Annotated in this window: 47 protein-coding genes and 3 pseudogenes; 28 read left to right on the top strand and 22 right to left on the bottom strand. The window is 69.1% G+C overall.

Annotated features, from left to right (window positions below; genetic code table 11):
- Nucleotides 1-51: 51 nt before the first annotated feature.
- Nucleotides 52-555, top strand: coding sequence for a DUF456 domain-containing protein (locus AS25_RS10240; protein WP_035964874.1), 504 nt, complete (start codon nt 52-54; stop codon nt 553-555).
- Between the two features lie 531 nt (nt 556-1,086).
- On the opposite strand, the gene AS25_RS10235 is transcribed toward AS25_RS10240, so the two are convergent.
- From AS25_RS10235 to AS25_RS10225, 3 genes are read right to left on the bottom strand one after another with little or no spacing between them, the layout of a single operon-like run.
- Nucleotides 1,087-2,478 (bottom strand): molybdopterin molybdotransferase MoeA, encoded by a 1,392-nt coding sequence (locus AS25_RS10235; RefSeq protein WP_035964872.1) that lies wholly within the window; start codon nt 2,476-2,478, stop codon nt 1,087-1,089.
- Between the two features lie 22 nt (nt 2,479-2,500).
- Nucleotides 2,501-3,109, bottom strand: coding sequence for a molybdenum cofactor guanylyltransferase (mobA, locus tag AS25_RS10230; protein ID WP_052160895.1), 609 nt, complete (start codon nt 3,107-3,109; stop codon nt 2,501-2,503).
- 3 nt (nt 3,110-3,112) lie between these two features.
- Nucleotides 3,113-3,502: a hypothetical protein gene (locus tag AS25_RS10225; RefSeq protein ID WP_035964870.1), complete on the bottom strand. Its 390-nt coding sequence runs from the start codon at nt 3,500-3,502 to the stop codon at nt 3,113-3,115.
- Nucleotides 3,503-3,913: 411 nt separating this feature from the next.
- On the opposite strand from AS25_RS10225, the gene AS25_RS10220 reads away from it, so the two are divergent.
- From AS25_RS10220 to AS25_RS10200, 5 genes are read left to right on the top strand one after another with little or no spacing between them, the layout of a single operon-like run.
- A complete protein-coding gene (locus AS25_RS10220) occupies nt 3,914-7,648 on the top strand; it encodes a nitrate reductase subunit alpha (protein WP_035964868.1) in 3,735 nt (1,244 codons plus the stop codon).
- Nucleotides 7,648-9,390 (top strand): nitrate reductase subunit beta, encoded by a 1,743-nt coding sequence (gene narH / locus AS25_RS10215; protein WP_052160894.1) that lies wholly within the window; start codon nt 7,648-7,650, stop codon nt 9,388-9,390. The genes AS25_RS10220 and narH overlap by 1 nt, the downstream gene beginning before the upstream one ends.
- Complete coding sequence (gene narJ / locus AS25_RS10210) at nt 9,390-10,085, top strand: nitrate reductase molybdenum cofactor assembly chaperone (RefSeq protein ID WP_035964867.1); 696 nt, start codon at nt 9,390-9,392, stop codon at nt 10,083-10,085. The genes narH and narJ overlap by 1 nt, the downstream gene beginning before the upstream one ends.
- Nucleotides 10,082-10,888 carry a respiratory nitrate reductase subunit gamma gene (gene narI, locus AS25_RS10205; RefSeq protein WP_035964865.1) on the top strand — a complete coding sequence of 269 codons (807 nt, stop codon included), beginning with the start codon at nt 10,082-10,084 and terminating at the stop codon, nt 10,886-10,888. Before narJ ends, narI begins: the two co-directional genes overlap by 4 nt.
- Nucleotides 10,889-10,923: 35 nt before the next feature.
- Nucleotides 10,924-12,147: an MFS transporter gene (locus AS25_RS10200; protein ID WP_035964864.1), complete on the top strand. Its 1,224-nt coding sequence runs from the start codon at nt 10,924-10,926 to the stop codon at nt 12,145-12,147.
- Nucleotides 12,148-12,191: 44 nt separating this feature from the next.
- Here the strand turns inward: AS25_RS10200 and AS25_RS10195 are convergent, their stop codons facing one another.
- Nucleotides 12,192-12,560, bottom strand: a complete 369-nt coding sequence (locus AS25_RS10195) for a GntR family transcriptional regulator (RefSeq protein ID WP_035964861.1) — start codon at nt 12,558-12,560, stop codon at nt 12,192-12,194.
- A 92-nt stretch (nt 12,561-12,652) separates the two neighbouring features.
- On the opposite strand from AS25_RS10195, the gene AS25_RS10190 reads away from it, so the two are divergent.
- From AS25_RS10190 to AS25_RS10155, 8 genes are all read left to right on the top strand, one after another.
- Nucleotides 12,653-13,747 (top strand): acyl-CoA dehydrogenase family protein, encoded by a 1,095-nt coding sequence (locus tag AS25_RS10190; RefSeq protein WP_253270553.1) that lies wholly within the window; start codon nt 12,653-12,655, stop codon nt 13,745-13,747.
- Nucleotides 13,744-15,078 carry a bifunctional PIG-L family deacetylase/class I SAM-dependent methyltransferase gene (locus AS25_RS10185; RefSeq protein ID WP_084118158.1) on the top strand — a complete coding sequence of 445 codons (1,335 nt, stop codon included), beginning with the start codon at nt 13,744-13,746 and terminating at the stop codon, nt 15,076-15,078. The genes AS25_RS10190 and AS25_RS10185 overlap by 4 nt, the downstream gene beginning before the upstream one ends.
- Entirely contained in the window at nt 15,075-15,914 is an 840-nt protein-coding gene (locus tag AS25_RS10180) for a glycosyltransferase family 2 protein (RefSeq protein WP_052160893.1), read from the top strand. The genes AS25_RS10185 and AS25_RS10180 overlap by 4 nt, the downstream gene beginning before the upstream one ends.
- A gap of 97 nt (nt 15,915-16,011) precedes the next feature.
- Nucleotides 16,012-16,476: an SRPBCC domain-containing protein gene (locus AS25_RS10175; RefSeq protein WP_035964856.1), complete on the top strand. Its 465-nt coding sequence runs from the start codon at nt 16,012-16,014 to the stop codon at nt 16,474-16,476.
- Between the two features lie 190 nt (nt 16,477-16,666).
- Complete coding sequence (locus AS25_RS10170; RefSeq protein WP_253270552.1) at nt 16,667-17,974, top strand: MFS transporter; 1,308 nt, start codon at nt 16,667-16,669, stop codon at nt 17,972-17,974.
- 136 nt (nt 17,975-18,110) lie between these two features.
- Nucleotides 18,111-18,308, top strand: coding sequence for a helix-turn-helix transcriptional regulator (locus AS25_RS10165; protein WP_035964853.1), 198 nt, complete (start codon nt 18,111-18,113; stop codon nt 18,306-18,308).
- On the top strand, nt 18,305-19,498 hold the full coding sequence (locus tag AS25_RS10160; protein ID WP_035964851.1) for a type II toxin-antitoxin system HipA family toxin: 1,194 nt from the start codon (nt 18,305-18,307) through the stop codon (nt 19,496-19,498). Before AS25_RS10165 ends, AS25_RS10160 begins: the two co-directional genes overlap by 4 nt.
- A 161-nt stretch (nt 19,499-19,659) precedes the next feature.
- On the top strand, nt 19,660-20,751 hold the full coding sequence (locus AS25_RS10155; protein ID WP_035964850.1) for a pyridoxal-phosphate-dependent aminotransferase family protein: 1,092 nt from the start codon (nt 19,660-19,662) through the stop codon (nt 20,749-20,751).
- Nucleotides 20,752-20,979: 228 nt separating this feature from the next.
- Here AS25_RS10155 and AS25_RS10150 read toward each other — a convergent pair whose 3' ends face one another.
- Nucleotides 20,980-21,534 carry a type 1 glutamine amidotransferase domain-containing protein gene (locus AS25_RS10150; RefSeq protein WP_035964849.1) on the bottom strand — a complete coding sequence of 185 codons (555 nt, stop codon included), beginning with the start codon at nt 21,532-21,534 and terminating at the stop codon, nt 20,980-20,982.
- Between the two features lie 334 nt (nt 21,535-21,868).
- Between AS25_RS10150 and AS25_RS10145 the strand changes: the two genes are divergently transcribed.
- The 4 genes from AS25_RS10145 (at nt 21,869) to AS25_RS10130 (ending at nt 25,704) form a co-directional block, all read left to right on the top strand.
- Nucleotides 21,869-22,510 (top strand): ABC transporter permease, encoded by a 642-nt coding sequence (locus tag AS25_RS10145; RefSeq protein WP_035964848.1) that lies wholly within the window; start codon nt 21,869-21,871, stop codon nt 22,508-22,510.
- Complete coding sequence (locus tag AS25_RS10140) at nt 22,503-23,912, top strand: ABC transporter ATP-binding protein (RefSeq protein ID WP_253270551.1); 1,410 nt, start codon at nt 22,503-22,505, stop codon at nt 23,910-23,912. The genes AS25_RS10145 and AS25_RS10140 overlap by 8 nt, the downstream gene beginning before the upstream one ends.
- 68 nt (nt 23,913-23,980) lie before the next feature.
- Entirely contained in the window at nt 23,981-24,694 is a 714-nt protein-coding gene (locus AS25_RS10135; RefSeq protein WP_035964846.1) for an ABC transporter permease, read from the top strand.
- Between the two features lie 2 nt (nt 24,695-24,696).
- Entirely contained in the window at nt 24,697-25,704 is a 1,008-nt protein-coding gene (locus AS25_RS10130; RefSeq protein WP_035964844.1) for a glycine betaine ABC transporter substrate-binding protein, read from the top strand.
- Nucleotides 25,705-25,867: 163 nt separating this feature from the next.
- On the opposite strand, the gene AS25_RS10125 is transcribed toward AS25_RS10130, so the two are convergent.
- From AS25_RS10125 to AS25_RS10115, 3 genes are all read right to left on the bottom strand, one after another.
- Complete coding sequence (locus AS25_RS10125; protein ID WP_035964842.1) at nt 25,868-26,341, bottom strand: peroxiredoxin; 474 nt, start codon at nt 26,339-26,341, stop codon at nt 25,868-25,870.
- 52 nt (nt 26,342-26,393) lie between these two features.
- Nucleotides 26,394-26,573, bottom strand: coding sequence for a hypothetical protein (locus AS25_RS10120; RefSeq protein WP_035964840.1), 180 nt, complete (start codon nt 26,571-26,573; stop codon nt 26,394-26,396).
- Nucleotides 26,574-26,820: 247 nt separating this feature from the next.
- Nucleotides 26,821-27,927, bottom strand: coding sequence for a D-2-hydroxyacid dehydrogenase (locus AS25_RS10115; RefSeq protein ID WP_437123716.1), 1,107 nt, complete (start codon nt 27,925-27,927; stop codon nt 26,821-26,823).
- A 66-nt stretch (nt 27,928-27,993) separates the two neighbouring features.
- Here AS25_RS10115 and AS25_RS10110 point away from each other — a divergent pair, with 66 nt between their 5' ends.
- Genes AS25_RS10110 through AS25_RS10100 form a run of 3 tightly spaced genes read left to right on the top strand, consistent with a single transcriptional unit; the run spans nt 27,994 to nt 33,847 of the window.
- Nucleotides 27,994-29,283 (top strand): aspartate aminotransferase family protein, encoded by a 1,290-nt coding sequence (locus AS25_RS10110; RefSeq protein ID WP_035964839.1) that lies wholly within the window; start codon nt 27,994-27,996, stop codon nt 29,281-29,283.
- Nucleotides 29,280-32,303 (top strand): FAD-binding and (Fe-S)-binding domain-containing protein, encoded by a 3,024-nt coding sequence (locus AS25_RS10105; RefSeq protein ID WP_035964837.1) that lies wholly within the window; start codon nt 29,280-29,282, stop codon nt 32,301-32,303. The genes AS25_RS10110 and AS25_RS10105 overlap by 4 nt, the downstream gene beginning before the upstream one ends.
- Nucleotides 32,304-32,356: 53 nt before the next feature.
- Nucleotides 32,357-33,847: an NAD-dependent succinate-semialdehyde dehydrogenase gene (locus AS25_RS10100; RefSeq protein ID WP_035964835.1), complete on the top strand. Its 1,491-nt coding sequence runs from the start codon at nt 32,357-32,359 to the stop codon at nt 33,845-33,847.
- Between the two features lie 13 nt (nt 33,848-33,860).
- On the opposite strand, the gene AS25_RS10095 is transcribed toward AS25_RS10100, so the two are convergent.
- On the bottom strand, nt 33,861-34,523 hold the full coding sequence (locus AS25_RS10095) for a GntR family transcriptional regulator (protein WP_035964832.1): 663 nt from the start codon (nt 34,521-34,523) through the stop codon (nt 33,861-33,863).
- Nucleotides 34,524-34,702: 179 nt separating this feature from the next.
- Here AS25_RS10095 and AS25_RS10090 point away from each other — a divergent pair, with 179 nt between their 5' ends.
- Nucleotides 34,703-36,103, top strand: a complete 1,401-nt coding sequence (locus AS25_RS10090) for an MFS transporter (RefSeq protein WP_035964831.1) — start codon at nt 34,703-34,705, stop codon at nt 36,101-36,103.
- 9 nt (nt 36,104-36,112) lie between these two features.
- Here the strand turns inward: AS25_RS10090 and AS25_RS10085 are convergent, their stop codons facing one another.
- From AS25_RS10085 to AS25_RS10060, 6 genes and pseudogenes are all read right to left on the bottom strand, one after another.
- Complete coding sequence (locus AS25_RS10085) at nt 36,113-37,327, bottom strand: M20 family metallopeptidase (protein WP_035964829.1); 1,215 nt, start codon at nt 37,325-37,327, stop codon at nt 36,113-36,115.
- Between the two features lie 59 nt (nt 37,328-37,386).
- A complete protein-coding gene (locus tag AS25_RS10080) occupies nt 37,387-38,670 on the bottom strand; it encodes an aminotransferase-like domain-containing protein (RefSeq protein ID WP_253270550.1) in 1,284 nt (427 codons plus the stop codon).
- Between the two features lie 4 nt (nt 38,671-38,674).
- On the bottom strand, nt 38,675-39,937 hold the full coding sequence (locus tag AS25_RS10075) for a M24 family metallopeptidase (RefSeq protein ID WP_084118141.1): 1,263 nt from the start codon (nt 39,935-39,937) through the stop codon (nt 38,675-38,677).
- 50 nt (nt 39,938-39,987) lie between these two features.
- Nucleotides 39,988-41,118 (bottom strand): annotated as a pseudogene (gene allB, locus AS25_RS10070) (allantoinase AllB); the annotation flags it as partial.
- A gap of 152 nt (nt 41,119-41,270) precedes the next feature.
- Nucleotides 41,271-42,398 (bottom strand): glycerate kinase, encoded by a 1,128-nt coding sequence (locus AS25_RS10065; protein WP_035964827.1) that lies wholly within the window; start codon nt 42,396-42,398, stop codon nt 41,271-41,273.
- Between the two features lie 178 nt (nt 42,399-42,576).
- Complete coding sequence (locus AS25_RS10060) at nt 42,577-43,350, bottom strand: hydroxypyruvate isomerase family protein (protein WP_333485338.1); 774 nt, start codon at nt 43,348-43,350, stop codon at nt 42,577-42,579.
- 117 nt (nt 43,351-43,467) lie between these two features.
- On the opposite strand from AS25_RS10060, the gene AS25_RS15060 reads away from it, so the two are divergent.
- Together AS25_RS15060 and AS25_RS10050 are read left to right on the top strand one after the other, a co-directional pair.
- Nucleotides 43,468-44,136, top strand: a complete 669-nt coding sequence (locus AS25_RS15060) for an SLC5/6 family protein (RefSeq protein ID WP_216594113.1) — start codon at nt 43,468-43,470, stop codon at nt 44,134-44,136.
- 250 nt (nt 44,137-44,386) lie between these two features.
- Nucleotides 44,387-45,087 (top strand): annotated as a pseudogene (locus AS25_RS10050) (aspartate/glutamate racemase family protein).
- Nucleotides 45,088-45,113: 26 nt separating this feature from the next.
- On the opposite strand, the gene AS25_RS10045 reads toward AS25_RS10050, so the two are convergent.
- Nucleotides 45,114-45,551 (bottom strand): DoxX family protein, encoded by a 438-nt coding sequence (locus AS25_RS10045; protein ID WP_052160891.1) that lies wholly within the window; start codon nt 45,549-45,551, stop codon nt 45,114-45,116.
- A 37-nt stretch (nt 45,552-45,588) separates the two neighbouring features.
- Complete coding sequence (locus AS25_RS10040) at nt 45,589-46,959, bottom strand: NAD-dependent succinate-semialdehyde dehydrogenase (RefSeq protein ID WP_035964822.1); 1,371 nt, start codon at nt 46,957-46,959, stop codon at nt 45,589-45,591.
- Nucleotides 46,960-47,172: 213 nt separating this feature from the next.
- Here AS25_RS10040 and AS25_RS10035 point away from each other — a divergent pair, with 213 nt between their 5' ends.
- The 3 genes from AS25_RS10035 (at nt 47,173) to AS25_RS10025 (ending at nt 49,754) form a co-directional block, all read left to right on the top strand.
- On the top strand, nt 47,173-48,219 hold the full coding sequence (locus tag AS25_RS10035; protein WP_035964820.1) for an NAD(P)-dependent alcohol dehydrogenase: 1,047 nt from the start codon (nt 47,173-47,175) through the stop codon (nt 48,217-48,219).
- Between the two features lie 109 nt (nt 48,220-48,328).
- Nucleotides 48,329-48,895, top strand: a complete 567-nt coding sequence (locus AS25_RS10030; RefSeq protein WP_035964819.1) for a GNAT family N-acetyltransferase — start codon at nt 48,329-48,331, stop codon at nt 48,893-48,895.
- 79 nt (nt 48,896-48,974) lie between these two features.
- A complete protein-coding gene (locus tag AS25_RS10025) occupies nt 48,975-49,754 on the top strand; it encodes a class I SAM-dependent methyltransferase (RefSeq protein ID WP_035964817.1) in 780 nt (259 codons plus the stop codon).
- Nucleotides 49,755-50,042: 288 nt separating this feature from the next.
- Here AS25_RS10025 and AS25_RS10020 read toward each other — a convergent pair whose 3' ends face one another.
- The 4 genes and pseudogenes from AS25_RS10020 to AS25_RS10005 form a co-directional block, all read right to left on the bottom strand.
- On the bottom strand, nt 50,043-50,900 hold the full coding sequence (locus AS25_RS10020; RefSeq protein ID WP_035964815.1) for a bifunctional allantoicase/(S)-ureidoglycine aminohydrolase: 858 nt from the start codon (nt 50,898-50,900) through the stop codon (nt 50,043-50,045).
- A complete protein-coding gene (locus AS25_RS10015; protein WP_035964813.1) occupies nt 50,897-52,243 on the bottom strand; it encodes a DUF6986 family protein in 1,347 nt (448 codons plus the stop codon). The genes AS25_RS10020 and AS25_RS10015 overlap by 4 nt, the downstream gene beginning before the upstream one ends.
- Before the next feature lie 69 nt (nt 52,244-52,312).
- Nucleotides 52,313-53,920: a malate synthase A gene (aceB, locus tag AS25_RS10010; protein WP_035964811.1), complete on the bottom strand. Its 1,608-nt coding sequence runs from the start codon at nt 53,918-53,920 to the stop codon at nt 52,313-52,315.
- Nucleotides 53,917-54,975, bottom strand: a pseudogene (locus AS25_RS10005) (hypothetical protein). The gene aceB and the pseudogene AS25_RS10005 overlap by 4 nt, the downstream one beginning before the upstream one ends.
- 202 nt (nt 54,976-55,177) lie before the next feature.
- Here AS25_RS10005 and AS25_RS10000 point away from each other — a divergent pair.
- Nucleotides 55,178-55,939 carry an IclR family transcriptional regulator gene (locus AS25_RS10000; protein WP_035964809.1) on the top strand — a complete coding sequence of 254 codons (762 nt, stop codon included), beginning with the start codon at nt 55,178-55,180 and terminating at the stop codon, nt 55,937-55,939.
- Between the two features lie 58 nt (nt 55,940-55,997).
- Here AS25_RS10000 and AS25_RS09995 read toward each other — a convergent pair whose 3' ends face one another.
- A complete protein-coding gene (locus AS25_RS09995; protein WP_035964807.1) occupies nt 55,998-57,332 on the bottom strand; it encodes an aminotransferase class V-fold PLP-dependent enzyme in 1,335 nt (444 codons plus the stop codon).
- Nucleotides 57,333-57,671: the final 339 nt, after the last annotated feature.

Genomic DNA, 57,671 nt, shown 5'->3' with positions numbered 1-57,671 from the left:
ACTCCGCCGCGGCGGGCCGTTCGTCAGCGGCCCTGCCCGTACGATGAGGGCGTGACCGCAGACATCATCGCCACTATCGCGACAGCCGTCCTCATCGTCATCGGCTGCGTGGGGATCGTGGTCCCGGTGCTCCCGGGCTCCATCACCGCGTTGATCGGGTTGATCATCTGGGCGTTCGTGGTGCGCGCCCCCGAGGGGTGGGTCGTGCTCGCCCTGGGCAGCACGCTTTTGCTCGCGGGGATGTCCGCGAGTCTCGTTCTCACCGGTAGCAAGCTCAAACGTCGGGCCATCCCGAACCGCACACTGATCTTCGGTGTGGTGGGCGCGGTGATCGGGATGTTCGTGATCCCCGTGGTGGGCCTGTTCATCGGTTTCGTGGTGGGACTCCTGCTGTCCGAGACCGTGCGCAACAGGGACTTCAACACTGCACTGAGCACATCGTGGGTGGCCGCGAAGGCCATGGGCGTGGGCATCCTGGTGGAACTGTCGTGCGCCCTGCTGGCCTCACTGACGTTCATCATCGGGGCGATCGTCTATTTCGTCACCGTGAACTGAGGTCCACCCCGGCGCCCCGCCCGCGGACGAATCCGTGAGTCACCCCGGACCACGCGATAACTCTCAGCCGCTCCCGGGCCGCTGAGTAACTTTCAGGCATTCCCAGGTCGCTGAGTAACTCTCAGGCGTTCCAAAGCCATCCTGGACATATCAGTCATTCCGAGGCCACCCGCGAATTCTTAGTCACTCTGGAGCCACATGCGGCTGGCCCCCATGGCCTCACGGCGCCTGAAAATTGCGAGGTGGCCTCACAGCGCCCAAGAGTTCCGCAGTGGCCTCACGGTGCCCCAGAGTTCTCAGTCATTCCGAGGCCATCTCCTAAATCTGAGGCACGCTGAAGCCACAGGCGGCCACCCAAAGTGGCTTTGCGATGCCCAGAAGTTTCGCGGTGGCCTCACAGCGCCCAAGAGTTCCGGGGTAGCCTCTCGGTGCCTGGATATTCCGGGGTGGCCTCACGGTGTCCGGAAGTTCCCGGCGGGCCGAACTCGCCACGCAGGTGCACCCGTAAGCCCACCCCGTGGCGCCCCCGCCTCAGCCCCGCCAGGGGAGGGGGATGACCTCCACGTCCTGGCCGGCGCTCATGCCGTCCTCCGGAACCACCAGGAGCACGTCCGCGTGGGCGAGACCCGAGAGCATCGTGGGGCCCACGGTGGGTTCCGGCAACACACGGCCGTCCTGGAGGTAGGCGGGGATCACGCGGGTGCGGCCGGTGGCCTCGAGGTCCTGACCCGCGGTGACGCGGCGCGTGAGCGGCATGGCCTCACCCTTGGCCCCGGCGATCAGTGCGTGCCCCACACTCAGCAGACCGGTCATCGCGGACAGCGGTGAACCGGGCAGCGCGAGCACCACGGGGCCGTCGTCCGGCAATTGGGCCACGATCACTCCGTGGGCGGGTTCCTGCGCCACGCCGTCGATGATGAGGTGGGCCCCCAGATCTTCGAGGGCCTTACGGACGTGGTCGTCCTCCCCGTGACCCGTGCCGCCGGTGCTCACCACGATCTCCGCACGGGCGTCGAGCAGCGAGCTCGCACCCATGGGGGCTTCCGTGAACGCGGAGATCATGCCGTCCGCGCCGTCGGCCACGCGCCGGACCTGATCCACGTTCGCGCCGAGCTCCCGCAGTGCGGCGGGCAGCTGCAGTCCGAGGACGTCGCGCACCTCACCGGGGCCGGGGATGCCGTCCTCGACCACGTTGGCGAAACCCAGCAGCACGGTCACGCGCGGGCGGCGTCGTACGGGGAGCATGTCATGGCCCGCGCTCGCGGCGAGACCGAGGTGGGCGGGGTTGAGCTTGCGACCGGCGCGCAGCAACAGATCGCCCTGCTCGATCTCCTCTCCCACGGCCCGGACGTCCTGGTTCTTCACGAGGGTCGCGGCGGGCGTGGCGTCCTCGAGGGTGTCGCCCTCCTCGGCTCGGCGGCCGTGCTCACCGCTCGGCATGTCACGGGCCGCGGGGTCGGCGGGGACCACGTGACCCCGGTGGGCCTCGAGCACCGCGCGGGTCCCGAACGGAACGGCGTCCCCGGCGTTGACGTGGGTGGCCTCACCCGGCTTGAGCTCCACCACCGGGAGGATGCGCTGGTCCGGGGGCAGGGTCAGCAGCAGGCGCTCATCGGTCTCGGCGGGGCGCGGCATGCGGATCCGCCACGGCCCCTCCCCGGCCACGGCCCAGCCGTCCGCGGCGGCGGAGGCGTAGTGGGGCACGGGCATCTCGGCGGTCACGGACTCGGCGAGGATCTCGTCGAGGCATTTCGCTAGGGGCAGCAGGATGTTGGGCAGGGAGTGCGGGGTGCCGTAGGCGATGCGTCGGGCCTCGTCCCACGACGCCCAGCGCACGGTCGGTTCCGACGCCGCTGAACGGTTCTCGCGCTGGTCGTCGTCCTCGTGAGCGGCGGGATCGTGCTGGTGCGGAAGTCCGGGCATGATGTCTCCTCGACGTGGCGATTCAGTGCAGGTCGAACCTACGCACATCTTCCCACGTATCCACGTCGCTCGTGCTGGCGTGGGGGACCGGGACGGTGTCCAGCCTCAGATGACGCCACACGGAGCGCACGGACACGTCGACCGTGGGGACCTCGCGCAGCACCGCGCTCAGCGCCGCGGAACGGATCAGCACGGCGAGGTTCTCGGCCCGGCCCTCGTCGGACAGCGCCATCACGCCGTCGACCTCCGGGGAGGCGTCCTCCGCTGCTCGCACGAGCGCGGGCAGTGCGCGGTCGACATGCGGCATGTCGCACGCGAGCACCGCCGTCCATTCGTTCCGTTCGGTCAATCCGTCCAGGACGACGACGCCCGCGGCCACCGCGGCCGCCGGTCCCGAGAAGGGTGGATCCTCCCGGGTGTGCAACACGTCCGACGGCAGCCGCGGATCCTCGGGCCCCACGACCACCACGGCACCGAACGGGCGCACCGCCGCGACCGTGTGGGCCACCAGCGTGGATCCCTCGAGGGACAACTGGGCCTTGGGGGTGCCACCCAGTCGGGAGGAGCGGCCCCCGGCCACGACCACGGTATCGAAGGGCAGCTGCAAGGCCGGGTCCGGGGAGGAGGGCACGGCTCAGCGGGTGGGGGCGGCGTCGTCGGACTCTGCACCCACGGCACGCGACTTCTTGGGCAACCCGGCGATGCGCAGCGCGCACTCCACGGCCACGAGCACGAACGCGATGTAGTACAGGATCATGGTGGGGTAGAAGTACGGCAGCTGCTGGCTCATGCCCACGAGGGACAGCACCACCAGGACCACGGACAGCACCAGGATGACCATGTGTGCCGTGCCGAACGCGCCGGGGCGACCCTTGCGGGCCAGGTACATGGCCGCGAGCGCGAAGAGGATGGGGAACAGCAGCTGCCCCGTGAGCGTGATGCCGTCCTGGACGTAGGGGTAGATGCCCATGGCCTGGACGAGCGCGGTGATCACGAGCAGCACGGGAGCGACGAACGACTTCATGGGGCACCAGTCTACGGGCGCGGGCCCCGGCTCTCCGTGACCGGGTCGGGCATTGCCGGCCGGGCGGGGACGACGTCGCACGGTCGCCCCGCGAGCGCCTGGAGCCGTTCGCGCGGACGTCCGGGGACGACGTCGCTCGGTCGCCTCGCGAGCCCCCGGTTGCCGGTGCGCGGACGCCGTCGGGAGGCGCCCTCGCGGACACCCCGACAATAGGCCATGTGAAAGCCTCGAGCGCCCGCACGAGGTGGCAGGTGGGGACCCCGACATGCCCCGAGAATCGGCGGCAGGGCGGCATCTATTAGTCCAGCTAAATATGCCGTATTCCCGCACGTCACACGGGTTCACCGCAATGTCCGAGCCACGCCGAACAAAATACGCATTTTCGATACCAAAACGGCCTAGCATGCCGGTATGGCAACTACCGAGACCCCCGCCGGGATCGACGGACCGGCATCAGATGCGCTGTTGAAAATGGGACGTTTCTTCTCCCGCTGGGAGGAGACGCCGGACGGCCGCGCCGTCTTCCGTGAGGGTGGTCGCGCGGGTGACGCCTTCTACCGCAACCGCTGGAGCCACGACAAGGTGGTGCGCTCCACCCACGGTGTGAACTGCACGGGGTCGTGCTCGTGGAAGGTGTACGTCAAGGACGGCATCATCACGTGGGAGGCGCAGGAGACGGACTACCCCTCCGTGGGTCCGGACCGCCCCGAGTACGAGCCCCGCGGGTGCCCGCGCGGTGCGGCGTTCTCGTGGTACACCTACTCGCCCACCCGCGTGCGCTACCCGTACATCCGGGGCGTGCTGTTGCAGATGTACCGCGAGGCCAAGCAGCTCCACCACGATCCGGTGCTCGCGTGGGAGTCGATCGTCAACGACCCCGTCAAGCGTCGGGAGTTCCAGCAGGCCCGCGGCAAGGGCGGGTTGGTGCGCGCGAGCTGGCAGGAGGCCGTGGAGATGACCGCGGCCGCGCACGTGCACACCATCAAGACCTACGGCCCGGACCGGTGCACGGGGTTCTCGCCGATCCCCGCGATGTCCATGGTGTCCCACGCGGCGGGTGCGCGGTTCATCAACCTCATCGGTGGGGTCATGAACAGCTTCTACGACTGGTACGCCGATCTGCCCGTGGCCTCGCCGCAGGTCTTCGGCGACCAGACGGACGTCCCCGAGTCCGGGGACTGGTGGGATGCCACCTACCTCATGATGTGGGGTTCCAACATCCCCGTGACCCGCACCCCGGACGCGCACTGGCTCGCGGAGGTGCGCTACCGCGGGACCAAGGTGGTCTCGGTGAGCCCGGACTACGCGGACAACACCAAGTTCGCGGACGAGTGGTTGCCCGCCCAGGCCGGCACGGACGCCGCGCTCGCCATGGGCATGGGTCACGTGATCCTCAAGGAGAACTTCGTGGACCGCCGCGTGCGGTTCTTCGAGGAGTACGTCCTGCAGTACACGGACCTCCCGTTCCTCATCTCGCTCGACGAGCGCGCGGACGGCACGGTGGTCCCGGACAAGTTCGTCACCGCGGAGGACCTCGCGGCAGCGGGTGATCCCGACGCCGCCGGGCAGGCCGATCCCGCGTTCAAGACCGTCCTGCTGGACCGGCACACGCACCAGGCCGTGATCCCGCAGGGCTCCATGGGCTTCCGCTACAACGACCAGGACGAGGGCAAGTGGAACCTGGACCTGGGGGACACCCTGCCCGCGCTGTCGATCGCGGATTCGGCCGGGTACGACGGCGGTGTGACCCACCTGGATCTGCCCGCGTTCACCGACCCCACGGGGGCCGGTTCCACGATCCGCCGCGGCGTGCCCACCACCACGGTGGCCGGGCGCACCGTGACCACGGTCTTCGACATCATGCTCGCGCAGTACGGCGTGGGTCGCGAGGGCCTGCCGGGTGAGTGGTCCGCCGGCTACGACGACGCGCACACCCCCTACACCCCCGCGTGGCAGGAAGAGGTCACGTCCGTCCCCGCGGAGGCCGTGATCCGCACGGCCCGCGAGTTCGCGGCGAACGCGGAGAAGTCCCGCGGACGCTCCATGATCATCCTGGGCGCGGGCATCTGTCAGTGGTACCACGGTGACACCACGTACCGGGCCATCCTGGCCATGCTCATGCTGTGCGGTTGCCAGGGGCGCAACGGCGGCGGATGGGCCCACTACGTGGGTCAGGAGAAGGCCCGCCCCATCACCGGGTGGGCGGCCATGGCGTCCGCGAACGACTGGATGCGTCCCCCGCGGTTCATGATCGGCACCGCGTTCTGGTACATGCACACGGACCAGTGGCGCTCGGACGGGTACTCCTCCGACTCCCTGCAGTCGCCGCTCGCGGAGGGCCACCTGAGGGGCATGCACACCGCGGACGTCGTGGCCCAGTCCACGCGGCTCGGGTGGATGCCGTTCTACCCGCAGTTCCACGAGAACTCGCTGGACGTCGCGGACGCGGCGATCGCGGGTGTGGAACGCGGCGAAGCGGCGTCGGAACCCGAATGGATCGCGGCCAAGCTCAAGAACGGCGAGCTGAACTTCGCGGTCGAGGACCCGGACGCCCCCGAGAACTGGCCGCGCACCCTCGTGCTGTGGCGCTCCAACCTGTTCGGTTCCTCTGCGAAGGGCGAGGAGTACTTCCTCAAGCACCTGCTCGGGACCAGCAACAGCGTGCAGGGGCAGGACCACGCCGAGTCCAAACCGCACGACGTGCGCTGGCGCGAGGAGGCCCCCGAGGGGAAGCTGGACCTGTTGGTCTCCGCGGACTTCCGCATGACGTCCTCCACGCTGCTGAGCGACGTCGTCTTCCCCGCGGCCACGTGGTACGAGAAGTTCGACCTCTCCTCCACGGACATGCACCCCTACGTGCACGCGTTCACCCCGGCGATCACCCCGCCGTGGGAGGCCAAGACGGACTGGAAGCTGTTCCAGTTGCTCGCGGACGAGGTCGGTCGGCTCTCGGCCGGGCACCTGGACACCCGCAAGGACGTGGTGGCCACCGCGCTGCAGCACGACACCCCGGGGGAGATCGCCCAACCCGGTGGACGCGTGCCCGAGTGGAAGGGCACGGACGTTCCCGCCGTGCCGGGCAAGAACTTGCCCCAACTGAAGATCGTGGAGCGCGACTACACGGCCATCGGGGACAAGTTCGTGGCACTCGGCCCGCTCGCGGACAAGCTCGGGCTGACCACCAAGAACGTCACGTTCGACGTCACCGGGGTCGTGGACCGACTGGGCCGCCAGCACGGCGTGTTCGACTCCGGCCCGGCCGAGGGCCGCCCCGCGTTGGACTCGGACGCCCGGATGGCGGAGGCCATCCTGAGCCTGTCCGGGACCACCAACGGCGCGCTCGCGACCCAGGGCTTCGAGACCCTCGAGAAGCGTGTGGGCAAACCGCTCGCGGACCTCTCCCGGGGTTCCGAGGAGAAGGTGATCACCTTCAAGGAGACCCAGCAGGCCCCCGTGCCCGTGATCACATCGCCCGAGTGGTCCGGTTCCGAGACCGGCGGTCGCAGGTACGCGCCGTTCACGGTGAACATCGAACGCCTCAAGCCGTTCCACACCCTGACCGGTCGCATGCACTTCTTCCTGGACCACGACTGGCTCAAGGACATGGGGGAGATGCTGCCCATCTACCGGCCCCCGCTGGACATGCACAGGCTCTTCGGCGAACCACAGCTCGGGGAGAAGGGTGAACTGTCGATCGCGGTGCGCTACCTGACCCCGCACAACAAGTGGTCCATCCACTCCGAGTACCAGGACAACCTGTTCATGTTGTCCCTCTCCCGCGGTGGCACCACCGTGTGGATGGCCCCGCAGGACGCCCGGGCCATCGAGGTCAAGGACAACGACTGGGTCGAGTGCGTCAACACCAACGGCGTGTTCGTGGGCCGCGCGGTGGTCTCCCACCGCATGCCGGAGGGTGTGGTGTACGTCCACCACGCGCAGGAGCGCACGATCGACGTCCCCAAGTCCGAGACCACGGGCAAGCGCGGCGGGATCCACAACTCCGTCACGCGCATCCTGGTCAAACCCACCCACATGATCGGTGGCTACGCCCACCTGTCCTGGGCCTTCAACTACATGGGGCCCACCGGAAACCAACGGGACATCGTGTCCGTGGTCCGCAAGCGTTCCCAGGAGGTCGAGTACTGATGCGTGTGATGTCCCAAGTTGCCATGGTGATGACCCTGGACAAGTGCATCGGCTGTCACACCTGTTCGGTCACGTGCAAGCAGGCGTGGACCAACCGGGCGGGCACCGAGTACGTGTGGTTCAACAACGTGGAGACCCGCCCCGGTCAGGGCTACCCGCGCCGCTACGAGGACCAGGAGCGGTGGAAGGGCGGCTGGGAACTGAACCGGCGCGGCAACCTCAAACTCAAGTCCGGTGGCCGGCTCAAGAAGCTCGCGCAGTTGTTCGCGTCCCCGGTGCAGCCGGAACTCGCGGACTACTACGAGCCGTGGACCTACGACTACGAGAACCTGGTCAACGCCCCCGCGAGCGACGACTTCCCCGTGGCCCGGCCCAAGTCCCTGATTACGGGTGAGGACACCAAGATCGAGTGGTCCGCCAACTGGGACGACGATCTCGGTGGCGCCACCGAGATGGGTCATCTGGACCCCGTGGTGCAGAAGCTGCGGGACGAGGCGAACGACCGGATCAAGTTCGAGTTCGAACAGACCTTCATGTTCTACCTGCCGCGGTTGTGCGAGCACTGCCTCAACCCGTCCTGCATGGCCTCGTGCCCGTCCGGCGCCATCTACAAGCGTTCCGAGGACGGGATCGTGCTCGTGGACCAAGACCGCTGCCGTGGGTGGCGCCAGTGCGTGACCGGGTGCCCGTACAAGAAGATCTACTACAACCACAAGTCCGGCAAGGCCGAGAAGTGCACGTTCTGCTACCCCCGCATCGAGGTGGGCATCCCCACGGTGTGCGCGGAGACGTGCGTGGGGCGCATGCGCTACATCGGCATCTTCCTGTACGACGCCGACAAGGTCACCCAGGCGGCCGCCACACCCAACGAGCAGGACCTCTACGAGGCCCAGCTGGACCTCATGCTGGACCCCGACGACCCCGAGGTGATCGACGCCGCGCGCCGTGACGGGATCCCCGAGGACTGGCTCGAGGCGGCCCGCAAGTCGCCGGTGTACGCGCTCGCCAAGACCCTGCGCGTGGCCCTGCCGCTGCACCCCGAGTACCGCACCATGCCCATGGTCTGGTACGTCCCGCCGCTGTCGCCCATCGTGGACCTGCTCAAGGAACAGGGCCACGACGGCGAGGACCCGGAGAACCTGTTCGGCGCCATCGAGTCCCTGCGGATCCCGGTGGAGTACCTCGCGGAACTGTTCACCGCGGGGGACACCGAGCTGGTCACCCACGTGCTGCGCAAGCTCGCCGCGATGCGCGCCTACATGCGCAACGTCACCCTCGGTGACGAACCGGACGAGTCGATCGCCCAGGCCGTGGGGATGACGGGTTCCGAGATCCGCCAGATGTACCGGCTCATGGCGATCGCCAAGTACGACGAGCGCTACGTGATCCCCGCCGCCCACGTCGAGGACGCCCACAACCTCGAAGAGATCGGGTGCTCCCTGGACGTGGACGGCGGCCCGGGCATGGGCCAGACCGGCGTGTTCGGTGAGGCCTCCGGCCGACCCACGCCGGTCGCCGTCGAGAACTTCGCAGCCTTGCGGGCACGGCAGACAGGCGAGGACCCCACGGGCAACGACCAGTTGGCCGGTCGCGTGAACCTGCTCAACTGGGACGGCAACGGGACCCCCGCGGGACTGTTCCCGGCGCAACCGGAGCGGGATGCGGCGTCGCTCGCGGCGACCTCCGACAACCCGGGTTCGCGACCGGACCAGGGCACCGCCGGGGCGAGCGGGGGCCGGTGATGGGGCTGTTGTCGAGCCTTCTGGGCAGGGCCGGGAAGGGGACCGTGGAGGTGCCCGGGTACCGGGACCGCAACCCGCAGCGTTCTGCGGTGATCCGCCAATCGGCGGCGCTGCTGCTGAGCTATCCGCGCCCCGAGGTGATCGAGCAGCTGCCCCTCGTGGAGCGGGCGCTGTCCGAGGTGGACGTGGACCCCGAGCAGGTGGCACCCCTGACCCGGTGGCTGCGGGAATCGGACCTGCGGGAGATCCAGGGCGACTACGTCCAGGAGTTCGACCTGTCCCGGCGCCACAGCCTGCACTTGACGTACTGGACGGATGGTGACACGCGCCGTCGTGGTGAGGCCCTGTCCGCGTTCAAACAGGTCTACCGCGCGCACGGGTGCGAGTTCGGGGACGAGGAACTGCCGGACCACCTGCCCGTGGTGCTCGAATTCGCCGCGCGGGTCTCCGGCGAGGACGGTTTCGAGCTGTTGCAGCGCTACCGCCCGTCCCTGGAACTGTTGCGTCTGGCGCTGATCCGGGACGACCTGCCCCAGGCATGCGCCGTGGAACTCGTGTGCTCCACGCTTCCCGGGCCCTCGCCCGAGGACGAGTCCGCCGTGGCCCGGATGGCCGGTTACGGACCGCCCACCGAGGCCGTGGGCCTGGACGCCTACGACCCCCGCCTGCTGCCCATGACCGGAGGAAACCAGTGAACGTGATCGACACCCTCTTGTGGGGGATCCTGCCGTACGTGGTCATGCTGACCCTCGTGGGAGGGCTGATCTGGCGGTACAAGTACGACCAGTTCGGGTGGACGACGCGCTCGTCCCAGCTCTACGAGTCCCGGTTGCTGCGCATCGCGTCGCCGCTGTTCCACTTCGGCATCCTGGCCGTGCTCGTGGGGCACATCATGGGGCTCGTGATCCCCAAGTCCTGGACGGAGGCGGCGGGTTTGTCCCAGCACGCCTACCACTTCCTGGCGCTGTCCATCGGCTCGGTGGCCGGTGTGGGCACGCTCGTGGGCATCGTGATGCTCATCGTCCGCCGCCGCCGGACCGGGCCCGTGTTCATGGCCACCACGGCCAACGACAAGTTCATGTACGTGATGCTGCTGGGCGCGATCCTGGCCGGTCTGGCCACCACGGTGCTGTCCGTGTTCGACCCCGCTACCGTGGACTACCGCGAAACGGTGTCCCCGTGGTTCCGGTCCCTGTGGATCCTGCAACCGGACGTGGGGGCCATGGCCGCCGCCTCCACGAGCTTCCACGTGCACGTGCTGTGGGGCATGGCCCTGTTCGCGGTGTGGCCGTTCACCCGCCTGGTCCACGCCTTCACCGCGCCGCTGCACTACCTCTTCCGCCCATACATCGTCTACCGCTCGCGGGGTAACGCCCCGCGTGCCGGTTCCGTGAACTACCGCCGCGGTTGGGAGCCCATCGGCACCCAGGACCGCGCCAGTTCACGACGCCGCACGCGGCCCCCGCGCGAACGCTCCGGTTCCACGCGCGTCAAGTAACCCGGCCCCTTCCCGCCCCACCCCTGAGGAGAGTCATGTCCGCCGTCCCCGCCGCTGAGGCCGCACCGAACCTGAAACAGGGCCAGTTCAGGAACCTCATCCTGGCCACGTTGGCGTCCACCGTGGGTTTCTGGGCGTGGACCATCGTGGGGCCCCTGTCCAAGCGCTACGCGAACGACATGCACCTGAGCCCCGGGCAGACCGCGATCCTCGTGGCCATGCCGATCTTCGTGGGCTCGATCGCCCGGGTTCCCGTGGGTGCGCTCACCGACAAGTTCGGCGGGCGGCTGATGTTCACGGTGATCCTGGGGATCACCGCGCCGCTCGTGCTGCTCACCGGCGTGGTGGGGGGAATGCACAACTTCCCGCTGCTGGTGGTCGTCGCGTTCTTCCTGGGCATCGCGGGCACGGTCTTCGCGATCGGCATCCCGTTCTGCTCCGCCTGGTACGAGTCCCACCGCAAGGGTTTCGCCACGGGCGTGTTCGGTGCCGGCATGGTGGGCACCGCGGTCTCCGCCTTCTTCACCCCGCGGCTCGTGGCGGCCACCGGGTACTTCGCGACGCACGTGATCATCGCCGTGATCGTGGCCATCAGTGCTGTGCTGTGCTGGTTCATGCTGCGTGACTCCCCGGCGCGCGCGGGTGTCCCCGTGGAGCCGGTGGTGCCGAAGCTGAAGGCGGCGTTCAAGCTTAAGGTCACATGGCAGCTGTGCTTCCTCTACGCCGTGGTCTTCGGCGCGTTCGTGGCGTTCTCCAACTACCTGCCCACGTACCTCGCCAACGTCTACTCGTACGACCCCACCGCCGCCGGGACCCGTACCGCGGGCTTCGCGGTTGCGGCCGTGATCGCCCGCCCCGTGGGCGGCACCCTCGCGGACAAGCTCGGGCCCAAGGTCATCACGCTGCTGTCCCTGGCCGGGACCATCGTGTGCGCGGTGCTCGTGGCGTTCCAGCCCAGCGGCGAGCACGTCTACGGTCCACTGTTCCTGCTCATGGCACTGTTCCTGGGCCTCGGCACCGGCGGCGTGTTCGCGTGGGTTGGCCGGGCGACGCCGGCGGCGAACGTGGGCACCGTGGGTGGCGTGATCGCCGCGGCCGGCGGTCTGGGCGGCTACTTCCCGCCGCTGGTCATGGGCGCCACCTACGACCCCGAGAGCAACTCCTACTTCGTGGGGCTCACCCTGCTCGCGGTGTTCTGCCTTGCCGCGTTCCTGCTGGCACTGGTGGTCCGGCACGGGGGGCGCAAGGCCGAGAAGTGACGTTGGTGGCGTCGTCGTCCGGGGCATGGACGACGACGCCGCCGTCACCTCTCCGAACGGGCGCGCAGCGCGTGCTGTACGAGCGCCACGCAATCCTCGGGGGAGTAGTGCAGCTGCCCGGCCACCTCGTCGAGGTACCGGGCGGCGGCGCGTGCGGCGGCGGCGTCGCGGTCGTCCCGGCCCTGCGCGATGAACGTGCCCTTGCGCCCGTGCGTCTCGATCACGCCGCGGGTCTCCATCTCCCGGTAGGCCTTGGCCACGGTGCCCGCGGACAGCCCCAGCTCGGACGCGAGCGCGCGCACGGGCGGGATGCGGTCACCGACCATGAGCTCTCCGGAGGAGACGTCCCGCAGGACGCATTCCACGAGCTGTTCGTACACGGGCGTGGAAGCGGCGGGATCCACCGTGAACATGCCTTGTCCCCTTCGATCGACTCCCCTCATGGTAGGCGGCCCACCGCTGAAAAGGTGGGGTGGGTGTCCGCCCCGCCACGTAGGCTGAAGGGGTGTCCGAGCAGCCAGAATTACCCGTCCCCGCGCCCGCTCCGGCCGATCCACGGGCCGTGCAACGCTTCGTCGACCACGCCCTGGAACGGGCGCTCGAGCTCGGACGAGAATTGCCCGCCCCGGGCGAGGGGGCCACGCGTGAGTTGTGGCGTGAGCTGACCGCGCTGGGTCGCACGGACCTCGCGTACGCGCGGATCATCGAACCCCACCTGGACGCCCTGGCCATCCTGCGCCAGGCCGGGCGCACCGACCTGATCACCGGCCACGACACGTGGGGCGTGTGGGCGGCGGAAGGGCCGGGCGAGCCGTTGCGGGCCACGCCGTCGTCCGCCGCGCACTCGGCCGATGACGACGCCGCCGACGATTCGCACTGGACCCTGACCGGAACCAAGCCGTGGTGCTCGCTCGCGGGCTCGGTGACGCGTGCGGTGGTGACCGCGCACGTCACCGACGAGGCGGGGGAACCCACGGGGCACCGCCGGGCCTTCGTCGTGGCCATGGACCACCCGGGGTTCCACCCGGAACCCGCCGCGGGGTGGACGTCCCACGGTCTCGCCGAGGTCGTCACGGTTCCCGTGCGCTTCGAGGGCGTCCCGGCGCAACCGCTCGGCGCGGATGAGTGGTACCTGACCCGCCCGGGCTTCGCGTGGGGCGGCATGGGCGTGGCGGCCGTGTGGCTCGGCGGCGCGCAGCCCGTCGCGGATCTGCTGTGGCGCAAACTCGTGCGCCCCGCACGCCCCGTCGACGACGCCGCTCGCACCGCCCTCGGGCAGCTCGACCTCACACTCGGCGCGGCTCAAGCCGTCCTGGACCGCGCGGCCGCAGCGGTGGACCGCGGCGAGGCCACGGGGGAGCACGGAGCCGCGTGGGCGCTGCGTGTGCGCCGCACGGTGGCCGACGCCGCCGAGACCGTGATCCGCGTGGTCTCCCGCGCCACCGGGCCCGGTCCGCTCACGGGGGACCCCGCGCACGTGCGGCGGGTCGAGTCCTTGCAGGTCTACATCCGCCAGGACCACGCCGAACGGGACACCGCCGCCCTCGGACGCACCCTGCTGGAGCTGGTCCAGGAGGGGTCGGAGGAGACCCCGTGGTGAGCTTCGACCATCGTGATCCGGGCACGCCCGAGGCCGACTGGGCCCGCTGCGGCGCCCTGCACCGCGCCCCCGAGGTGGACCTGACCGGCGTGGACCGGGTCGTCGTCTTCGCGGCCCACCCGGACGACGAGACCCTGGGCGCCGGCGGCACCGTGCACCGGCTCGCGCGCTCGGGGGCGGACGTGCGGGTGGTCGTGGCGACCCTCGGGGAGAACTCCCACCCGGATTCACCGACCCACACGCCCGCGCAATTGGCCGCATTGCGCCACGAGGAGCTCGCCGCCGCGGTGCACACCCTGACCGGCACGGACACCCCGCCGGAGTACCTCGCCCTGACCGACGGCGGCCTGACCGAGGATGAACTGTCCGAGCCGGTGGCCCGTCATCTCGAATGGCTCGAGCAAGGGGAGCAGCCGTTGGTGATCGTCACGTGGGAGGAGGACGGGCACACCGACCACGAGGTCCTGGCCCGCACGGTCGTCGCGGCCTCCGGCTCTCGGGGTGTGCGCTGCCTGCAGTACCCGGTGTGGTTCTGGCACTGGGGTTCCCCCACGCGCCTGCCGCGTGGGCTCGTGCGGGTCCCACTGGACGACGCCGCTCGCACGGCCAAGCGTTCCGCCCTGGCCCACCACGTGACCCAGGTGCAGCCGTTGTCCGACCGCCCGGGGGACGAGGTGCTCCTGGGCCCCCACGTGCTCGAACACTTCGATCGTTCGGTCGAGTTCTTCGTGCTCGGGACACCTGATCAGCGGGCGGTGTTCGACCGCGTGCATACCGCCAATGCGGACCCCTGGGACGTGGACACCTCGTGGTACGAGCAGCGCAAGCGGGACGTCCTGCTCGCGTGCCTCCAGCGGGAGCACTACGGCAGCGTCCTGGACCTGGGGTGCTCCACGGGCGCCCTCACGGTGGAACTGGCCCGGCGCGCGCGTTCCGTGACCGCGGTGGACGCGAGCGACGTCGCCCTGAATGCTGCCCGCACCCGGCTCGAACGCGAGGGCGTGACGAACGTGGAGCTCGTCAGCGCGGTGCTCCCGCACGACTGGGACGAGGACTGGTCGCCGCGCGAGCTGATCGTGGTGAGCGAGATGGGGTACTTCTGCTCGCCCGATCAATGGCGCGAACTGTTGCGACGCTGCGTGGCCGCGCTCGCGGACGGCGGGCACCTCGTGCTGTGCCACTGGCGGCACCCGATCGCGGACTGGCCGCTCGACGGCGCGGACGTCCACTGCGAGGCCCGGCGCACTCCCGGGCTGCGCGGGGTGCTGAGCCACCGCGAAACCGATTTCGTGATCGAGGTCTTCGCACCCGTTCCCGCGGAGGACACGTGATCCGCCGGATCGCCGTGATCATCCCGGCGTGCAATGAACAGGACCGCGTGGGCCGGTGCCTCGAGTCGGTCGCCGGTGCGATCGCGGGGCTGGGCCACGCTCCGTCGTTCGCATGGTCCGAGCGGGCGTCCGCCGACGACGCCGCCGGGCCCGGTCCCAGCATGTCCCGCCTCGATGCCCCGCCGCCCTTGTCGGGGGCGCTGCGCGGTGTGGGGGCCGGCGACGTCGAGGTCACGGTCGTGCTCGCCGCGGACGGCTGCACGGACCGGACGGTGGAGCGCGCGCGCCAGGCGTGGGCGGCGTCGAACCGGGACGGTGGCCGAGCGCGACTGGAGATCGTTTCGGGGCAATGGCACAGCGCCGGGGGAGCCCGTGCTGCGGCAGCCCGGCACGCGCTCGCGGTGTCGGACCCGGAGTGGATCGCCTCCACGGACGCGGACACGGTCGTGCCCGAGAACTGGCTGCGCTACCAGGTGCAGCGCGCGGCGCTCGGCGTGGACGCGATCCTCGGGACCGTGGAACCGGACCCGGCGGAGTGCCCGCCGCCCGTGTACGAGCTGTGGCAGCGCGAGCACACGCTCGTGGAGGGCCACCCGCACATCCACGCCGCGAACATGGGCGTGCGCGCGTCGTTCTACGAGCACACCGGTGGTTTCCCGCCCCTGGAGTGCAGCGAGGACGAGGCACTGCTGGCCGCACTGCACGGAGCGGGCGCGCGGGTCGAAGCCACGGACCGGATCCGCGCGGTCACCTCGGGGCGGCTCGAAGGGCGCGCGGAACTCGGGTTCGCCCATCACCTGCGGACGCTCTCACTGCCCCGGGAGGAATCGGCGTAGGGCACGCTTGCTTCGCCCATCGCAGAAACGCTTGAAGGGCCTCCCTCTCCCGTGGCTAACGTAGGAACCACCAGCATCGTCAATCAGGAGGTATGCCATGAGTGAGAATTCCATCAGCGTCAGCCGTCTCATCGACGCCCCGGCGGAGGAGATTTTCGAGGTCTTGACACTGCCCGCCAAGCACCCCGGCCTGGACGCCTCCGGAACCGTTATCTCCGGCACGGACCAGCGCATCCAGAACGTCGGCGACGTCTTCGTGATGAACATGCACGCCGAGATGATGGGCGGGGACTACAAGACGGAGAACCACGTCACCGGTCTGGACCCCAACAAGCTCATCGCGTGGAAGCCCTGCCCCGAGGGCACCTCCGTGGAGGACAACGGCTGGGAATGGGTGTACGAGCTGCAGCCCGAGGGCTCGGACTCCACCACCGTGACCCTCACCTACTCGTGGGAGCACGCCAACCCCAAGGTGACGAAGAAGATCAGCTTCCCGCTCTTCGACGAGAAGGTCCTGGAGGAGTCCCTCGAGCGGCTCGCCTCCACCGTCGCCGGCTCCTGACACCCCGCGGAGGGGTACGTCCCGCGCCAGAATGACCGTTCGCCCGCGTCCTCCCGAGGGTGGACGCGGGCGTCGTCGTGTCCGGGCGCGGTGCCGCCGCTTCCGCGTGACTCCCGCACGACGTCGCACGGGACCCTCGCGCGGGAGCGGCCCGGCCCGGGCGCGCACCGGGCGTACCCTGGCCGGGGTCGTGCACGCATGGTACGGCCGGGCCCGGGAGGACGCAGCTGCCCGGGCAGGACAGTCGCAACAGGAGATGCACCCGGGTATGGGATCGTCACGCAGGGTGTGGGAGGGCTACGACAAGGGGAGCTCGGGCTATCGGCGCATTCTCGTGGCCCTGTTGTGCGCCGGCGTGGCCACGTTCGCCCAGCTCTACTCCGTGCAGGGCGTGCTGCCCATCATGGCCCAGGACCTGGACATCGACGCCGCCCAGGCCGCGCTCGCCGTCTCCACCGCCACGCTGGGCCTCGCCGTGGGGGTAATCCCGTGGTCGCTCGTCTCGGACCGCTGGGGACGACGCTGCGCCATGGTCGCCGCGATCAGCTGCGCCGCCGTCCTGGGCGTGCTCATCAACGTCATGCCCACGTTCGAATCCCTCGTGGGCCTACGGTTCCTGGAGGGCGTGGCTCTGGGCGGGATTCCCGCGGTGGCCATGGCGTACCTCGCGGAAGAGGTCAATCCGCGCTACGGGGCCGTGGCAGCCGGGACCTACATCTCCGGGACGAGTCTGGGAGGGCTCTCCGGGCGCATCGTGGCCGCCCCGCTCGCGGACTTCTTCGGTTGGCGCGTGGGGACGAGCGTCGTCGCGCTGATCGCCGCCGCCGCGGCCGTGACCTTCATCCTGTTGATCCCGCGTCAGCGCGGTTTCACGCCCCAGCCCGTGCGGCTCACGGGGGAGCAGGGGATGATCGCGCACCTGTGGGTCAACCTCAAGGACGTGCGCCTGGTAACCCTCTACCTGCAGGGGTTCCTGCTCATGGGTGGTTTCGTGGCGGTGTACAACTACATCGGTTTCCACCTGGGGGATGAACCGTTCAACGTGCCCCAGAGCGTGGTGTCCCTGCTGTTCCTGGCCTATCTCTCCGGGACGTGGTCCTCCGCGCGGGCGGGAAGCCTCGCCGATCGCTTCGGCCGCCGCCCCGTGTTGATCGCCGCGGCCCTGATCATGCTGGGCGGTCTGCTGCTCACGGTCGTCCCGTGGCTGCCGGTGATCGTGGCGGGGCTGCTGGTGTTCACCGCGGGATTCTTCGCGGCGCACTCCGTGGCCAACGGATGGGTTCCCGCCATGGCCACCGAGGGGCGGGCCCAGGCGTCCTCCCTCTACACGCTCTTTTACTACGGCGGTTCCTCCGTGCTGGGGTACGCCGCCGGCATCGCGTTCACGAGCGCGGGCTGGGGCGGGGCGGCCCTGTGCATCGGGGCATTGATCGTGATCGCGATCGTCCTGGCCGCGATCTTCCTGCCCCGCCGCCCGGTGGCACCCAGCGGGAACTGAAGCGCGCCGCCGGTAATGCTGACCGGGTCGGGAATACCCTCAATGAACCGGCGATATCTTGCCGATCATGGTCCGTAAGCGTCACAATGGCGGGGTAGACATCAAAATCGGCAACTTATTGCCGAAAGGAATGTGCATGAGTGACCAGGAACTGCCGGGAGCCGTCATCCGCCGCGCCCGCAAAGAGGCCGGGTTGACCCAGAAGGATCTCGCTGACTTGTCGGGTGTGTCCGAGCGTACGGTTCGTTCGATCGAGACCGGCACCGGTAATCCCTCCGTCGCTGCACTGACCGCCGTTACCAGAACATTGGGTCTGGATGTGGTGATCCGGTGACACCCGATCTGCAGTCGCTGCGCTTCATCGCCGCGGCCGATGTCTACAAGGGTGGCCACCGGGCCGGCCGGTTGGAACGGGTCAATGGCTCGGACACGGTTTTCACCTACTACCCCGATTACCAGGGGAGTGGTCGGCCTCCGATCGCCACCACGCTGCCCCTGACTATGGGAGCGGTGACCACCTCGGCCGGCGGATTGCCACCATTCTTCGCGGGCCTCTTGCCGGAGGGGCACCGACTGAACGTTCTCAAGCAGGCCGTCAAAACCAGTCTTGATGACGAGCTGTCTCTTCTCCTGGCCGTGGGCGCCGATGCGCCCGGAGATGTCCAAGTCGTTCCGGAGGGGGCCCAACCGCAGGAGCCCGAGGCCGTCGCGGACGTGACCGATCCCTCCGCATTGGACTTCGAGGTTCTGGCCGAAGCCGTTGATCTGCATGCCCTGCCCGGGGTTCAGGACAAGGTCAGTGCCTCCATGCTCAGCGCCCCCGTGGCGACCCGGAGCGAGCGTCTCATTCTGAAATTGGATCCGCCGAATCATCCCCATCTGGTTCGCAATGAATCGATGCATCTCGCAGCTGCCCGAAAACTACGGATCCCAGTGGCTTCTGCGACCGTGGTCCAGGACCGTAACGGTCGCGCCGGGCTCATGGTGGAACGCTTTGATCGAGTTCGCGCCGAAAATGGGTGGTCGTGCGTGGCCCTCGAAGACGCGGCTCAAGTGATGGGACTGGCGCCGTCGGCGAAATACGGGGTGACGTCGGAGGACGTCGTGAGGTCCCTCGCATCGATATGTCGCGCCCCCGCTGTCGCCGTGCGCAACCTCTACCTGCAGTTCGTCTTCTCGTGGCTCACTGGCAATGGAGACCTGCATGCCAAGAACGTCTCCGCTCTCGCTGCCCCACAAGGCGGGTTCATCATCGCACCGATGTATGACGTGCCGTGCACCTTGTTGTACGGGGACGATACCCAGGCGCTACCCGTGGGCGGGAGGACCAAGAGGCTGCGATCCTCCCACTGGTCCGCATTCGCCGAGTCCATCGGCTTACCGGAACGTGCCGCCCTGGCGGCCAACGCGCTCGCTCTGAAAGCTGCGGAGATGGTTGATCTGTCGAGTCTGCCCTTCGAGGGGTCCCCGCTGAACCATGCCGAACGCGAATTGCGCTACCGCCGGAGCGAGCTGCGTGTGTGAGCTAACCGGGCAAAATGCCGGTGGCACGCAGCGGGTACTGAATCGCGCGGCCCGGGGGCCTGGGCCTACGCTGGACGTAACCCGGAACACGTCCGATGGGCCCGCACGTTCGGCGGGCGAACCCCGGTCCGCCGCGGCGGTGCCAGCAAGGAGACCCAGTCATGAGCCAGATCCTCGTCCGTCACCTGTTCGGACCCGGCCCCACCAACCCGTACCCGGAGGCCACCGAGGCGCTGGCGCGGCCGCTGCTGGGCCACCTCGATCCGCAGTTCCTGGAGATCATGGACAGTGCGTGCGACGGTCTGCGCGCGGTGTGGGGCACCGAGAACCGCCGCACGCTTCCGCTCTCCGCGACCGGTTCGGCCGGGATGGAGGCCGCGTTCGTGAACTTCGTGAACCCCGGGGATCCCGTGGTGATCGCGGTCAACGGTCTGTTCGGGGAGCGCATGTGCGACGTCGCCTCCCGGTGCGGCGCGGACGTGATCCGCGTGGACTTCCCCTTCGGTGAACCCGTGGAGGCGGAGAAGGTCGCCGCGGCCCACCCCTCGCCCAAGATCATCGCGGCGGTGCACGCGGAGACCTCCACGGGCGTGCGTTCGGACATCGCGGCCCTCGGCCGGGTCAAGGGTGGCGCGCTGCTGCTCGTGGACGCCGTGACCTCGATCGGCGGCATCGAGCTCAAGGCGGACGAGTGGGGCATCGACATCGGCTACGCCGGGACCCAGAAGTGCCTCGGTGTGGCTCCGGGGCTCGCGCCGTTCACGGTGTCCGAGCGCGCGTGGCAGCGCCGGGTCGAGAAGCCGCGCTCGTGGTACCTGGACCTCGGCATGCTGGGCGGTTACGTGGGGGAGGCCTCCGGCTCCAGCCGCACCTATCACCACACCGCGCCCGTGGCGATGGTCGCGTCCCTCGAGGCGGGGCTGCGCCGTGTGCTCGATGAGGGGCTCGACGCCGTTCGCGAGCGTCACGAGGCCGCCGGCCGCGCGCTGCAGGACGGTTTGGAGGCCATGGGCCTGGAACTGTTCGCGGCGCAGGGACACCGCTTGCCGGAGCTGACCACGGTCAAGGTGCCCGAGGGTGTGGACTCGGCCGCGGTGCGCAAGGAACTGCTCGAGAAGTACGACATCGAGATCGGCGCCGGTGTGAAGGAGTACGCGAACACGGTGTGGCGCATCGGGCTCATGGGTCCGAACGCCGCCCCGGAGTCGGTCACGCTCATCCTGGGTGCGCTGCGGGAGGTGCTGGGCCGCTAAGGGGCGCTGCCCGCCCCCGCGGGGAACATCTGTGCTGCGATAAGACGCAAAAACGGGGTTTCAGCGTGCGTGGTGCAGCACAGATGTATCGCCCACCCGCGCCGCCCTCACCACAGGACCCTCGCCGGTCCGAAGCCACCCGCGCCGCCCTTACCGAGCCACCCCCAAAGACACTGTGGGCCCCGCCGGATCCGGCGGGGCCCACAGTGCGTCGGTGCGTAGATGGGGTCAGACGCTCAACTGCTCCTTGATCGCACCCACGAAGGCCTCAAGGTCACCGGGGTTCCGGGAGGTGATCAGGGTCCACTCGTTGGCGGGGCACACCTTGACCTCCTGGTCCACCCAGTTGCCGCCGGCGTTGGTGATGTCGGTCTTCAGCGACGCGTAGGACGTGAGGGTCTTGCCGTCCACCACGCCGGTCTCCACGAGGAGCCAGGGTCCGTGGCAGATGGACGCCACGGGCCGGCCCGAGGACACGAAGGACTTCGCGATCTTCTGGGCGTCCTCGTTCAGGCGCAGGGAGTCCGCGTTGAGCGTGCCACCGGGCAGCAGCAACAGGTCGTACTCGGACTCGTTCACGCTGGAGATGGTCTGGTCCACGGGGAACGTCTCGCCCAGGTCCCAGTCGCTGACCAGGGACTTGATCTCACCGGTCTCCGGCGCGGCCACGGTCACTTCCGCGCCCGCCTCGCGCAGCTTCTCCGCGGGAACCTTCAGTTCGTCCTGCTCCACGCCCTGGTTCTCGCTGAGGAGGAGGATCTTCTTTCCGGACAATTCGGCCATTGCTAAGGGTCCTTTCTATCGGGTGTCACTGTCCACTGTGGCACCGCGTCCGGGGCGCGGCAAGGCTCGCGGGGCCGGTTCCGCTCACAGCGGCACACCCGGGGGACGACGCCGCAGCGGCACCGGCGCGGGCCCCCTCACCCGGGGCGCGGCGTCGTCGTCGACCCCGCGCGTTCGGTGGGGACCGCGGGCAGATCCATTACAATTCACCCAAGGCCACCGGGAACGTGGGCATGCACCCCCGTTCCGCTGGGCGAGGTCTCCGCAGCGGCGCCGAGACACGTCTTCCGTCCTTAACGCAGTCCGCGCCGAGACCCAGGAGACGGAACCGCCCATGTGGGACTTCATCACCCAGCGCCGCGAGGAGATCCTCTTTGCGTCCTGGCAGCACTTCAGCCTGGTGGCGCAATGCCTGGTGCTCGCCACGGTCCTGGCCGTGGTCATCGCCGCGCTGGTCTACCGCAACGCCACGGCCAGTGGCCTGGCGAACGGGTTGTCGGCCATGGGCTTGACCATCCCGTCCTTCGCGCTGATCGGTCTGCTCATCGCCCCGTTCGGTTTCGGTGTGGTGCCCGCGGTGATCGTCGTGACGTTCTTCGCCACGCTGCCCATCCTGCGTAACGCCGTGGTGGGGCTGAGCGGGATCCCCGCCTCGGTGGTGGAATCCGCGCGGGGGATCGGCATGGGCCGGTTGCGCACCCTGGCGACCGTGGAGATCCCCATGGCCTGGCCCGTGATCATGGCGGGGATCAGGGTCTCCGCCCAGATGGTCATGGGCATCGCCGCCGTGGCCGCCTACACGCTGGGCCCGGGGCTCGGCGGGTTCATCTTCTCCGGCCTGTCCCGCCTGGGTGGTGCCAATGCCTTCGAATCGGTCGTCGTGGGTGTCGTGGGAGTCATCGTCCTGGCCGTCGTCCTCGACCTGGTGCTGGTAGTCATCGGTCGTCTCACCACTTCGCGAGGTATCCGTGTCTGATCCAACTGCACCGGCAACACCCACCCGGGACGTGAGTGGCGCGGCCATCCTGTTGAACCAGGTCACCAAGCGCTACCCGGGACAGAACGAACCCGCGGTGGGCGGACTGACCCTCGAGATCCCCGCGGGCAGCGTGGTGATGTTCGTGGGCCCCTCCGGGTGCGGCAAGACCACCACGCTCAAGATGATCAACCGACTCATCGAACCCACGAGCGGCAGCATCGTGATCGACGGTCAGGACGTGACCGGGATGGACGGTGACGAACTGCGCCGCAACATCGGGTACGTGATCCAGGCCGGCGGGCTGTTCCCCCACATGACGGTGGGGACCAACATCGGGCTGGTGCCCAAGATGCAGGGCTGGGACAAGCAACGGATCGCCCGCCGTGTGGACGAGCTGCTCGAGTTGGTGTCCCTGGACCCGGACACCTACCGGGACCGCTACCCCAAGGAGCTCTCCGGAGGACAGCAGCAGCGCGTGGGGGTGGCCCGGGCGCTCGCGGCCGATCCGCCCGTGCTGCTCATGGACGAACCGTTCGGCGCCGTGGACCCCATCACGCGGCAGCGGCTGCAGAACGAGCTGCTCAACATCCAGGCCGAGCTGCAGAAGACGATCGTGTGCGTGACCCACGACTTCGACGAGGCGGTCAAGCTCGGTGACTGGATCGCCGTGTTCGACGAGGGCGCCCAGCTCGTGCAGTACGACTCCCCGGAGCGCATCCTGGCCAACCCCGCCAACGAGTTCGTGGAGAGTTTCATCGGCTCGGGCGCGGGCCTGAAGCAGCTGACCCTCAGCCGCGTGGGGGACGTGCCGTTGGCGGAGTCGCCGGTCGCGACGTCGGACGAGGCTCCCCGGGACGTGGCGGCCCAGCTCGACGCCGCGCGGGAACAGAACGTGGTGGTCCTGGATCCGCAGCACCGGCCGCTGCGCTGGTACTCACGGCGCCAGGTCGAACGGCTCGGACATTTCCCCACCACGGCGGACCCCGATCTCCCGATCGTCACCGCGCACTCCACCCTCAACGACGCCCTGGACGCGATGCTCATGGGCAGCACGGGCAGCGCGATCGTGGTGGACCGCCGGGACCGGTTCACGGGCCTGGTCACCATTGCCACGATCATGGACGCGATCGCCTCGTCCCAGTCGGCGGCCCGCGAGGACTCGGTCACCCCGGCCGGCACCAACACCGGTGAGTTCGCCGCGGTGCCCGGCCCGGAGGATGCAGCGGTGCCCGATTCGACCGGGGCCGCTCAGCCCGTCGACGAGCCCCGTGCCGTCGAGGGCGCGGGCGCCGAGTCCCGTGCGTCCACGCCCGCGGACGACGACGCCGCATCCGGCGCCTCCGCGTTCGACCCCGCCCGGGACGCCCCGCACGGGCGTGAGCCGGAGGGCAGGTCATGAGCGGGACCGTCCGCACGCAGGCCCCCGATGCGGGACGAGTGGCTGCACAGACACTGGCCAGCGGGACCATGCGGGCCCTGTGGCTGCAGCTCGCGGGTGTGTGCGTGGTGTTCGCTGCCCTGTGGTCCTTCCTGGCCTTCGGGGACCTCAGCCAGACGGAGCGGGCCACGCTGGCTCCCGGGAACCTGTGGAACTACACGCTCGAACACCTGCGGCTCACGGCCGTGGCCGCGGTGCTCGTCCTCGCGATCGCGATCCCCCTGGGCATCCTGCTCACCCGCGGCCCGCTGCGGCGCATCAGCGGGGCCGTGATGGTCGTGGCCAACATCGGTCAGGCGGCACCGGCGATCGGGCTGGTGGTGCTGCTCGCATTCCTGGTGGGCTTCGGCTTCTGGGCGGCGATCATCGCGCTCGTGGCCTATGCGATCCTGCCGGTGCTGCGCAACACCATGGTGGGTCTGCAGCAAGTGGATCAGCGCCTCGTGGAAGCGGGACGGGGCATGGGTATGAGCTCAGCGGCGGTGTTGTTCCGCGTGGAGCTGCCCCTCGCGGTGCCCATCATGCTCGCGGGGATCCGCACGGCCCTGGTGTTGCTCGTGGGCACCGCCACGCTCGCCACGTTCATCAACGGCGGCGGGCTGGGGATCCTGATCACCACGGGCGTGAACCTGAATCTGACCACGGTGCTGATCGTGGGCTCCGTCCTGGTGGCGCTGTTGGCCCTCGTGGTGGACTGGCTGGGTCGGTTCGTGGAACACGTCGCGCGACCGAAGGGACTGTGACCATGACGCGAGCACGCGAACCCCGCCGGCGGGCCGTCGCAGCCGGAGCGGGCGCCGTCGTCGGTCTGTTCCTGCTGACCGGGTGCGGACTGCAACCGGCGTCCTCCTACGTGCCGCCCGCGGGACCGGGGAAGATCCAGCACATCGAGGGACTCCCGGACGACGCGCACATCACGGTCGCGGGCAAGAATTTTACGGAGCAGCTGATCCTGGGCAAGATCGCCGTCCTGGCCGCCCAGGCCGCCGGGTTCGAGGTCACCGACTTCACGAACATTCCCGGCAGTCAGCCCACGCGCGAGGTCATGCTCTCCGGCGAGGGGGACATGACGTACGAGTACACCGGGACCGCGTGGATCACGTACCTCGGTCACGAGAGCGGGATCGCGGACCAGCGCAAGCAGTGGGAAGCGGTGCGGGACGCGGACCGGGAGAACGGGCTCACGTGGACGGAACCGGCGCCGCTGAACAACACGTACCGGTTCGCGGTGCGAAGCGAGGCCGCGGAGCAGCTCGGGGACATCGAGAACTTCTCCCAGATCGCGCAGTTGCCCGTGAGCGAGCGGACCTTTTGCGTGGAGGCCGAGTTCAACTCCCGACCGGACGGTCTCAACCCCATGCTGCGGGCCTACGGGCTCGAGCGCGGTGCCGCGAACGGGGTCCCGGACGAGAACATCGGCGTGTACGACACCGGGGCCGTCTACACGGCCACGGACGAGGGTGACTGCAATTTCGGGGAGGTCTTCACCACGGACGGGCGGATCAACTCCCTGGACCTGCGGATCCTGCAGGACGACCGCGAGTTCTTCCCGGCGTACAACGCCGCACCCGTGTTCCGGACCGAGACGCTCGAGAAGTACCCGCAGCTCGACGACGTCTTCCGTCAGGTCTCCCCGCTGCTCACCGACGAGACCATGCGCGAGCTCAACGGCCGCGTGGACGAGGACGGCGAGGAACCTGGCGACGTCGCGTTCGCCTGGATGGTCTCGCAGGGCCTGATCACGCGGCGCTGACCCGGCGCGGCGGCGTCGTCATGACGCGAACGGCGCCGGTCGGAGCCCCGCGCGACAACCCGGGCGTAGACGACAAGACGGCAGCCACCCGGAGGTGGCTGCCGCTGTCACCGTGCGACCAGGAGGCCACTGCCCGCACGGAGTCTGGGGGACGCGTCCCGGTTCAGGAGGCGTCGGAGAGTTCGGAGACCAGTCGGGCCACGTGGCCCTGGGCGTCCACGCGGTACTGGGCGTGGGTGAGCTTGCCGGACGGGTCGATCACGAACGTGGATCGCAGCGGACCCTCGGAGGTCTCGCCGTTGATCGTGCGTTCCCCCCACGCGCCCCATTCCTTGGCGGCGGCGTGATCGGGGTCGGAGAGAAGTGTGTAGGGCAGGTGGTACTCGGTGACGAAGCGCTGGAGCTCCTGGGGGTCGTCACCGGAGACACCGTAGACGTCGTAGCCCTGGCCCTTCAGCGCGGCCAGGTTGTCCCGGAAGTCGCATGCCTCGGTGGTGCACCCCGGCGTGAAGGCCTTGGGGTAGAAGTACACCACGGTGCCGTTGCGGGTGGCGTCGGCAAGGTCCACGGTGCTGCCGTCGTGTGCGGTCAGTCGCAGCGCGGGGGCGGGTTTTCCGGTGGAGAGTTCGCGTGACATGTGGGCTCCTCGTGGGTCGGGGACGGGCTGCGGCGCTGAGGTCCGGCGTGGTTCAGCGCGCGAAGATGCGGGACAGGGCGGCCCCCACGCACGCGGCGGAGATGGCCAGGGTGCACATCTCGGCGGAGCGGCTGTGGCCCACGCGGCCGTTGGGGCAGAAGTCCGGGTCCAGGGTATCGCCGGTGTACTTGAAGTAGGACACGTGTGCTGCGGTGGCGGGTGCATTCACCATGATCTTCTTCCTTTCATATTACGGAAGTGAGTTTCCGTGATATGAAATTTACTGTAATGCGCATCACACGTCAAGGGGTGGACGGTAAATTTCTCGGGACATGACAAAGGTGTGGTGTGCCTGCGATGTCATGCGGGATCCGGGGTCCGAGGGCCCGGGTTCGGGGGTGGGCCCGGCGTGGTGCAGGGGTGGCAATCACCGTGTGGCCGGCGTTCCCGAAGGGCTGGCATGTCCGGCGCGCCCCGCCTCAGCGACCCCGCACGTACCCCAGCTGCTTGTCGACGACGTTCTCCCACTCCTCGCTGCGGAGCCATCGGACCAGGTTGGCCTCGAACTGTTCCGCCAGGGTGTCCCGCCAACCGATGACGTCCCCGCTCATGTGCGCCGAGATGTGCACGGCGGGCATCGTCCAGAATGGATGGTCGCGGGGGAGGGGTTCCTGGTCGAACACGTCCAACGAGGCCGCCGCGATGCGCCCCTCGTGCAGTGCTTCCACCAGGGCGTCCTCATCCACGAGGGCTCCGCGGCCCACGTTGATCACGTGCGCCGTGGGTTTCATGGTCGCGAGGACCTCGCGGCTCAGGAGTCCTCGGGTCCGGTCCGTCAACGGCGCGATGAGCACGAGGTGGTCCACGTCCGCCACGTGCTCGGCGAGCCGGCTGCTCTCGACCACCGTGCCGAAGTCCTCGTCGTGCTCGCGCGCTGTGCGCCCGGCTCCCGTGACCCGCAGGCCGGCCGCCCGCAGGAGCCTGGCCGTGGCCCGACCGATTCCGCCCGTACCGGCCACGAGAGCACGCTGACCGCTCGTTCGCTGCAACTCGCGGTGCTGCCACGTCCGCTCGTTCTGCAGCTGCTTGCTGCGGTGCAGCTGCTTGTTGTGGGCCAGGACGGATGAGAGCACGAATTCCGCGATCGGTACGTCGAAGGCGCCGCGCGCGTTCGTCACGGTGATGTCCGAGGCGCGCAACTCGTCGAACAACAGCGAGTCCACGCCAGCGGCGGCCACGTGGATCCATTCGAGGTCGGTCGCGCCGGACCACGCGTCCCGCAGTGCCGTGGAGAAGAAGTCCCACACCAGCAACGCCCTGGCCCCGGGGAGCGCGGACTCGAGATCGTCCGCGTGCGTGTAGGCCACGTCCACCATGTCCTCGATGCGTGCGGCATTGGGTAGGGGAGGTGCGTCGGGCGAGGTGAGGACCACGAGGCGGGGACGGCGTCCTGCACTGTGCGCCGCGGCGTCGTCGTCACCGGACACTCGGTGATCGCGAGCCGGACGACCGGCCTCGGCGCGGGGTGCTTCGGGGGATGCGTGCATGTCGTGGGAGGGCTGGGCGGGTGGCCGTTGCTGCGTCATCATCGCACCCTAGGCCAATCCGCTGATTGTTGACAATCATTCGATCCGGCTCGGACAATGTGACGCATGGCATCCCTGAGCCCCCTTCTCAAGCAGGCAACTCCCGTCGTGGTCGATCACGCGTCCGGGAGTTGGATCCACGGCACCGACGGGCGGGAGTACCTGGACTTCACCACGGGCATCGGCGTGACCAGCACCGGTCACTGCCACCCGAAGGTGGTGGAGGCCGCGCGCGAACAAGTGGGCAAGGTGATCCACGCGCAGTACACCACCGTGATGCACCCGCCGCTGCTCGAGTTCACCGAGCGTCTGGGGGAGGTGCTGCCCGCGGGGTTGGACTCCCTGTTCTTCGCCAACTCGGGGTCGGAAGCCGTGGAGGCCGGCATCCGCCTGGCACGCATGGCCACCGGTCGTCCCAACATTGTGGTGTTCCAGGGTGGGTTCCACGGCCGCACGGTGGCGGCGGCCTCCCTGACGACCGCCGGGACCAAGTTCTCCGCCGGTTTCTCGCCGCTCATGGCCGGCGTGCACATGTCCGCGTTCCCCTATGCCTACCGCTACGGCTGGGACATGGACACCGCCGTGGACTTCGCGTTGCAGGAACTCGACTACCTGCTGATGACACGTACCGCGCCCCAGGACACCGCGGCGTTCCTCATCGAACCCGCACTGGGGGACGGCGGCTATATCCCCACGCCCCCGCGGTTCCTCGAGGGACTGCGGGAACGGGCGGACCGCCACGGCATCCTCCTGATCTTCGACGAGGTGCAGGCCGGCGTGGGCCGCACCGGCAAGTACTGGGGGCACCAGCACTCCACCGCCTCCCCGGACATCCAGATCATGGCCAAGGGCATCGCCTCCGGCTTCCCGATCTCCGCGATCGCGGCCTCCACCGAGCTCATGTCCCAGGGGTGGCCCGGTTCCCAGGGCGGGACCTACGGCGGCAACGCGGTCTCCGCGGCGGCGGGTGTGGCCACCCTGCGGGTCGTGGAGGAGGAGGGCCTGGTCGAGAACTCCCGGGAGCGTGGTGAGCAGCTCCGGGCCGGGCTCGAGGAGATCCAGACCCGCTACCCCGTGCTCGGGGACGTGCGCGGCCTGGGGCTCATGCAGGGCATCGAGTTCACCGCCGCGGACGGTTCACCGGACGCCGCCACCGCCGCGGCGGTCCAGCAGGCCACGGTGGACCAGGACCTCCTCACCCTCACGTGCGGCCCCGCGGGCAACGTGGTCCGATTGATCCCCGCGCTCGTGGTCACCGAACGCGAGATCGAGCAGGGTCTTGAGCGGTTCGACGCCGCTCTGGCCGCCGTCACGTCGCCGTCCGGCGCGACCACCGGGGACCGAGGGAGCCGATGACGGCCGCACCGGTCACCGCGTACCCCGTGATCTCCCGGCTGCGTGGCTCGGGTGTGGAGGTGGACGCGTCCGAGCGCCGCACCTCCGAGTACGCCTACGACGCCTCGAATTACCGCGTGCGTCCGCTGGCCGTGGTGTTCCCGCGCACCGTGGACGACGTCGTGGCCACGGTGCGCGCGTGCGCGGACACCCGCACCCCCGTGGTCAGTCGGGGCGGCGGGACGTCCATGGCGGGCAATGCGGTGGGCAGCGGCGTCGTCGTCGACTTCTCGCGGCACATGAACCGCATCCTGGAGATCGACCCGGGCGCGGGAACGGTCGCCGTGGAACCCGGTGTGGTCCTTGCGACCCTCACCCGCGAGGTCGAGGCCGCGACCGGTCAGCGGCTCACCTTCGCGCCGGACCCCTCGTCCAAGAACCGTGCCACGGTGGGCGGGGCCATCGGCAACGACGCGTGTGGCAACCACTCCGTGCGGTACGGGCGCACGAGCGATCACACGGTCGAGATCGACGTCGTGACCACGGACGGCGCACGGCTCACCGCCACCGCGACCGGACTGTGCGCCACGGACCCCGACGACCGCGCCTCGGTGCTGCGGGCGGACGAACTGAGCGGCGAGCTGCGCGCGCTGGCCCGCGAGTACCTCGCGGCGTTCCGGCTCGAGCTCGGCCGGATCCCGCGCCAGGTGTCCGGGTACCACCTGCAGAACCTGCTCCCCGAGAAAGGGTTTCACGTGGCCCGCGCCCTGGTGGGCTCCGAGGGGACGTGCGCGCTGGTCGTGGGCGCGCGCATGCGGCTCGTCCCCAAGCCCGCGAGCGCGCTGCTGGTCTGCCTGGGGTACGACACCGTGGTCGACGCCGCTCGGGACGTGACCACGATCCTCGAGTTCTCACCCGCCGCGGTCGAGGGTACGGACAAGGCGATCGTGGAGACCATGCGGTGGCGGCGCGGACCGGATTCCGTGACGGGCCTGCCCGAGGGCAACGCGTGGTTGTTCGTGGACCTGGACGGTGACACGCGCGAGGCGGTGGCCGGGCAGGCGGACGAACTGCTCGCGCGGCTCGGTGGGAACGGCCGCCTGGTGGAGGGGATCGCCGTCGCCGATCCGGAGGGACGCGCGAACCTGTGGCGGGTCCGCGAGGACGGCGCGGGGCTCTCGTCGCGGCTGGCCACGGGAGGTGAGTCCTGGCCGGGGTGGGAGGACTCCGCGGTGGCCCCCGAGAACCTGGCCGACTACCTCGCCGAACTGCGCACGCTGCTGGGCGAGTACGACCTCGACGGTGTGATGTACGGGCACTTCGGCGCCGGGTGCATGCACATCCGCATCACGTTCGACCTGCGCACCGAGCGCGGTCGCGAGGTGTACCGCGAGTTCACCCGGGACGCCGCCCGCCTGGTGGTGCGCCACGGCGGCTCGCTGTCCGGGGAACACGGGGACGGCCGGGCACGCTCCGCGCTGCTGCCCCTCATGTACTCGCCCGAGGTGCTCGAGGCCTTCGCTGTGTTCCGGCGCGCATGGGATCCCGAGGGGCTGTTGAACCCGGGCTCGATCGTGGATCCGGCGCCCATCGACGCTCACCTGGCGCTGGAAGGTGTCCCGGACCGGCAGTGGCGCACGAGCTTCGACCTGCAGCCGGTCGGCGCCGCGAAGACCGCCCGCGAATCGGGGCGGGACGCCCAGCCCGACCCCTGGGTGCACGCCGTCCAGGGGTGCATCGGTGTGGGGCGGTGCCGCGCGGACGGCGGTGGCGTGATGTGCCCCAGTTTCCGGGCCACGCGGGACGAGAAGGACTCCACGCGCGGGCGCGCCCGGGTGCTGCAGGACATGGTCCGCGGCGCCGCGACCGTGGCCGAGGGCTGGCGCTCCCAGGACGCCCGCGAGGCCCTGGACCTGTGCCTCTCGTGCAAGGCGTGCGCCACGGACTGCCCCGCGGGGGTGGACATGGCCACCTACAAGTCCGAGTTCTTCGACCACTACTACGCGCACCGGATCCGGCCGCGCTCGCACTACTCCCTGGGCTGGCTGCCGCGGTGGCTCGGGATCGCCGGGCGGATCGCGCCGCTCGTCAACGCGGTCCTGGCCACGCCGCTGGGCGGACCCGCCGCACGGCTCGGTGGCCTCACCTCGCACCGTGCCCTGCCGCGGTTCGCCCGTTCCGGGCAGTGGCGCCGGGAGGTCGACGACGCCGCTCGGTCCGCCCCGCGCACCGGTGTCCCCTCCCAGCGCCCCGGTGTTCTCGCTCCCGCCGGGGCCCACGTCGCGGACGCGCCCGGCGGACTGGATGTCGTGCTGTTCGTGGACACCTTCACCCGCGGTTTCCGGCCCGAGGTGGCCGGTGCCGCCGCGCGGGTCCTTGCCGGCGCGGGGGACGCGGTGGAGTGCTCGGCGGACGTGTGCTGCGGGCTGACCTGGATCTCCACGGGGCAGCTGCGCACCGCCAAGAAGCTACTGACCCGTGCCGCGGCCGCGCTGGACGACGGGTCCGAGCGCCCCATCGTCGTCGTGGAACCCAGTTGCGCCGCAGCACTGCGCAAGGACCTGCCCGAACTCGTCCCCACGGAACAGGCGCGGCGGGTGGCACGCCGGGTCACGAGTTTCGCCGCGTACGTCGCGTCGTGGGCGGGTGAGCGGCACGTGGCCCCACCGGCCGCGCCGGTACCGCGGCGCGCCGTGGTCCAGACCCACTGTCACGAGTACTCCGTGTTCGGCCCAGCGACCCAGCGCAGGGCCCTGGCCGTCGCGGGAGTGGCGGAGGTGAGCGAGGCGAACGGGTGCTGCGGCGTCGCGGGCAACTTCGGTTTCGAGGCCGAGCACTACGACGTCAGCATGCTCGTGGCCGAGACGTCCCTGGCGCCGGCGCTGCGCGCGGCCGCACCGGACACCGCCGTTCTCACGGACGGGTTCTCGTGCGCGATGCAGGTGGGCCACGTGGATCCCGGCGCTCGCGGCCTGCACATCGCACAGATCCTGGACCCCGGGCCCGCAGCGACCGGACCCCAACCATCGGGCACCGCGTGATCAGGTCCACCGATGCCCTCCGACACGTACCCACGACCGACGAAGGAAACCCCATGAGCGCACACACCACCGAACACCGCACCTCCCGGGCCGCCCTCGACGCGGTGGCCAAGGTCAGCACGGGCACGTTCATCGACGGGCAGTGGGGCGAGGCCGCCTCGGGTGCCCGGTTCGACGTCGTCAATCCCGCGACCGAAGAGGTCATCGCCACGGTCGCGGACGGCGGCCCGGAGGACGCCCGGCGCGCGATCGAGACCGCGGGGCGCGTGCAGAAGCAGTGGGCGGCCACACCCCCGCGTGAGCGCGGCGAGATCCTCCGCCGGGCCTACGAGCTGATCATGCAGCGCCAGGACGAACTGGCCCTCGTCATGACCACGGAAATGGGCAAACCGCTCGCCGAGGCCAGGGGCGAGGTCGCGTACGCCGCCGAGTTCTTCCGGTGGTTCTCCGAGGAGGCCGTGCGGATCGGCGGTGATCAGACCATGACCGGGGACGGCAAGAACCGGATCATGGTGTCCAAGGAGCCCGTGGGGCCGTGCGTCCTGGTCACGCCGTGGAACTTTCCCCTGGCCATGGGCACCCGCAAGATCGGTCCGGCCGTGGCCGCGGGGTGCACCATGGTGTTCAAGCCCGCGAACCTCACCCCTCTGTCCTCGCTGGCCCTCGTGGACATCCTGATCGAGGCGGGTCTGCCCCGCGGGGTGCTCAACGTGGTGTGTACCAAGAAGGCGTCCTCGGTCGTGGGCCCGTGGATGGCCAGCGGGATCGCCCGGAAGGTCAGCTTCACCGGGTCCACCGAGGTGGGCGTGCGCCTGTTGGAACAGGCGGCGCAGCACGTGATGCGCTCCTCCATGGAACTGGGTGGCAACGCGCCGTTCATCGTCTTCGAGGACGCGGACCTGGATCGCGCCGTGGACGGCGCCGTGGCGGCCAAGATGCGCAACATGGGGGAGGCGTGCACCGCGGCCAACCGGTTGTTCGTGCACCGCTCGGTGATGAGCGAGTTCTCCCGCAAGCTCGCCGAACGGCTCGGGGCACTCTCGGTGGGCGACGGCGCCCAGGACGGCACCGACGTCGGGCCCCTCGTGGAGGCCAAGGCGCTCGACAAGGTCCAGGAACTCGTGGACGACGCCGTGGCCCGCGGCGCCACCGTGGAGTGCGGTGGTTCCCGCCCCGACCGGCCCGGATTCTTCTACAAGCCCACCGTGCTGCAGGGGGTGGACCCGGACTCCAAACTGATGAGTGAAGAGATCTTCGGTCCCGTGGCGCCGGTGATCCCGTTCGACTCGGAGGACGAGGTGCTCGAGCTGGCCAACGACACGCCGTGGGGACTCGTGGGCTACCTGTTCACCCAGGACGTGGATCGCAGCTTCCGCGTGAGCGACGCCCTCGAGGTCGGGATGGTGGGCCTGAACACGGGGATCGTCTCCAATCCCGCGGCACCGTTCGGCGGCGTCAAGGCGTCCGGGCTCGGACGCGAGGGCGGACGCGTGGGGATCGAGGAGTTCCTCGAGTACAAGTACGTGGCCGTGCCGCGCGGCTGAGTCGGGGGGCGGGTCAGTCGTCGCTCGAGGTCAACCGCATCACGGCATCGCGCATGTGTTCGAGCAGCAGCGCGTCCACGCGGGGAGCTTCGCCCGCCCCGATGGCCTCCGTGATCTCGCGGTGCTCCTCCAGGCGCAAACTGTGCGATGCGTACCGTGTTTCCAGAGCGGTCATGCACATGCGGGTCTCGACCATGAGGGTGTCGTGCATGCGGATCAGGCGGGGACTGCCCGAGAGCTCCACGAGCAACGCGTGGAACTGCACGTCCGCTTCCGTGAGCGAGGCGGTGTCCCCGTGATCGATCGCCCGGGACATCTCCTCGACCTTCTCACCCAGACGCTGCGCCGCCCCTGTCGGATCGGTCGTGATCACCCGGGCGGCCGCCGCGCGCTCCACGGCGCCCCGGGCGAGGTAGAGGTCCCGGACGTCGTCGTCGGTGATCTGCGTGACGAACACCCCGCGGTTGCGCACGCTGAGCAGGAGGCCTTCCTGGGTGAGGCGCTGCATGGCCTCGCGCAACGGACCCCGACTCACGCCCAGGGAGCGGCTCAACTGCATCTCGTTGAGCTGTTGGCCGGGGGCCAGCTCGCCCGCACCGATGGCTTGGCGTAATTGCCGGGCCAACAAGGACGGGGTGGTTTCCTGCACCACGGGTCGCAGCAGATTGCCGGGCATGGCCGCCTCCGGTCCGGGCAGACCCGAAGGTCCGCGCATCCAAGTCTTACGTATCGCACAGCCTATGGGTAGGATTGTCGACAATCAAACGGTCCACGGGCCGCCAGGCTCCATGATCTCTCGATGCCGGACCGATCCCGGGCGCGCCGGCGCCCACCGATTGCACCATGGAGGTTTCCATGAATTCGCAACATCAACCCGATCTGCCCCACGAATCGCGGGACCCGCGCGAGACGACGTCCCCCGCGGCGTCGTCACACCCGGAACCGGACGCGAGTACCGTGCGCCGCGCGGTGGCCGCCTCCGCGATCGGTAATGCCACGGAGTGGTTCGACTACGGCGTGTACGCCGTGTCGGTCGTGTACATCACCCAGAACTTCTTCCCGGGGGAGGCCGGCACGCTGCTGGCCCTGAGTACGTTCGCCCTGTCGTTCCTGGTCCGCCCTCTGGGCGGACTGTTCTGGGGTCCGCTCGGTGACCGGTTGGGGCGCAAGAAGATCCTGGCGTTGACCATTATCCTGATGGCCGGTGCCACGTTCTGCATCGGCATCCTGCCCACCCACGCGACCATCGGCTTCGTGGCACCCGTCCTGCTCGTGCTGCTGCGTGTGATCCAGGGCTTCTCGACCGGCGGTGAGTACGGCGGTGCCGCCACGTTCATGGCCGAGTACGCCCCGGACAAGAAGCGCGGCTTCCTGGGCAGCTTCCTGGAGTTCGGCACCCTGGGCGGTTTCGCGCTGGGTTCACTGATCGTGTTGATGGGCGAGGTGACCCTGGGCAACGACGCCATGATGGAGTGGGGCTGGCGGATCCCCTTCCTGCTGGCCGGCCCGCTGGGCCTGATCGGCCTGTACCTGCGGTCCAAGCTGGCGGATTCGCCCGTGTTCCTGGAGCTCGAGGAAGCCGGCCACTCGGAGGAATCCGCGGGCATGGCCCTCAAGGAACTGGTCACCACCTACTGGAAGCCCATGCTCATCATGGCCGGGCTGGTCGTGTCCGTGAACGTGGTCAACTACACGCTGTTGAGCTACATGCCCACGTACCTCGAGGGCCAGACGGAGATGTCCTCGCAGACGGTGCTGACCATCATGTTCATCGCGCAGTTCGCCATGATGCTCGTGATCCCGTTCGCCGGGAAGCTCTCCGACAAGCTCGGGCGTAAACCCATGTGGTACTTCTCGCTCATCGGTCTGATCGTGATGTCGATCCCCATGTACATGCTCATGGCCAACGGCTTCTGGTGGGCCCTGTTGGGCTTCGCGGTACTGGGGCTGCTCTACATCCCCCAGTTGGCGTGCATCTCCGCTACGTTCCCGGCGATGTTCCCCACGCAGGTGCGCTACGCCGGGTTCGCGATCACCTACAACGTGTCCACGGCGATCTTCGGCGGCACCGCCCCGCTGGTCAACGAGGCGCTCATCGAGGCGACCGGCAACCCGCTGATCCCCGCGTTCTACATGATGGGCGCGTGCGTGATCGGCCTGATCGCCGCCAAGTTCATGAAGGAGACCGTGGGGGCGTCCCTGCGCGGCACGGAGATCCCGGAGACGGGCAAGATGCCCGTGGTCGCCCGGCGGTAGCCGGTCCGTTCAGCGGGACAGCAGACGCAACGCGGTCAGGGTGTATGCCCTGGCCGCTTGCGAAAGTTCTTTCACGCTCACGGACTCGTCCACCTGGTGCGCCTGGTCGTTGAGTCCTCCGGGTCCCATGACCACCGTGGGCACGCCGTGGTCCCGCGCGATGAACCCGCCGTCGCACGCGGCCGTCCACCCGCCGATCGACGTTGCGCCGCCCGCGTCCGCCACGGCGTCGTGCACGGTGGTGACGAGTTCGTGCTCCCGGTCGGTGCGGAAACCCGGCATGGACATGGTGATTTCCACGTCCAGGGAGATCCCGTCGCCGGTGATCCCCGCACGGTCCACCGCCGCGCGCAGCTCGGCGACGATGCGCTCGGGGTCCTCACCCGGCATGAGCCTCCGGTCCAACCACACGTGACAGGACGGCGCCACCATGGAGGTGGCCCGGCCGCCCTCGATCTTGCCCACGTTCCACGTGGGCGACCCCAGCAGCGGATCGCTGCGGCGGGCGTGTTCCTCGTGGTCCCGCCGGATCAGGCGCAGCAGGGCCGCCGCGGCATCGATCGCGTTGCGCCCGTCCGCGGGGCGCCCCGAGTGCGCGGGGACACCGGTGATCTCGACCTCCAGGTATGCGTCCCCGCGGCACGCGATCACGGTCTGCAGGTCGGTCGGTTCGGCCACCACGCAGCCGAGGAACGCACGCCCCAGCCCCCGCGCGGTGAGTTGCCGGATCCCGAGACCCAGGTCCTCCTCGTCCACGGTGGACGACAGCCTCACGGGTCCGGACAGGCACACACCCGAGCGGCGCAGGGCGTCCATGGCACACAGCACCGAGGCGAGCCCGCCCTTCATGTCCGTGGCCCCGCGCCCGTACAGCCGGTCGCCGTCGACCACCGCGTCGTACGGCGCCCGCGTCCACCCGGGCCCCGCGGGCACGACGTCCGAGTGGCCCAGGAACAGCAGCCCCGGCCCGTCCGCCACGGGACCGCCCACGGGCAGGTCCACGTCCACGTTCGGCCGACCGGGGGACACGACGTCGCTGCGAGCAGTCAATCCGCGCTCGCTCGCTGCTCGCTCCAGGACGTGGGCGGTGTCCTCCTCGGTGCCCCCGGGGTTCTCGCCGGCGGCATTCACCAGGGCGCACGTGAGGTCCACGAGCTCGTCCGTGTCGATGAGGTCGAGCACGGCCTGCTCCTGCGGGCTGCACCGCACGCCGTCGCGGCTCATGATGGGTCTCCTTATCCAGTCCGAATGGGTGGCGCTGCGCCGAGGTGGCCGGGTCGGAGCTATCGGTCGAGCTCTCCCCGGGCGATGTCCAGGGCCCGTGCGAGTCGCTGCAGTCCCTCTTCGATGCGTTCGGGGGTGCTCGAGGCGAAACACAGCCGGAACGCGTCCTGGAACCGCCCCGAGGGTGAAAGCGCCGGGCCCGGGATGAACGCGACACCCTCGGCCAACGCGATCTCGAACAATCGCGAGGAGGACACCCGTGCGTCGTCGCCCTGCAGGGTGACCCATAGGAAGAAGCCGCCGTCCGGGTCCGTGGTGCGCACTCGATCGCCCAGGTGGGCGGCGATGGAGGCGTCCATGGCCTCCTTGCGGCGCTTGTACTCGGTGCGCAACCCGGCGAGGTGCTCGTCGTAGCCGCCGCGGGCGATGTACTCGGCCACGATGTGCTGGGCGGGGACGTTCGCGCACGTGTCCATGGCCTGCTTCCCGGCGATCAGCAGCGCGCGCAGTCGGGGATCGGCGTCGACCCAGCCCACTCGCAGGCCCGGGGCCAGGATCTTGGAGAACGTGCGTACCGAGAAGACCAGGGGGTCGTCCGGGCTGAGCTCGCGGAACCCGGGGACGGGATCGCCGGAGAAGCGCAGCTCGCCGTACGGGTCGTCGTCGAGGATCATGGTGCCCCACGTGTGCGCGAGATCGAGCAGGCGGCGCCGTCGGGATTCGCTCAGGGTGGTGCCGGACGGGTTCTGGAAGTTGGGGATCGTGTAGATCATCCGGGGCGTGCGGCCCGTTTCGGCCACGAGCGTCTCGAGGGCGTCGACGTCCATGCCGTCGTCGTCCACGGGGACCTCCAGGACGTCCGCGCCGTAGCTGAGCGCCGTGCCGGAACCGTTGGTGTAGGTGGGGCTCTCCACGACCACCAGGTCACCGGGGTCCACGAACAGTTTGAACGCGAGATCCAGACCCTGCATCCCGCCGGAGGTGATCACGATGCGCTCCGGATCGGAGGCACTGTCCGAGAAGTGGTTCACGACCGTGTCGATCAGGTCCGGTTCACCCTCGGTGGCGCCGTACGTGAAGCTTGCGTCCGTGAGGATCTCCCCGGCGATCCGTCGGAACTCCTCCGTGGGGATCACCTCCGCCGCGGGAGCGCCCATCGCGAAACGCACGATGTCGTGGGTCTGGGCGGCCAGTAACGAGGTCGACGAATCGATGACGGAGCCCACGAGCCCGTCCGAGCGGGACGCGAGCGGGAGCAGGCCCTGGGTGGCCGGTCCCGAGACACCCGCGGTGGGGCGGGGGTCCAGGGACCGGACGGTGGTGACGTGCGGGGTCATGGTCATGAGCTCACTTCCTGATGATCTGGCGGGGGAAGGACGTGAAGGTCTCCACCCCCGTGCTGGTCACTCGGATGGTCTCCGAAACTTCGTAGCCGTATCCCGTCATCCACATGCCGCAAATGAGGTGGAAGGTCATGTTCTCCTCGAGGGCCGTCTCGTCCTCGGAGCGGATGCTGATGGTGCGCTCGCCCCAGTCCGGCGGGTACCCGATGCCCACGGAGTACCCCAGACGGCTGGGCTTCTCGAGCCCGTACGAGGCCAGTTTCCAGTTCCAGGCGCTCGCCAGCTCACGGATGGGGACGCCCGCGGCGGTCGCGTCCAGGACGGCGCGCAGACCGTCGGCGACCGCCTCCTCCAAGCGGTCCATCGCATCGCTCGGGGGACCGAGGGTCACGGTGCGCGCCAGGGGGACGTGATATCTCCGGTGCACACCGCTCAACTCGACCACCACGGCGTCGCCGCTGCGCAGGACACGGTCGGACCACGTGAGGTGGGGTGTGTCCGCGGACGCACCGGTGGGCAGCATGGGCACGATGGCCGGGAAGTCACCCCAGGCCTCGCCGTCCCCCTCCGCCTGGGCGGCCGCGATGCGGGCGGCCACCCTGTTCTGCGGGACCCCGGGTTCGATCGCGTCGATCGCCGCGGTCATGGCCGCGGTGGTCACCCGCGAGGCCACGTGCATGTAGTGGATCTCGGCGTCCGACTTCACGGAGCGAACCCAGTTGACCAGTTCGAAGCAGTCGACCAACGACCATTCGGGGATGGCATTGACCAGGGCCCGGTAGCCCTTGGGGGAGAAGAAGTGGGCGTCCATCTCCAGGCCCACGCAGCCGTGCGCGGACGGGGCGATCTGTCCGCGGCGCCGCAGGGCGAAGGCCACCCAGTCGAAGGGGTGCAGGTGGGGGCGCTGCACATAGCGTTCGGGGTACCCGATGATTTGGTGTTCGGGCAGCCATGAGGTGCGAAAGGCGCCCCGGGCGTCCATCTCGCGCAGGAACAACAGGATGTCGCCTTCGGCGGGGACGAACAGCATCTGCGGGACGTAGAAGGACCACGCGTCGTAGCCGGAGAGGTAGAAGAGGTTGGCCGGATCCGTGACGATCAGGGCGGACAGTCCCTGGTGCGCCATCTTCTCGCGGACGCGGTGCAGACGGTGCGCGTACTCCTGCTCGGAGAAGAGGGGCTCACGGACGTCGGGGGAGCCCGATCCGGCATCCGTGGACACCGGATCGGGGGAACCATGATTCTCGGTCTCATCCCACGAGTTCATGGTTCATGATTGAAAAAAATCCGCCTATTGTCAACAATCCTGCGATCGGCTCATACCTGGCCGCGGCCGAGCAAACGACCCGTGGGGGTCTGGTAGTCGACCTCCTGGCCGCCCACGAAGGTCTTGCGGACCTTCCCGGAGAGCACCTTGCCCTGGTACGGCGTGATGGGGTTCTTGTGGTTGAGGGCCTTGGCGTCCACCACGAAGCTCTCGTCCTGCGCGAACACGGCCATGTCCGCGTCGTAACCCAGCGACAGCCGGCCCTTGGAGCGCAGACCCACGCGCTCCGCCGGGCGCGTGGACATCCACTGCAGCACGCGGCCCAGACCCACGCCGCGGCGTCGTGCCTCGGTCCAGATCAGGGACAGCCCGAGCTGCAGGGAGGACACGCCGCGCCACGCCACGCCGAAGTCGCCGTTGCCCAGGTCCTTGAGGTCCAGCGTGGAGGGGGAGTGGTCCGAGACGATGAAGTCGATGGTCCCGTCCAACAGACCCCCCCACAGCATCTCCCGGGTGGAGACCTCGCGCACGGGCGGGCAGCACTTGCCCGCGGTGGCGCCGTCCGGGATCTCCTACGCGAGCAGTGTGAGGTAGTGGGGGCGGGTCTCCACGGTGATGTCCAGGCCGTCGTTCTTCGCGGAGCGGATCATGGGGATGGCGTCCGAGGAGGACGGGTGCAGGATGTGCGAGCGCGCCCCGGTCCAGCGGGTGCGTTCGATGTTCTCCGCGATCGCGATGTTCTCCGCGCCGCGCGGGCGTCACTTCAGGAACGTGTCGTACACGTTGCCATTGGGCTGCGGGGCCTTGGCGATCGTGCGGGAGTCCTCCGCGTGCACGATCAGCAGCGAGTCGAAGGTCTTGATCTCCTCGAGCGCCTCCTCCATTTCGTCCGCCTCCAGGTGCGGGAACTCGTCCACCCCGGAATGCAGTAGGAAGCACTTGAAGCCGAACACGCCGTCATCGTGCGGGGGGCGCAGGTCCTCCTTGTTGCCGGGGACGGCGCCGCCCCAGAAGCCGATGTCCACGAACGCGTTCTGCGCCGCGAACAGTCGCTCGTACTCCAGGGCGGGCACGTTCACGGTGGCGGGCACGGAGTTCAGGGGCATGCGCCTGCTCCACCGTCGCCCGCACCCGCTCGTTCGCGCGCTCCTCGTCGACCTCCGGGTCTGCGGTCGCCCCGGGCCGGGGGTCTTCTTTTGAGGTGAACCGTGCTGCGGGGAGGCATTCATGGAAGTGGTGCCCTTCCGCTGGCGCGTTCCGGCGCTCGTGGCCGGGCGGTGCGGTGCGTGAGGGGCGGCTCGCTCTCGAGTGCCCGTGGAAGTGGAAAGCTCCGTCACTGTGAGGCGATGCGGCGACCGACCTCCCGGAGCAGGCGAGGTGCCTCTCGCATCGACGTTTCTGGGTCCGCTGCAAGCGCACGCAGTTCGTGGACGGCGGCGAACCCCGCCTCGCGAAGTGTCGCGGCATCCAGGGTGGTGCGCCCGCACACGGCCACCACGGGCACGCCGTGGCGCCGCCCCACGTGCAGCACGCCCAGCGGCGTCTTCCCGCCGAGACTCTGCTCGTCCAGGCTGCCCTCGCCGGTGAGCAGCAGGTCCGCGCCGGCCACGGCGGCATCCAGCCCCACAAGGTCGAGCACGACGTCGATCCCCGGCCTGCGCCGCGCCCCCAGCACCGCGAGTCCCGCGTATCCGACGCCGCCCGCGGCCCCCGCGCCGGGGGCATCCGCGGCCTGGCGGGCCGGTTCGCCGAGCGCGTCCGCGAGGCGGTCGCGGAACACGGCCAGGGCGGCGTCGAGGTCCAAGACATCTCGTTCGGAGGCGCCCTTCTGCGGGCCGAAGACCGTGGCGGCACCGCGCGGGCCGAGCAGGGGGTTATCGACGTCCGCGGCAAGCACGAACTCGACGTCCCGGATGCGTGGGTGCAGCTGTGCGGCATCCACGTGATGCAACTTGGCGAGCGCCGCGCCGCCAGGGGGCAGGTCGCGGCCGTTCACGTCCAGCAGGCGCAGCCCCAGCGCGGCGAGCATCCCCGCGCCGCCGTCAGTGGTCGCGCTGCCGCCCACGCCGAGCAGCACGCGGGTGCAGCCGGCATCGAGCGCGGCGGCCACGAGCTCGCCCGTGCCGCGGCTCGTGGCGGTGCGGGCGAGCACGGGGCGGCCGTCCTGCGTGGGGAGGACAGCGAGGCCCGAAGCCAACGACATCTCCACCACGGCCTCGTCTCCGCGTCGACCCCACGCGGCGGGGACGGGACCTCCCGCGGGTCCGGTGACGGTGAGGTCGTGGCGCTCGAAGCCCGCGTCCAGGGCGGCGTCGAGCGTCCCCTCTCCGCCGTCGGCGACCGGGAGGACCTCCACGACGGCGTCCGGGCGCACCTCGGCGATGCCCGCCGCAAGCTCGGCCGCCGCCTCGTGGGCGGTCACCGACCCCTTGAACTTGTCCGGTGCCACGACGACGCGCACGGTGTCCTCCTTCTGGGGATGTCCGGTTCCGGGACCATTCCAGCACAACGCCGCCCGCGCGGTACCCGCTCGCTCGGCACCTGTTCAAGTGGCACCCGCCCGGCGTGCCCGCCCGCTTGGGGCCCGGCCGCGCGGTGCGCAGCTGTGCGGCGTCGGTGTGCCGAACAGGCGTGCGGCCTCACGCGCGCCGGTCGCGGGGGAGCCACGCGAAGGGGTCGTCCTGGGAGGGGACGTACTCCAGCGCCACCGGTCCGTGGTAGCCGCGCTCGTGGGCCCGGGCCACCCACCGGAGCAGCGGCAGATCGCCCGTGCCCGGCTCGTGGCGGCCGGGTGCGTCCGCGAGCTGGATGTGCCCGAACTCCGCGGCGTGCCGTTCGATCAGGGCCTCGACGTCCTCCCCGTTGACCGCCAGGTGGTAGAAGTCCGCGAGCAGCTTCACGTTCGGGCAGTCCACGCGGTCGAGCACGGCCATGACGTCCGCTGCGGTGCGCAGAGGATACGTCGAGGCGCCGGAGAGCGGTTCCACCAGGACCGTCCCGCCGAAGACCGCGACCGCGTCCGCTGCGTACCGGAGGTTCTCGACGGCGGCGTCGTCCTGCTCGGCCACGGGCACGTCCGGCAGGCGGTTGCCGTGGAGGGCGTTGAAGGCCCGGCAGCCCGTGGCCCGGGCCACGCGCACCAGGGAGTCCACGCCTCGCCGGAACTCATCTGTGCGCGTGGGGTGGGAGAGGACTCCCCGCTCACCGGCAGGCATGTCCCCGGCAAAGAAGTTCAGGCCCGTGAGCTGGACGTTCGCGTCCTCCAGCGACCGGGCGAAGTCCTCGATCTCCCTCTCGGACGGGGTGGTGGTGGGGAACGGCCACCAGAACTCGACCGCGGAGAAGCCTGCGCGCGCCACGGCGGCGGGGCGCTCCAGCACGGGCAGGTCGGTCAGCATGATTGAGGCGTTCACGGTGTACCGCACGGTGGTCCCTCCCCGGGGCGGTGGCGCGGCCGCCCCGTTTTCTTACGCCTTGATTCCATGGAGTGAAATTCGAGTTCTGGTGAATGAAAAAGTTATCGACCGGGTGTGATGCGCGTCAACCCGTGGTGTGAGATTTGGGAGCCGAACGGTGCGACGTCGTCTCACGGTTTTCTCCAGGACTTCCCTCGCACCACGGAGCAGGCGGGCGGGCGTCCCGAGCCCGGGCGTCCGCACGCACCGCCCGGCGTCGCCCACGAGCCGCGCTCGGACACGAGCGACAGGCTCTACAACGTGGACCTCGCTCCCACCAGCCGTTACGGGCGCACGTGGAGCGCGTACAGCATCTTCACCATGAGGGCCAACGACGTGCACTCCCTGGGCAACTACGGCTTCGCCATCGGCCTCTTCGCCCTCGGACTCGGTGCGTGGCAGGTGCTCACGGTCCTGGGTGTGGGCGCGCTGCAGGTGCTCGCGTCCCTAGCGCTGCTGATCCTGCCGTGGAACCTCTACACCTCGCCCGTGGTGATCGTGTGCTTCCTGGGTGGGCTGGGTGCCGCTGCTCTGGTCGCTCTTCGGGATCATCATGGTGGACTACTGGCTGATCCGCCGCTCCAGCGTGAACGTCCCCCAGCTCTCCATGGACACCCACGACGGCGAGTACGTCTACCGCGGCGGCGTGACCCCCGGGCAATCGGGGCGTTCGTCCCCACGATACTGGCCTCTCTGGCGGTCGCCCTGCTGCCCGTCTTCCAGGCCGTCGGCGAGTTCTCGTAGTTCATCGGGGCCGACCTGGGCGCCCGGTGCTACCTGGTCACAGCCAAGCGCGAGCTCGAGTGCAGCGACCAGCACGGTGAAGCCATCGTGGTCGCCACTTCGCACCGACCCTGCGTCTCGCACGAGATCGCGCCCAACGACGCCGCCGCGGGCTGCCTCCCGCTCGCCCCGCAGGGTGGAGCACGGCGTCGTCGTGCCACCCGATCCCCGACCACCCGAAGGACCCACCAGGCGCATCCTGACCGACAACATGAACACCACACCCTCCATGACCGAGTCCATTGCGGAGGCCCCGCGCGCCGTGGCCGAGCCCGGCGTGGAGATCGTGGGGCTCACGCCCACATTCGGCGCCGTCGTGCGAAGGGAACGTGGAGTCCTACCTCACCGCGGTGGGGGTGATGGACGCGGTGCTGACCTACGACCCGCCCTTCGCCCCTGTGATCCAGGCCAGGTTCGGCGAGCACCGGCGGGAAGGTCTGCAGGAGATCCTCGACCAGCCCGTCGTGGACATCCCGAGGCGGCCGCTTCCATCGCCATCTTCATGAGGCGCAGCTACACCGGGAGTGACCACCCTGGGCCGCACCGTGCCGCTCATCGAGGACCGGTTGCGGCTGGCCAGGCTGATGGAGCGCTGCGCGTCCGTGCGGGCGTCGAACACCTCCGTGCTGGACCTGGAGCGGGATGAGAACGCGGCGGTCGAGACGATCGTCGCTGAAGCGCAGCGGGCCATCGAACAGGGCCGCAGCCGAGGTGGTTGTCCTCGGCTGCGGCGGGATGGCCGCCCTTGAGCACGACGTGCTCGAGTGGTGCGGCGTGCACGTGACGGACGGCGTGGCTGCTGCGGTCACCGTGGCGCAGTCGCTGGTGTGGCTGGGGCTGAGGACCTCCAAGGTCCGCACGTACGCGAACCCTCTGCCGAAGGACCTGAAGGGTTTCCCGTTCGGGCGGTGAGGCCGGCTCGCGTCCCGCGCTTCCGACTACTTCCGGGGGAAGCCCCCGGCCCGGAGGGCCGCGGCGATCAAGGCCGGTTGACCGAACAGCCGGGCCAGCCGCTTGGCATCAGTGTCCAGATTGAATGCGTCGTGCCGCTCGGCGTACTGGCTGATGTTGCCGGGGAAGATCGCGGCGTAGAACGCGGCCAGACCGGCGCCCACGGCTGCGCGCTGCCTGGGCAGCGCCAACAGTGCGGCACCAAAGGCGATCTCCACCACACCGGAGGCCAGAACCACGGTGTCCTTGTCCATGGGGAACCAGTCCGGAACCTGTGCCTGGAAGTCCTCCCGGGCAAAGGTCAGGTGGGAGATGCCCGCGGTGGACATGAACGCTCCCAGGGCCAGGCGCGCTGCCGTCTCCGTCGCAGTGGGCTTGGGAGACGGTGCGGTCAGGGACTGCAGAGCCTTGGTAATGCGAGCCATAGTGCAAACCTCTCTCGTGGTGGGCGCCGGGCGGGTGTCAGCCGGCGACGCGCACCAGCTTGGTGTTGGCGAACTCGGTGAAGCCCCAGCGGCCCAGCTCACGGCCGTAGCCGGAGCGGCGCACGCCGCCGAAGGGCAGGCCCGCCTTCGTCGTCGCGTGCTCGTTGACGTAGGCCATGCCCACCTCCAGACGACGCGCGACTTCCTCAGCCTTCGCCTCATCCTTGCTCCACACGGAGCCGGAGAGACCGAAGTCGGAGTCGTTGGCGATCTCCACCGCCTCGTCCACCGAGTCGTAGGAGTAGATCACCGCCACCGGGCCGAAGATCTCCTCCTTGAACGCATCCATCTCCCGGGTCACACCGGTCAGCACCGCCGGGGACATCCACGCCCCGTCCTTATCCAGAGCCCTACCACCGGTGTGCAGGGTCGCACCCTGCTCCACCGCGCGCTCGACCTGGGACACGGCGTCGTCGCGGCCCTGCACGGAGGACAGGGGGCCGATCTTGGTGCCCTCCGCCAGCGGGTCCCCCACCGGCATGCCCTCGACGGTCTCGACGACCGTCTGCACGAACTCGTCGAACATGCCGGCGGGCACCAGGATGCGCTTGGGCGAGTTGCAGGCCTGGCCTGCGTTGCTCATCCGCGCCGTCGCCACTGTCGTGGCGGTCTCCTTCATGTCCACGTCGTCGAGCACGATCAGCGGGTCGGAGCCGCCGAGCTCCAGAACGCTCTTCTTCAGGTTCTGCGCGGCCGTGGTGGCCACCGCGGCACCTGCACCCTCGCTGCCGGTCAGGGACACGCCCCGCACTCGCGGGTCCTCGATGATCGTGGTCACCTGGTCGGTGCTCACGAACAGGTTGATGTAGGCGTCCTCCGGGATACCCGCGGCGTGCAGGATTTCCTCGATCAGCTCACCCGTCCGGGCGCAGATGGAGGCATGCTTGAGCAGAACGGTGTTGCCCAACATGAGGTTCGGGGCCGCGAAACGCGCCACCTGGTACTGCGGGAAGTTCCACGGCATGACACCCATGAGCACACCGATGGGCTCGGTGACGACCACGGACTTGGCGTCGTCACCCACCTCCAGTGTCTCCTCCTTCAGCAGGCCCTCGCCGTGGTCGGCGTACCACTGGTAGATCGATGCCGAGAGTGCGACCTCGTCCTGCGCCTGGGCGAAGGGCTTGCCCATCTCGGTGCTGATCACGCGCGCGAGCTCGTCCCCGCGGTCCTGGAACGCCTGGGCGACACCGGCCAGCGCTTTGGCGCGGTCAGCGGCCGGGGTCTTGCGCCAGGAGGCGAACGCGGTGTCGGCGCGCTCGATCGCGCGGGTGACATCAGCATCGGTGGCCGAGGTGAACTCCTGCTCCACAATGCCGGTGGCGGGATTCTCCGTACGGAAAGCCATGATGACTCCTCACTCATCTCGATGAAACTCATCAATAACAGCGGGGAGGTATCCGCGGATATTCCCGGCTCCTCGAAACGCCCCGCGCGGTGGGGCATTCGAGGATGGGCTGGGCGAGCAACAGCCGGGTCCATGTTGTTCTGTCTGCGGATATGGTCCCTTGTGAAAGGAGTGACGTGACAAGGCCACGGCGGGGGTCTAGAGTCACGGCCCATGACTACCAATGTTGCTGCCTACCAGGCCGTCGCCTCCGACGCCCCGCTGGAGAAGGGCACTATCGAGCGCCGGGACCTGCGCCCGGACGATATCCGCATCGAAATCGAGTTCGCCGGCATCTGCCACTCCGACATCCACACCGTGCGCGAGGAGTGGGGACCGATCGAGTTCCCCATGGTCCCGGGACACGAGATCATCGGCCGCGTCACCGAGGTCGGTTCCGAGGTCACGAAGTTCTCGGTCGGCGAGCGCGCGGGCGTCGGCTGCCTGGTCGACTCCTGCCGCGAGTGCGAGTGGTGCCTGAAGGGCGAGGAGAACAACTGTCCGAAGGCCGTGGGCACCTACAACGGCAAGGACCGCTTCGACGGGCGCCCCACCGACGGCGGGTACTCGACCGAAATCCTCGTCTCCGAGGCCTTCGCGCTGCACATCCCCGAGAACCTGGACCCGGCCGCGACCACGCCGTTGCTGTGCGCGGGCATCACCACGTACTCCCCGCTACGGACGTGGGGCGTCACCGAGGGCTCCAAGGTGGCCGTGGTGGGCATGGGCGGTCTGGGCCACGTGGCCGTGAAGCTCGCCGCCGCCATGGGCGCGGAGGTCACCGTGATCAGCCAGACCCGCTCCAAGGAGGAGGACGGCCGCCGCTTCGGCGCCACCGACTGGATCGCCCGCAAGGAGGATCCCGAGGCCCTCAAGAACCACAAGGGCGAGTTCGACGTCATCATCAACACCGTCTCCGCCCACGTGGACGTGCAGGAGTTCATGGCCACCCTGCGCCCGCACGGTGCCATGGTCCTGCTGGGGTTGCCCACCGAGGCCCTGGAGGTCAGCGCGGGCTCGCTCATCGGCGGCCGCAAGTCCCTCACGGGCTCCAACATCGGCGGCATCCGCGAGACCCAGGAGATGCTGGACTTCTGCGCCGAGCACGGTGTCACCGCGGAGATCGAGCTGATCAGCGCCGAGGACATCAACGAGGCCTACGACCGCGTGGTGGACTCGGACGTCCGCTACCGCTTCGTGATCGACGCCAAGAGCATCTGAGTTCGCAGAGTCGGAGAGAAGCGCCCCGGGCCGTGATGGCCCGGGGCGTTCTCACACCCCGGGGCAAGTGTCTGCGGGCGAAGGGCCGAGCCCTCGATACCCTGGGGGCATGCCCCGCTCCCTCGATGACCTGATCTGGCCCCGCCGTACCGAACGGCTCACCGTGGGTCGACTGACCCCGGAGGATGCGGACGTGCTGTGGGAGCTGAAGGGCGATCTTGAGCTGAACCGCTGGACCACCAGGGTCTACGCCTCACGTGAGGAGTTCCGCGCGGACTGGGACGCCCTGGTCGCCACCCACCTGTTGGCCCACTGGGACGGGCGGCTCGCGGCCTATCTCATGGTCAAGCACCAGGACGCGTGGTCCCAGGCGGACGTCGCGGAACACGCCAGGGGGCAGCAGGTGGAGCTCGGCTGGGTGGTGGCGCCCTGGGCCCAGGGTTGTGGCATCGCCACGGAACTCGTGCGCGCAGGCCTGTCCATCGCGTTCGACATGGGCGTCCACCGTGTGGAGGCCGGCTGCTTCGCGGAGAACACCGGGTCCTGGAAGGTCATGGAGAAGGTGGGGATGCGGCGTGAGAGCCACACCGTGAGGGACTGTCTGCACCGGGACGGCCAGTGGCACGACGGCTACGGGTACGCGATGCTCGCGGAGGAGCACCGACAACCAGTCTGAGGGCATGTCTTCTTGCCGACTCCGTCGATGATTCCATGTTCGGGATGCAGGCAACCCGCATTCCGGTACGTTTTCAGCCATGGACCTTTCCGATGAACAGTGGCTCGCGTCATGGCGCTCAGAGCAGAAGCCCCAGCCGGAGGGATGGAGCTTCTCGGACCTCGAAACGCGCATGACCGAGACCCCAGTGCCCTGGGATATTGACCTCGTCTATCGAACCGCTCTGGCAGATGCGACAAGCGTCCTCGACATGGGCACGGGCGGTGGCGAATTTCTGCTCACCTTCGCCAATTCTCTGCCACGTGACACCGTTGCAACGGAGGGGTGGGCGCCCAATGTGCTAGCAGCGCGTCGAAACCTGCAGGCCGTGGGGGTGGACGTGGTGGAGTACAGCGCTCCCGACGAGGATGTGGATTCACTGCCAATGCCTTTCCCCGATGACCGGTTCGATCTCGTGCTCAACAGGCATGAGTCGTATTCCCCGCGTGAGCTGGCACGTGTCATCGCGCCCGGGGGGCGGTTCGTAACCCAGCAAGTGGGAGGCGACGAGGCGCACGAGATAGGGCAGTGGTTCGGTGAGCACGCTGAACTGCCGCACGTGAACCTCGCGCATTGTGCCAGGGAGTTGGAGGAGGCGGGGTTCGAGGTCACGGAAGCAGAAGAACACGTGGGCAAGTATCTGTTCAACGACGTCGCTGCCCTGGTCGCATATCTGCAGCTGGTCCCATGGGATGCCCCGAGCGGATTCACTGTCGATGCATACGCGGAGGATCTCCTTGCTCTGCACCGCGAAACAGGAGGTGGTCCGGTACGGCTTACCCAGAAGCGATTCTGGCTCCGCGCCGTGCTGTGCGCCTGAACAGTTGAATGGGCAGGGTGCATTCGCGTGCCGATTCAAAGCACCGTGGCTCTTCGTGTCACAAAGCCTTGTCTCGTCGTAGCGCTACTGAGGGGGTAGTCATGGTCATCACGGCCATGGTGTGACTTTTGGTGCCGTGCGGGCCACGTATCTTCAGCCACGTTCAAGAAATGAGTAGTGCGATATTTGTTCTGGTCCTGGCCGCCGTGGGTTTCGCTGGCATGTTTTCTGACAACCGCCGGACACGATTCCTCGTGCCCGGCGGTCCACAGTCTGCAGAGTGAGGCGTCACCGCCCCGCATGCCCTCCCAGGGACAGCGGCGCGTGCCGGTTCACGTCCTTGTATAGCAGGTACCGGAACGGTTTGGGCCCACCGGCGTAGCAGGCCTGGGGACAGAAGGCGCGCAACCACATGAAGTCGCCCTCCTGGACCTCCACCCAGTCCTCGTTGAGCCGGTACACGGCCTGACCCTCCAGGACGTAGAGCCCGTGCTCCATCACGTGGGTCTCCGCGAACGGGATGATCCCCCCGGGCAGGAAGGTCACGATGGTCACGTGCATGTCGTGGCGCAGGTCCTTCTGGTCCACGAACCGCGTGGTGGCCCACCGGCCCTCGGTGCCCGGCATGGGGGTGGGCTCGATGTCCTGCTCGTTGGTCACGAAGTACTCCGGCTTGGGCGCTCCGGCCACCCGCTGGTAGCGCTTGCGGATCCACATGAACCGGGTGTCCTCGGAGCCGCGGTTGTGCGCGGTCCAGGTCTCACCCGGAGCGATGAACGCGTACCCACCCGGTGCCAGCACGTGGGTGTCCCCGTCCCCGGGCTCGTCACCCAGGGTGAGCTCCAGGGAGCCCTCCATCACGAACAGCACGGCCTCGGCGCTCGGATCGTCCTCCGGCTTCTCGGAGCCGCCGCCGGGGGCCACCTCCACGAGGTATTGCGAGAACGTCTCCGCGAAACCGGTCATGGGCCGCGCGAGCACCCACAGCCGCGTGTCCTCCCAGAACGGCAGGTACGAGGTCACGATGTCCCGCTGCGTGCCCCGCGGGATCACGGCGTACGCCTCCCGGAACATCGCGCGGTCCGTGAGCAGGTCCGTCTGCGGCGGGTGCCCGCCATGGGTGGCCCAGTACGTGCGCTCGGTCATGCGATCTCTCCTGTCTCGGGGCTCGAGCGGTCTCCCGCGGACGACGACGCCGCCGCGCCCGGATTCGCCACCGCCCGCACCGTCTCGGGGTCCAGGCCGGTGGCGCGCAGCTCGTCCTCGCCCACCGCACCGCACAGCAATCCTCGCACCGCGTAGCATGCGAGCGCACGGGCGGTGGCGGGCTCGTCCGCCACGTCCGCCGTCTCGATGCCCGGCACGGACCGGCCGGCGTACGCGACAAGGCGGCGGGCGGCGTCGTCGAACGCGTCGCGGTAGAACGCGTAGTTGGTGAGGTGGCGCGTGGGCAGCTGGTGGGCGTGCAGGTCCCAGCCCTGGTAGAAGCCGCGCTCCAGGGAGCGGCGCACCAGGCGCGAATGTAGCGCCCACGTCTCGCGGCGCTGGGCGGGGTCTCCCACGGGCAGCCGGTTGGTGGAGCCGTCCGAGAGGTTCACCCCGGTGCCGGCCACGGCCACCTGCATCACGTTCATGGCGTGGTCCGCGGCGGGGTGCTCCAGGGACTGGAACCGCCCCGAGATCCCCAGGGAGGCGGAGTAGTCGTACGTGCCGTAGTGCAGTGCGGAGACCCGCCCCTCCGCGGCGCGCAGCATGGCCGGGATGGGGCAGGTCCCGTCCGGGCCCAGGATCATGTCCGGGGTCTCCATCTGGATCTCGAAGCGCAGCCTCCCGGTAGGCAGACCGAGCGCGTCCTCCAGCGCCAGGCACGCCTCCACCATCACGGCCACCTGCTCCACCGCGGAGACCTTGGGCAGCGTGAGCACGAGTCCCTCGGGCAGCCCGTCCGCGCTGATCCCTGTCTCCCGGAGCCCGCCCTCGCGCACCAGGGTGCTCAGGAACAGGTCCAGGGTGCGCAGCCCGCGGTCACGGGTGGCGGCCTCGAAGCACTTGAAGCGGATGCCCGCGGACGCCGGGGCCGCACCCGTGGCGCGGTTCCGGGCGAACGCGGCCACCGTGCGGGCGGCGCGCACGGCGTCGGCGTCCTCCTCGGCGTCCGGGCGCTCGCCGTAGCCGTCCTCGAGGTCCAGTCGCAGGTCCTCGACGGGCTCGGTGCGAAGCTTCTCGCCGACGCGCGCCACGAGATCGGGCGCGGCCGCGGCGTCGATCCCCGCGAGCTCCGCGAGGGCCGCGAGCCCGCCCGCCTCCTCGGCCGCCGACGACGACGCCTCGCCCCACTGCGCGGGGGTCTGCTCGCTCACCAGGTCCGCCGGGACGTAGCACGTGTGGACGGGCTGCCGGGCGCCGGCGTCCCCCGGGTGGAACCGTGCGAGGTCAGCGTCCGTGCCCGCGAGCAGCAGGTCCGCGCGGTGACCGAAGCCCGTTGGCAGAGAGGGGGCGGCCCCCGCCGCGCGGGGCGGTCGTGGCGGGGGCCGGGGTGGCGTCCAGGTGCGCCGGTGTTACTTGCTGCCTTCCATGAGGTCGTAGGCGGACAGCGTGAGGAACGCCGGGTAGTCCTCCCTGAGCACCATGTTCGAGATGAGCCGCCCGGCGGGCACGAACCACTTCTCGTAGTTCTCCTGGTCGATCTCACCGCGCAGCACCTCGAGCTGAGTGTCCAGTGCGTCGGAGACGAGCTCGCGCGTGGCGGTGTTGTCGGTGTCCGTGTAGACCACGCCGTTCTTGATCTGCTGCCAGATCTGCGAGCGGGAGATCTCCGCGGTGGCGGCGTCCTCCATCAGGTTGTGGATGGCCACCGCGCCGCTGCCGGACAGCCAGACCGCCACGTAGCGGATGGCCACGTACAGGTTGGCGTTGAGCTCCTTCTCGGTGCGCTGGTCCCCCGCGGAGGGCACGTCCAACAGCATCTCGGTGGTCACGTCCACGTCGGGGCGCTGGTGGTCCACCTGGTTGGGCTTCTCGCCGAGCACGCCGTCGAAGACCTCCTGGCACACGGGCACGAGGTCCGGGTGGGCCACCCACGAGCCGTCGAAGCCGTCATTGGCCTCGCGGGTCTTGTCGTTGCGGACCTTCTCGAAGGCGGCCCGGTTGACCTCCTCATCCTTGCGGGACGGGATGAACGCGGCCATGCCACCCATCGCGAACGCGCCGCGCTTGTGGCACGTCTGCACCAGCAGGTCCGTGTACGCGCGCATCAGGGGAGCGGTCATGGTCACGGCGGAGCGGTCCGCGAGGATGAACTTCTCCCCGGCGTCGCGGAAGTACTTGATGATGGAGAACAGGTAGTCCCAGCGTCCGGCGTTGAGCCCGGAGGCGTGGTCCCGCAGCTCGTAGAGGATCTCGTTCATCTGGAACGCGGCGGGGATGGTCTCGATCAGCACGGTCGCGCGGACGGTGCCGTGCTCGATGCCCAGGTAGTCCTCCGCGAACGTGAACACGTCGTTCCACAGTCGCGCCTCCAGGTAGGACTCCATCTTGGGCAGGTAGTAGTACGGCCCCTGGCCGTTCTCGAGCAGCTGCTTCGCCGTGTGGAAGAAGTGCAGCCCGAAGTCCGTGAGGGAACCGGAACCGGTCTTCCCGTTGACCGTGATGTTGTACTCGGGCAGGTGCCAGCCGCGCGGGCGCATGACCACCACGGCCAGGGGCATGTCCTCGCGGAGCTTGTACTCCTTGCCCTCCGGGGAGGTGAAGCCCAGGGTGCCGCGGGCGGCGTCGCGCAGGTTGGCGATCGCGTCCACCTGGTTGGCCCAGCTGGGGGAGGCGGCGTCCTCGAGGTCCGCGAGCCACACCTTGGCGCCGGAGTTCAGGGCATTGATGGCCATCTTCGCGGGCGACGCCGGTCCGGTCATCTCCACGCGCCGGTCCTGCAGGGCCGCGGGGGCCGGGGCGACCTTCCAGTCGCCTTCCCGAACCTCGCGCGTCTCGGGGAGAAAGTCCATGGTGCCGCTCTCGGCGGCCTTCGCGCGGGCGGTCTCGCGCTTGCCGAGCAGCTCCTCACGACGGTCCGCGAACTTCTCGTGCAGCGCCTCCACGAATGCGAGGGCGTCGGATGAGAGGATCTCGTTCGCGGCGGGGATGTTGTCGGGTGTGTTGTGGGTGATGCTCATGGGTTGCCTCCTGAATTTTCGGTGTAGTTTGTACTGCTCATTGCGGGTGCGGCAGGCCCTGCACTCGGTACGACGCCGCCGCACCCGGTCGTTCCCGTCAGCCGGCCTGGGGGGGCCTCCGCCACGGACTTCACGGCCCCGGCCACGGCCGGGGCGACATTCTTGGCCGAACACGCTGGGGGACGATGAAGCTCGCGTTGCGCTCGTCCTCGTGCACGCAGTCGGCGATGGCCCTCGCGGCGGCCGCGAGCACCTCTGAGGTGATCTCGCAAGCGCCCGTGTCCAGCAGCCCGGGGAAGGCCAGCACGCTGTTGATCTGGTTCGGGAAGTCCGGCCGGCCGGTAGCCACTACGGTCGCGGGCTCGGCACCTTCCACGGGGGTGGGCCTCGGGCTCCGGATTGGCCATGGCGAAGACGATGGCGGCGTCGGCCATGGTCGCGATGTCGTTGCCGTCCAGGACATTGGGGGCCGAGACGCCGATGATCGCGTGACCCGCGGCGCCCACGCCGGAGACGACCACCTCGACGTCCTTCAACGCCTTGAACAGGGCGGCCTTGCCCTCCATGACTGGCAGGGCCGCGGCTGGTCCGATGTCACCGAGGCCCAGTATCGCGGTGCCGTCCGTGACCACGGCCACGGTGTTGCGCTTGACGGTCAGCTGCCAGACGTCTTTGGGGCTCTCTCGGATGGGCATGCACACGCGGGCCACGCCCGGTGTGTAGGCGCGGGAGAGGTCGTCACGGTTGCGCAGGGACACGCGCGGGGTGACCTCGATCTTGCCGCCCAGGTGGATCAGGAAGGTGCGGTCGGAGATCTTGTGGACCTTGACGCCGTCCAGGGCGTTGAGCGCGTCGCGCATCTCGTCCCGGTGCTCGGCGTTGGACACGTTGCAGCGGATGTCCACGACGACGCTGTTGGGGAAGGACTCCACGATGTCCAGTGCGGTCACCTGGGCACCGGCGGCGGCCGCCGTGGTGATCTCACTCGTGGAGTTGAAGGTCGCGGGCGCTTCCATGCGCAGGACCATGGAGTAGCCGGGGTGGGGAGCCGCCATGTGACGGGTTTCCTTCCGAGTCGAGCGGAACCGCGGTGGCCCGCTACCTATCCGTATTGTGGAAAATAAATTTCATTGATTGAATCCTAGGCGTAGAGTACGAGGCATGACAAGGTCTTCGTGAGACTTGTTTCACATTGCGGTCACCGTACGCGACCCCACGCGGGGCGGTGATCGCTCCGGCAGTAGAGGGAGAACGGCCATGGCCGAAGGCAAGAGTGCGGGCGGCGTGCAATCGGTGGAGCGGGTCTTCGACCTGCTCAACATCATCACCGCGTCCGGAGGGGAGTCCTCCCTCAGCGAGCTCGCATCCCGGGCGGATCTTCCGCTGCCCACCATCCACCGGTTGCTACGCACCCTGATCCCGCTGGGCTACGTGCGTCAGCTGCCCAACCGCAGTTACGCGCTGGGCCCCGGACTGATCCGCCTCGGCTATGCGGCGGGCCTGCAACTGGGCACCTACGCGCAACCAGTCCTGCAGGGGCTCGTGAACGAGCTGGGAGAGTCTGCCAACATGGCGGTGCTGGACGGTCACATGGTGGTCTACGTGGGTCAGGCGCAGTCCTCCCGCTCCATGCGCATGTTCACCGAGGTGGGCCGGCGCGCCCACGTGCACGACACCGGTGTGGGCAAGGCGATCCTGGCGACCCTGCCCGAACAGCAGGTCGTGTCCATCGTGGCGTCCATGGGCATGCCTACCCCCACCGAGAAGAGCCTCGGGACTGTGGACGAGCTTCTCGCCGATCTCGAAAAGATCCGAGAACGCGGCTACGCCGTGGACGACGAGGAACAGGAGATCGGCGTGCGCTGCTTTGCCATGGCACTGCCGGATGCACCCACACCCACTGCGATCTCGGTGTCCGGGCCCACGTCCCGCGTGGACTGGGACTTCGGCGACCGCGCCGTGCCCCTGTTGCGCGAGGCCGCCGAGCGGCTGTGCGGACAGCTGGCCCAGGCCGGCTGAACGCCTTCGTCCGAGTCTCGACGCCGCGTCGGTCCCGGTACCGTTTGGTCCATGGGCTTCAGAACCGCCTGGCGGCAGCCCTCAATGCCCGCGCCAAGCGGTCGCTGTCCTGCGGTGTGTTGTACAGGGCGGGGGTCACACGAATGACCTCGCCGTTCGTCACACCGCCGCGACGCACCGTGAATATCCCCCACGCCTTGGTGAGGTGGTCCGTGATGGCCACGCTGCGTTCCCGGGTCGTGTTCCCGTCGATCCGGAAGGACGTCAGTGCGCCGTACATGCGCCGATCCTCCGGAGTCATAATGGTCAGATTGGACACGTCCAAGACCTGGTGCACCCAGCGATCACGCAGGTACTGCAGGCGCGCGAACTTGTTGGCGGCTCCCACGGCTCGGTGGAAGTCCAGAGCCGCCGGGACTGCCAGGTAGTTGGCCGAATTGGCGGTTCCCGTGTGAACCCGTGATCGCACGTCATCGGCGTCGTGGTCCTCGTCCACAAAATGACGATCGATATCGGGAAGGCGATCCTTCTTGATGTAGAGAAAGCCGCAGCCCAGCGGTGCGCCGATCCACTTGTGCAGATTGAACCCCACGAAGGGGCTCTCGAGATCCCTGACGCTGAAATCCACATGGCCCCACGAGTGCGCGGCATCCACGATCGTGTCGACCCCGTGCTGCGCGGCCATCCGGCTGATCTCCGCGATTGGCAGCTTGAGGCCCGTGCGGTGGGAGATATGGGTCAGCAGGAGCAATGTGATCCGCGGATTGTCCCGGAGCAGCTTGGTGTAATGATCGATCACGTTCTGGTACGTCGCGGGTTCCGGGATCGCGGTGGCGATCACGTCCACCCCGCGGCGGTCCTTGAGCCACTTCATGGCGTACTGCATGGAGTCGTAGTCGAGATCGGCGTAGGCCACGGCGTCACCGGGCTTGAGCTTGTTGTAGCCACCGATCAGGGCCTGTAGCGCCTCCGTAGCGCCGCGCGTGATGGCGATCTCCTCCACGGAGCACCCGACAGCTTCCGCCAGTCGAGCCCGCACATCTGTGATGCGCTCCTCGTACGCGTTGCGGAGGAACCAAGAGTTCTGTTCCTGGATGGTCCGGTTGGCGTGGGCATAGGCATCTCGTACGTTCTGAGGGTTCGCTCCGAAGTACCCGTTCTCGAAGTCGGTGACGGGCATGTCCATGCGGAAATGCCGTGCGACGGTGCGCCAGTACTTCTCGTCACGGGCCAGGCGGCCTGCGGGGGTCCGCGGTGCAGTGGGCAGTCCGGAGGGGTCTCGACCATGGCGCCCACCCTGGTGGGCGTGGGCGGGGGAGGTGACGAGGCCGCCCGCCGTCAGCGCGCCCAGGCTTGCTGTTCCCGCGACCAGATTTCGGCGATTGAGTTCCATGATGTGCAGGCCCCCGGAAGTGTGCTGATGTGCACCACAGCCTGGATCCCGGACATCGCCACTAGTCAAACTGAAAATTTCCAATGGACGATCCGCAGATGAAATTCGGCTGCGCATCACGGTGCCACGCGGGCGGGGCCCTAGCCTGCGGGCTGCGTCGTCGAACCAATCGACTCATCGGGCAGTCATACGGGGTGCTTCTCGCCGGCCCATCACGGCCCGGGCACGGTGAACGCGCGGCGGTACGTCACTGTGCCGCGCGGTGTGGGGGCGTCGTGGTGGTGGGTTGGTGGGTTAGGCGTCGCCTCCGGTGTTACCGCTGGTGCCGGCGGCGGGGTT

Source organism: Kocuria marina (genome assembly GCF_000786655.1).
GTDB lineage: Bacteria > Actinomycetota > Actinomycetes > Actinomycetales > Micrococcaceae > Kocuria > Kocuria marina_A.
The sequence above is the reverse complement of the archived record's forward strand: the minus strand, read 5'-3'. Positions and strand labels throughout refer to the sequence as shown.

What these genes read in the sequence shown, in the direction of transcription:
- AS25_RS10155 (WP_035964850.1), top strand. Translation starts at nt 19,660, where the DNA reads ATGAGCCAGATCCTCGTCCGTCACCTGTTCGGACCCGGCCCCACCAAC.
- AS25_RS09995 (WP_035964807.1), bottom strand. Translation starts at nt 57,332, where the DNA reads ATGGAACTCAATCGCCGAAATCTGGTCGCGGGAACAGCAAGCCTGGGC.
- AS25_RS10075 (WP_084118141.1), bottom strand. Translation starts at nt 39,937, where the DNA reads ATGAACTCGTGGGATGAGACCGAGAATCATGGTTCCCCCGATCCGGTG.
- AS25_RS10220 (WP_035964868.1), top strand. Translation starts at nt 3,914, where the DNA reads ATGGCAACTACCGAGACCCCCGCCGGGATCGACGGACCGGCATCAGAT.
- AS25_RS10095 (WP_035964832.1), bottom strand. Translation starts at nt 34,523, where the DNA reads ATGCCCGGCAATCTGCTGCGACCCGTGGTGCAGGAAACCACCCCGTCC.
- aceB (WP_035964811.1), bottom strand. Translation starts at nt 53,920, where the DNA reads ATGAGCATCACCCACAACACACCCGACAACATCCCCGCCGCGAACGAG.
- AS25_RS10150 (WP_035964849.1), bottom strand. Translation starts at nt 21,534, where the DNA reads ATGGCCGAATTGTCCGGAAAGAAGATCCTCCTCCTCAGCGAGAACCAG.
- AS25_RS10225 (WP_035964870.1), bottom strand. Translation starts at nt 3,502, where the DNA reads ATGAAGTCGTTCGTCGCTCCCGTGCTGCTCGTGATCACCGCGCTCGTC.
- AS25_RS10115 (WP_437123716.1), bottom strand. Translation starts at nt 27,927, where the DNA reads ATGACGCAGCAACGGCCACCCGCCCAGCCCTCCCACGACATGCACGCA.
- narH (WP_052160894.1), top strand. Translation starts at nt 7,648, where the DNA reads ATGCGTGTGATGTCCCAAGTTGCCATGGTGATGACCCTGGACAAGTGC.
- AS25_RS10235 (WP_035964872.1), bottom strand. Translation starts at nt 2,478, where the DNA reads ATGCCCGGACTTCCGCACCAGCACGATCCCGCCGCTCACGAGGACGAC.
- AS25_RS10020 (WP_035964815.1), bottom strand. Translation starts at nt 50,900, where the DNA reads ATGACCGAGCGCACGTACTGGGCCACCCATGGCGGGCACCCGCCGCAG.
- AS25_RS10130 (WP_035964844.1), top strand. Translation starts at nt 24,697, where the DNA reads ATGACGCGAGCACGCGAACCCCGCCGGCGGGCCGTCGCAGCCGGAGCG.
- AS25_RS10200 (WP_035964864.1), top strand. Translation starts at nt 10,924, where the DNA reads ATGTCCGCCGTCCCCGCCGCTGAGGCCGCACCGAACCTGAAACAGGGC.
- AS25_RS10145 (WP_035964848.1), top strand. Translation starts at nt 21,869, where the DNA reads ATGTGGGACTTCATCACCCAGCGCCGCGAGGAGATCCTCTTTGCGTCC.
- AS25_RS10045 (WP_052160891.1), bottom strand. Translation starts at nt 45,551, where the DNA reads ATGGCTCGCATTACCAAGGCTCTGCAGTCCCTGACCGCACCGTCTCCC.
- AS25_RS10165 (WP_035964853.1), top strand. Translation starts at nt 18,111, where the DNA reads ATGAGTGACCAGGAACTGCCGGGAGCCGTCATCCGCCGCGCCCGCAAA.
- narJ (WP_035964867.1), top strand. Translation starts at nt 9,390, where the DNA reads ATGGGGCTGTTGTCGAGCCTTCTGGGCAGGGCCGGGAAGGGGACCGTG.
- AS25_RS10080 (WP_253270550.1), bottom strand. Translation starts at nt 38,670, where the DNA reads ATGACCATGACCCCGCACGTCACCACCGTCCGGTCCCTGGACCCCCGC.
- AS25_RS10035 (WP_035964820.1), top strand. Translation starts at nt 47,173, where the DNA reads ATGACTACCAATGTTGCTGCCTACCAGGCCGTCGCCTCCGACGCCCCG.
- AS25_RS10135 (WP_035964846.1), top strand. Translation starts at nt 23,981, where the DNA reads ATGCGGGCCCTGTGGCTGCAGCTCGCGGGTGTGTGCGTGGTGTTCGCT.
- AS25_RS10125 (WP_035964842.1), bottom strand. Translation starts at nt 26,341, where the DNA reads ATGTCACGCGAACTCTCCACCGGAAAACCCGCCCCCGCGCTGCGACTG.
- AS25_RS10195 (WP_035964861.1), bottom strand. Translation starts at nt 12,560, where the DNA reads ATGTTCACGGTGGATCCCGCCGCTTCCACGCCCGTGTACGAACAGCTC.
- AS25_RS10025 (WP_035964817.1), top strand. Translation starts at nt 48,975, where the DNA reads ATGGACCTTTCCGATGAACAGTGGCTCGCGTCATGGCGCTCAGAGCAG.
- AS25_RS10100 (WP_035964835.1), top strand. Translation starts at nt 32,357, where the DNA reads ATGAGCGCACACACCACCGAACACCGCACCTCCCGGGCCGCCCTCGAC.
- AS25_RS10105 (WP_035964837.1), top strand. Translation starts at nt 29,280, where the DNA reads ATGACGGCCGCACCGGTCACCGCGTACCCCGTGATCTCCCGGCTGCGT.
- AS25_RS10120 (WP_035964840.1), bottom strand. Translation starts at nt 26,573, where the DNA reads ATGGTGAATGCACCCGCCACCGCAGCACACGTGTCCTACTTCAAGTAC.
- AS25_RS10030 (WP_035964819.1), top strand. Translation starts at nt 48,329, where the DNA reads ATGCCCCGCTCCCTCGATGACCTGATCTGGCCCCGCCGTACCGAACGG.
- AS25_RS10175 (WP_035964856.1), top strand. Translation starts at nt 16,012, where the DNA reads ATGAGTGAGAATTCCATCAGCGTCAGCCGTCTCATCGACGCCCCGGCG.
- AS25_RS10085 (WP_035964829.1), bottom strand. Translation starts at nt 37,327, where the DNA reads ATGAGCCGCGACGGCGTGCGGTGCAGCCCGCAGGAGCAGGCCGTGCTC.
- AS25_RS10090 (WP_035964831.1), top strand. Translation starts at nt 34,703, where the DNA reads ATGAATTCGCAACATCAACCCGATCTGCCCCACGAATCGCGGGACCCG.
- AS25_RS10040 (WP_035964822.1), bottom strand. Translation starts at nt 46,959, where the DNA reads ATGGCTTTCCGTACGGAGAATCCCGCCACCGGCATTGTGGAGCAGGAG.
- AS25_RS10110 (WP_035964839.1), top strand. Translation starts at nt 27,994, where the DNA reads ATGGCATCCCTGAGCCCCCTTCTCAAGCAGGCAACTCCCGTCGTGGTC.
- AS25_RS10000 (WP_035964809.1), top strand. Translation starts at nt 55,178, where the DNA reads ATGGCCGAAGGCAAGAGTGCGGGCGGCGTGCAATCGGTGGAGCGGGTC.